General features: G+C 53.5%; 56 protein-coding genes and 5 tRNA genes (2 of these 61 only partly in view). 32 read left to right on the plus strand and 29 right to left on the minus strand.

Annotated elements, in window-relative coordinates:
• Positions 1-533, minus strand: partial view of a hypothetical protein gene (locus tag AC5JPW_RS20830; protein ID WP_494242987.1) — the 5' portion only. The gene continues 112 nt to the left of window position 1, outside the view; only the first 533 of its 645 coding nucleotides appear in the window; the start codon lies at positions 531-533; its stop codon lies beyond the left edge, outside the window.
• Positions 534-545: 12 nt separating this feature from the next.
• Complete coding sequence (locus AC5JPW_RS20835) at positions 546-1,304, minus strand: PDDEXK-like family protein (protein ID WP_494242988.1); 759 nt, start codon at positions 1,302-1,304, stop codon at positions 546-548.
• A 130-nt stretch (positions 1,305-1,434) separates the two neighbouring features.
• On the opposite strand from AC5JPW_RS20835, the gene AC5JPW_RS20840 reads away from it, so the two are divergent.
• Entirely contained in the window at positions 1,435-2,865 is a 1,431-nt protein-coding gene (locus AC5JPW_RS20840; RefSeq protein ID WP_494242989.1) for a DNA cytosine methyltransferase, read from the plus strand.
• Positions 2,866-2,936: 71 nt separating this feature from the next.
• Here the strand turns inward: AC5JPW_RS20840 and AC5JPW_RS20845 are convergent, their stop codons facing one another.
• Together AC5JPW_RS20845 and AC5JPW_RS20850 are read right to left on the minus strand one after the other, a co-directional pair.
• The gene (locus AC5JPW_RS20845; protein WP_494242990.1) at positions 2,937-3,797 is read right to left on the minus strand and encodes a hypothetical protein; all 861 of its coding nucleotides are present in this window, start codon (positions 3,795-3,797) and stop codon (positions 2,937-2,939) included.
• Positions 3,798-3,944: 147 nt separating this feature from the next.
• A complete protein-coding gene (locus AC5JPW_RS20850) occupies positions 3,945-4,103 on the minus strand; it encodes a YqaE/Pmp3 family membrane protein (protein WP_494242991.1) in 159 nt (52 codons plus the stop codon).
• A 216-nt stretch (positions 4,104-4,319) separates the two neighbouring features.
• Here AC5JPW_RS20850 and AC5JPW_RS20855 point away from each other — a divergent pair, with 216 nt between their 5' ends.
• Positions 4,320-4,499, plus strand: coding sequence for a hypothetical protein (locus tag AC5JPW_RS20855; protein WP_494243907.1), 180 nt, complete (start codon positions 4,320-4,322; stop codon positions 4,497-4,499).
• A 449-nt stretch (positions 4,500-4,948) separates the two neighbouring features.
• Positions 4,949-5,395: an L-alanine exporter AlaE gene (gene alaE / locus AC5JPW_RS20860; RefSeq protein WP_494242992.1), complete on the plus strand. Its 447-nt coding sequence runs from the start codon at positions 4,949-4,951 to the stop codon at positions 5,393-5,395.
• A 31-nt stretch (positions 5,396-5,426) separates the two neighbouring features.
• Here alaE and AC5JPW_RS20865 read toward each other — a convergent pair whose 3' ends face one another.
• Complete coding sequence (locus AC5JPW_RS20865) at positions 5,427-5,771, minus strand: DUF2002 family protein (RefSeq protein WP_458046088.1); 345 nt, start codon at positions 5,769-5,771, stop codon at positions 5,427-5,429.
• A gap of 163 nt (positions 5,772-5,934) precedes the next feature.
• Here AC5JPW_RS20865 and AC5JPW_RS20870 point away from each other — a divergent pair, with 163 nt between their 5' ends.
• The 17 genes from AC5JPW_RS20870 (at position 5,935) to leuA (ending at position 23,971) form a co-directional block, all read left to right on the plus strand.
• Positions 5,935-6,261, plus strand: coding sequence for a DUF883 family protein (locus AC5JPW_RS20870; RefSeq protein ID WP_494242993.1), 327 nt, complete (start codon positions 5,935-5,937; stop codon positions 6,259-6,261).
• A 250-nt stretch (positions 6,262-6,511) separates the two neighbouring features.
• Positions 6,512-6,757: a glutaredoxin-like protein NrdH gene (gene nrdH / locus AC5JPW_RS20875; protein WP_494242994.1), complete on the plus strand. Its 246-nt coding sequence runs from the start codon at positions 6,512-6,514 to the stop codon at positions 6,755-6,757.
• Entirely contained in the window at positions 6,754-7,164 is a 411-nt protein-coding gene (gene nrdI, locus AC5JPW_RS20880) for a class Ib ribonucleoside-diphosphate reductase assembly flavoprotein NrdI (RefSeq protein ID WP_494242995.1), read from the plus strand. The genes nrdH and nrdI overlap by 4 nt, the downstream gene beginning before the upstream one ends.
• Positions 7,137-9,281: a class 1b ribonucleoside-diphosphate reductase subunit alpha gene (nrdE, locus tag AC5JPW_RS20885; protein WP_494242996.1), complete on the plus strand. Its 2,145-nt coding sequence runs from the start codon at positions 7,137-7,139 to the stop codon at positions 9,279-9,281. Before nrdI ends, nrdE begins: the two co-directional genes overlap by 28 nt.
• 10 nt (positions 9,282-9,291) lie before the next feature.
• Positions 9,292-10,254 carry a class 1b ribonucleoside-diphosphate reductase subunit beta gene (nrdF, locus tag AC5JPW_RS20890; RefSeq protein ID WP_494242997.1) on the plus strand — a complete coding sequence of 321 codons (963 nt, stop codon included), beginning with the start codon at positions 9,292-9,294 and terminating at the stop codon, positions 10,252-10,254.
• Between the two features lie 379 nt (positions 10,255-10,633).
• Positions 10,634-11,836: a glycine betaine/L-proline ABC transporter ATP-binding protein ProV gene (proV, locus tag AC5JPW_RS20895; RefSeq protein WP_494242998.1), complete on the plus strand. Its 1,203-nt coding sequence runs from the start codon at positions 10,634-10,636 to the stop codon at positions 11,834-11,836.
• Positions 11,829-12,896, plus strand: coding sequence for a glycine betaine/L-proline ABC transporter permease ProW (gene proW, locus AC5JPW_RS20900; protein ID WP_494242999.1), 1,068 nt, complete (start codon positions 11,829-11,831; stop codon positions 12,894-12,896). The genes proV and proW overlap by 8 nt, the downstream gene beginning before the upstream one ends.
• Before the next feature lie 71 nt (positions 12,897-12,967).
• Entirely contained in the window at positions 12,968-13,963 is a 996-nt protein-coding gene (gene proX / locus AC5JPW_RS20905) for a glycine betaine/L-proline ABC transporter substrate-binding protein ProX (RefSeq protein ID WP_494243000.1), read from the plus strand.
• 199 nt (positions 13,964-14,162) lie between these two features.
• Entirely contained in the window at positions 14,163-15,347 is a 1,185-nt protein-coding gene (locus AC5JPW_RS20910) for an MFS transporter (RefSeq protein ID WP_494243001.1), read from the plus strand.
• Positions 15,348-15,469: 122 nt separating this feature from the next.
• Positions 15,470-16,213: an AzlC family ABC transporter permease gene (locus tag AC5JPW_RS20915; protein WP_494243002.1), complete on the plus strand. Its 744-nt coding sequence runs from the start codon at positions 15,470-15,472 to the stop codon at positions 16,211-16,213.
• Positions 16,206-16,541, plus strand: coding sequence for an L-valine transporter subunit YgaH (gene ygaH, locus AC5JPW_RS20920; RefSeq protein WP_494243003.1), 336 nt, complete (start codon positions 16,206-16,208; stop codon positions 16,539-16,541). Before AC5JPW_RS20915 ends, ygaH begins: the two co-directional genes overlap by 8 nt.
• A 90-nt stretch (positions 16,542-16,631) precedes the next feature.
• Positions 16,632-17,162 carry a transcriptional repressor MprA gene (mprA, locus tag AC5JPW_RS20925; RefSeq protein WP_494243004.1) on the plus strand — a complete coding sequence of 177 codons (531 nt, stop codon included), beginning with the start codon at positions 16,632-16,634 and terminating at the stop codon, positions 17,160-17,162.
• Between the two features lie 129 nt (positions 17,163-17,291).
• Complete coding sequence (gene emrA / locus AC5JPW_RS20930) at positions 17,292-18,464, plus strand: multidrug efflux MFS transporter periplasmic adaptor subunit EmrA (protein ID WP_494243005.1); 1,173 nt, start codon at positions 17,292-17,294, stop codon at positions 18,462-18,464.
• 12 nt (positions 18,465-18,476) lie between these two features.
• Positions 18,477-20,015 (plus strand): multidrug efflux MFS transporter permease subunit EmrB, encoded by a 1,539-nt coding sequence (emrB, locus tag AC5JPW_RS20935; RefSeq protein WP_494243006.1) that lies wholly within the window; start codon positions 18,477-18,479, stop codon positions 20,013-20,015.
• A gap of 298 nt (positions 20,016-20,313) precedes the next feature.
• Positions 20,314-21,021: an RNA ligase family protein gene (locus AC5JPW_RS20940; protein WP_494243007.1), complete on the plus strand. Its 708-nt coding sequence runs from the start codon at positions 20,314-20,316 to the stop codon at positions 21,019-21,021.
• The gene (locus tag AC5JPW_RS20945; RefSeq protein WP_494243008.1) at positions 21,018-22,133 is read left to right on the plus strand and encodes an AAA family ATPase; all 1,116 of its coding nucleotides are present in this window, start codon (positions 21,018-21,020) and stop codon (positions 22,131-22,133) included. Before AC5JPW_RS20940 ends, AC5JPW_RS20945 begins: the two co-directional genes overlap by 4 nt.
• A 179-nt stretch (positions 22,134-22,312) precedes the next feature.
• Positions 22,313-23,971, plus strand: coding sequence for a 2-isopropylmalate synthase (gene leuA, locus AC5JPW_RS20950; RefSeq protein ID WP_494243009.1), 1,659 nt, complete (start codon positions 22,313-22,315; stop codon positions 23,969-23,971).
• Here the strand turns inward: leuA and AC5JPW_RS20955 are convergent.
• The 19 genes from AC5JPW_RS20955 to mltB form a co-directional block, all read right to left on the minus strand.
• The gene (locus AC5JPW_RS20955) at positions 23,968-24,738 is read right to left on the minus strand and encodes an AraC family transcriptional regulator (RefSeq protein WP_494243010.1); all 771 of its coding nucleotides are present in this window, start codon (positions 24,736-24,738) and stop codon (positions 23,968-23,970) included. The genes leuA and AC5JPW_RS20955 overlap by 4 nt on opposite strands.
• A 51-nt stretch (positions 24,739-24,789) precedes the next feature.
• Positions 24,790-25,305, minus strand: coding sequence for an S-ribosylhomocysteine lyase (gene luxS, locus AC5JPW_RS20960; RefSeq protein ID WP_494243011.1), 516 nt, complete (start codon positions 25,303-25,305; stop codon positions 24,790-24,792).
• A gap of 150 nt (positions 25,306-25,455) precedes the next feature.
• A complete protein-coding gene (gene gshA / locus AC5JPW_RS20965) occupies positions 25,456-27,000 on the minus strand; it encodes a glutamate--cysteine ligase (protein WP_494243012.1) in 1,545 nt (514 codons plus the stop codon).
• An 80-nt stretch (positions 27,001-27,080) separates the two neighbouring features.
• Positions 27,081-27,509 carry a YqaA family protein gene (locus tag AC5JPW_RS20970; RefSeq protein ID WP_494243013.1) on the minus strand — a complete coding sequence of 143 codons (429 nt, stop codon included), beginning with the start codon at positions 27,507-27,509 and terminating at the stop codon, positions 27,081-27,083.
• Positions 27,506-28,072: a fructose-1-phosphate/6-phosphogluconate phosphatase gene (gene yqaB, locus AC5JPW_RS20975; protein WP_494243014.1), complete on the minus strand. Its 567-nt coding sequence runs from the start codon at positions 28,070-28,072 to the stop codon at positions 27,506-27,508. The genes AC5JPW_RS20970 and yqaB overlap by 4 nt, the downstream gene beginning before the upstream one ends.
• Positions 28,073-28,234: 162 nt before the next feature.
• Positions 28,235-28,311: transfer RNA gene (locus AC5JPW_RS20980), tRNA-Arg, on the minus strand.
• Positions 28,312-28,356: 45 nt separating this feature from the next.
• Positions 28,357-28,433 (minus strand) — tRNA-Arg (locus AC5JPW_RS20985).
• Positions 28,434-28,478: 45 nt separating this feature from the next.
• Positions 28,479-28,555: transfer RNA gene (locus tag AC5JPW_RS20990), tRNA-Arg, on the minus strand.
• 193 nt (positions 28,556-28,748) lie between these two features.
• Positions 28,749-28,825 (minus strand) — tRNA-Arg (locus AC5JPW_RS20995).
• Between the two features lie 4 nt (positions 28,826-28,829).
• Positions 28,830-28,922, minus strand: a tRNA-Ser gene (locus tag AC5JPW_RS21000).
• Between the two features lie 321 nt (positions 28,923-29,243).
• Complete coding sequence (gene csrA, locus AC5JPW_RS21005; RefSeq protein WP_002434672.1) at positions 29,244-29,429, minus strand: carbon storage regulator CsrA; 186 nt, start codon at positions 29,427-29,429, stop codon at positions 29,244-29,246.
• Between the two features lie 242 nt (positions 29,430-29,671).
• A complete protein-coding gene (gene alaS / locus AC5JPW_RS21010; RefSeq protein WP_494243015.1) occupies positions 29,672-32,299 on the minus strand; it encodes an alanine--tRNA ligase in 2,628 nt (875 codons plus the stop codon).
• A gap of 128 nt (positions 32,300-32,427) precedes the next feature.
• A complete protein-coding gene (recX, locus tag AC5JPW_RS21015; protein ID WP_494243016.1) occupies positions 32,428-32,928 on the minus strand; it encodes a recombination regulator RecX in 501 nt (166 codons plus the stop codon).
• A 68-nt stretch (positions 32,929-32,996) separates the two neighbouring features.
• Complete coding sequence (recA, locus tag AC5JPW_RS21020; RefSeq protein ID WP_494243017.1) at positions 32,997-34,061, minus strand: recombinase RecA; 1,065 nt, start codon at positions 34,059-34,061, stop codon at positions 32,997-32,999.
• An 88-nt stretch (positions 34,062-34,149) separates the two neighbouring features.
• On the minus strand, positions 34,150-34,647 hold the full coding sequence (gene pncC / locus AC5JPW_RS21025; RefSeq protein WP_494243018.1) for a nicotinamide-nucleotide amidase: 498 nt from the start codon (positions 34,645-34,647) through the stop codon (positions 34,150-34,152).
• Positions 34,648-34,772: 125 nt separating this feature from the next.
• Entirely contained in the window at positions 34,773-35,651 is an 879-nt protein-coding gene (locus AC5JPW_RS21030; RefSeq protein WP_494243909.1) for a metal ABC transporter substrate-binding protein, read from the minus strand.
• Positions 35,651-36,514, minus strand: coding sequence for a metal ABC transporter permease (locus tag AC5JPW_RS21035; protein ID WP_494243019.1), 864 nt, complete (start codon positions 36,512-36,514; stop codon positions 35,651-35,653). The genes AC5JPW_RS21030 and AC5JPW_RS21035 overlap by 1 nt, the downstream gene beginning before the upstream one ends.
• A complete protein-coding gene (locus AC5JPW_RS21040) occupies positions 36,511-37,179 on the minus strand; it encodes a metal ABC transporter ATP-binding protein (RefSeq protein ID WP_494243020.1) in 669 nt (222 codons plus the stop codon). Before AC5JPW_RS21040 ends, AC5JPW_RS21035 begins: the two co-directional genes overlap by 4 nt.
• A gap of 225 nt (positions 37,180-37,404) precedes the next feature.
• Entirely contained in the window at positions 37,405-38,496 is a 1,092-nt protein-coding gene (mltB, locus tag AC5JPW_RS21045) for a lytic murein transglycosylase B (RefSeq protein ID WP_494243021.1), read from the minus strand.
• A 267-nt stretch (positions 38,497-38,763) separates the two neighbouring features.
• On the opposite strand from mltB, the gene srlA reads away from it, so the two are divergent.
• The 7 genes from srlA to gutQ all read left to right on the plus strand — a co-directional run bounded on the left by srlA (position 38,764) and on the right by gutQ (position 43,698).
• Positions 38,764-39,327, plus strand: coding sequence for a PTS glucitol/sorbitol transporter subunit IIC (gene srlA, locus AC5JPW_RS21050; protein WP_494243022.1), 564 nt, complete (start codon positions 38,764-38,766; stop codon positions 39,325-39,327).
• On the plus strand, positions 39,324-40,295 hold the full coding sequence (gene srlE, locus AC5JPW_RS21055) for a PTS glucitol/sorbitol transporter subunit IIB (RefSeq protein WP_494243023.1): 972 nt from the start codon (positions 39,324-39,326) through the stop codon (positions 40,293-40,295). Before srlA ends, srlE begins: the two co-directional genes overlap by 4 nt.
• A gap of 10 nt (positions 40,296-40,305) precedes the next feature.
• Positions 40,306-40,668 carry a PTS glucitol/sorbitol transporter subunit IIA gene (gene srlB, locus AC5JPW_RS21060; RefSeq protein ID WP_494243024.1) on the plus strand — a complete coding sequence of 121 codons (363 nt, stop codon included), beginning with the start codon at positions 40,306-40,308 and terminating at the stop codon, positions 40,666-40,668.
• 17 nt (positions 40,669-40,685) lie between these two features.
• Positions 40,686-41,465, plus strand: a complete 780-nt coding sequence (srlD, locus tag AC5JPW_RS21065; protein WP_494243025.1) for a sorbitol-6-phosphate dehydrogenase — start codon at positions 40,686-40,688, stop codon at positions 41,463-41,465.
• 77 nt (positions 41,466-41,542) lie between these two features.
• A complete protein-coding gene (gene gutM, locus AC5JPW_RS21070; RefSeq protein WP_494243026.1) occupies positions 41,543-41,902 on the plus strand; it encodes a transcriptional regulator GutM in 360 nt (119 codons plus the stop codon).
• Between the two features lie 67 nt (positions 41,903-41,969).
• Positions 41,970-42,743, plus strand: coding sequence for a glucitol operon DNA-binding transcriptional repressor SrlR (gene srlR / locus AC5JPW_RS21075; RefSeq protein ID WP_494243027.1), 774 nt, complete (start codon positions 41,970-41,972; stop codon positions 42,741-42,743).
• Positions 42,736-43,698: an arabinose-5-phosphate isomerase GutQ gene (gene gutQ / locus AC5JPW_RS21080; protein ID WP_494243028.1), complete on the plus strand. Its 963-nt coding sequence runs from the start codon at positions 42,736-42,738 to the stop codon at positions 43,696-43,698. Before srlR ends, gutQ begins: the two co-directional genes overlap by 8 nt.
• Here the strand turns inward: gutQ and norR are convergent.
• Positions 43,695-45,212, minus strand: coding sequence for a nitric oxide reductase transcriptional regulator NorR (gene norR / locus AC5JPW_RS21085; protein ID WP_494243029.1), 1,518 nt, complete (start codon positions 45,210-45,212; stop codon positions 43,695-43,697). The genes gutQ and norR overlap by 4 nt on opposite strands.
• Before the next feature lie 179 nt (positions 45,213-45,391).
• Between norR and norV the strand changes: the two genes are divergently transcribed.
• Positions 45,392-46,840, plus strand: coding sequence for an anaerobic nitric oxide reductase flavorubredoxin (norV, locus tag AC5JPW_RS21090; protein WP_494243030.1), 1,449 nt, complete (start codon positions 45,392-45,394; stop codon positions 46,838-46,840).
• Complete coding sequence (norW, locus tag AC5JPW_RS21095; protein ID WP_494243031.1) at positions 46,837-47,985, plus strand: NADH:flavorubredoxin reductase NorW; 1,149 nt, start codon at positions 46,837-46,839, stop codon at positions 47,983-47,985. Before norV ends, norW begins: the two co-directional genes overlap by 4 nt.
• On the opposite strand, the gene hypF is transcribed toward norW, so the two are convergent.
• From hypF to AC5JPW_RS21115, 4 genes are all read right to left on the minus strand, one after another.
• Positions 47,951-50,185, minus strand: a complete 2,235-nt coding sequence (hypF, locus tag AC5JPW_RS21100) for a carbamoyltransferase HypF (protein ID WP_494243032.1) — start codon at positions 50,183-50,185, stop codon at positions 47,951-47,953. The genes norW and hypF overlap by 35 nt on opposite strands.
• Positions 50,186-50,189: 4 nt before the next feature.
• Positions 50,190-52,340 carry a formate dehydrogenase subunit alpha gene (gene fdhF / locus AC5JPW_RS21105; protein ID WP_494243033.1) on the minus strand — a complete coding sequence of 717 codons (2,151 nt, stop codon included), beginning with the start codon at positions 52,338-52,340 and terminating at the stop codon, positions 50,190-50,192.
• 158 nt (positions 52,341-52,498) lie between these two features.
• A complete protein-coding gene (gene hydN / locus AC5JPW_RS21110; protein WP_494243034.1) occupies positions 52,499-53,044 on the minus strand; it encodes an electron transport protein HydN in 546 nt (181 codons plus the stop codon).
• A 148-nt stretch (positions 53,045-53,192) separates the two neighbouring features.
• Complete coding sequence (locus AC5JPW_RS21115) at positions 53,193-54,203, minus strand: LacI family DNA-binding transcriptional regulator (RefSeq protein ID WP_494243035.1); 1,011 nt, start codon at positions 54,201-54,203, stop codon at positions 53,193-53,195.
• Positions 54,204-54,457: 254 nt separating this feature from the next.
• Here AC5JPW_RS21115 and ascF point away from each other — a divergent pair, with 254 nt between their 5' ends.
• The 3 genes from ascF to AC5JPW_RS21130 all read left to right on the plus strand — a co-directional run.
• Positions 54,458-55,903, plus strand: a complete 1,446-nt coding sequence (gene ascF, locus AC5JPW_RS21120) for a PTS cellobiose/arbutin/salicin transporter subunit IIBC (protein WP_494243036.1) — start codon at positions 54,458-54,460, stop codon at positions 55,901-55,903.
• Between the two features lie 18 nt (positions 55,904-55,921).
• A complete protein-coding gene (locus AC5JPW_RS21125; RefSeq protein WP_494243037.1) occupies positions 55,922-57,346 on the plus strand; it encodes a 6-phospho-beta-glucosidase in 1,425 nt (474 codons plus the stop codon).
• Between the two features lie 268 nt (positions 57,347-57,614).
• A protein-coding gene (locus AC5JPW_RS21130) for a SymE family type I addiction module toxin (protein WP_494243038.1) crosses the window boundary here: on the plus strand, positions 57,615-57,671 show its start. The gene runs 183 nt beyond the window's last position; 57 of the gene's 240 nt are visible here — the first part of the coding sequence; the start codon lies at positions 57,615-57,617; its stop codon lies beyond the right edge, outside the window.

Consider the following 57,671-nt stretch of genomic DNA (forward strand, 5'->3'; position numbering starts at 1 on the left):
AATGCACCATTTTCCTGCCAACAAGCAGCGACCAGAGAGGGATCCAGTTTGATGGGCAAAAAGAATGTGCCTTGAGTGATATCTCTGAATTTCAGCGCGGTTAGCTTTTCCTGACGCTCAGCAGTCAAATGCGTCGTAAGATAAAGATTGCGCTTCTTTACTCCACCAAAATATTTATCACTCAGGATAAATTTAAAACCGAATTCACCCGCTTCAGTGCCACAACGGGTCAATAACGCGAGCAGAAAATCGTATCCTTCCCTGGCAGTCGAATGGCACTCAAACCAATATTTATAGGTCTTTTCTTCTACGCGCCAGCTTTTCGGTGCGATCCATGACTCTTCTTTATTTTCGTAATCCGCATCTTCATCCCAGCCCAATGAATTCGCCATACGATTGACACAGAGATCAAAACCCTTCCAGAAGGCGGGTTCTATTTGTTGTTCAAAAACCACCGTAGCCTGATTAAAAAGTGCAAACTGCGTCAGTAATAAGGTGCCAGCCTGACGTTCTTTTTCGCTTAAAAAAGCCATAATTTCCCTTAATTAAAATTGGCGCATACGTTCAAGAAAACACAACACTGACCATGCCGCCATCTGTCGCGAGGGGGAGATATCGATTCCTGCCTGCAAGTTTCGCAAACTGTCATCCAGCGATGTGCCTATTACATTTGCCAACTTACGCCATGAAATACAGGGCACGTCATAAGGCGTAAATTCATCACCACGCGTTAACGGTTCTCGTCCCTGCGGAGTTAAAAACACTACCGCTTTATCACGCCCGGCAGCACGTATTTCCGCTTCCTGACAATAGCGCTGAATTTGTTTTTCCTGCTCAGCAGCATCAATTTTTACTTCGATTAATAAAAAGAAGTTTTGCGCATCAATTTCAATATCCACACGGTTGGTCTCATCCCCCGTTGGATTTGTTTCTACTTCCACCCGACAATATTGACCCGCAGACTTTGGAAAAAACGTCTTACGCCACTGGTGAACATAATGCAGTAATGCCACCAGAGGGCGGTCACCAAAGCCATGGCTTCCCTCCGGGTCCAGTAGCCAGGCCAGAATGGCAGAATTACGTACTTCATTACGCCGCAGACCCGCAATCTCCCAGGGATCAAAATAGTGTGATTGATGTGTAACCGCCGTTAGCGGTTGTGCAAGGTCATCAAAGAAAGCACGCAATGGCTCGATCTGCAGATGAGTGCACACCCCAGATTGCTTAACCTGCTTAATATCAAGTTGTGACCACTGGTGAAAAAAGGCTTCCAGTGCGGCGAGTGACACATCCTGTTGTTCCATAACGTATTCCGGCAAACTTCAGAGTGTCGGTCATTCTTGCGCGCCCGCTAATACTTTGCAAACCACAATTCCCTCCTCCTCTGGGTCAATTGAGTGATATATTTTCACACATAAACCCCAAGGAGACGTTATGTCTGAATTTGATTCAATCGCGCAAGAATTGCTGGTGCAGGCCGAAGCAGAGGACAAACGGCAACGGGAACAAGACAAGGAACTGCTGGACCGGGTTCTCGAAATTTACGGACAAAAATATGTCGCAGAGAAATTGCGCTTGCTGGGTCAGAATGACTGGAGCCGGGAAAGACTGAATCGCCGGGTTAATGGCAAGAGCGCGCCGACGCCACTGACAGTCGCCGAAGTCGCTTTGCTGCGCAAAATGCTCCCTTCCCCTCCGGCACATCACCCTCACTACCCCTTCCGCTTTATCGATCTGTTTGCGGGAATTGGGGGCATTCGCAATGGATTTGAAGCCATTGGCGGACAGTGCGTGTTCACCAGTGAGTGGAACAAAAACGCGGTACGAACCTACAAAGCCAACTGGTACAACGACGAAAACAGTCATCGTTTTAACCAGGATATCCGTGAAGTCACGCTCAGCGGTAAACCGCAGGTCAGCGATGCAGAAGCCTACGCTCACATTGATCAGCAGATCCCGGATCACGACGTGTTGCTGGCCGGTTTCCCCTGTCAACCATTCAGCCTTGCCGGTGTGAGTAAAAAGAATGCGTTGGGTCGTGCACACGGTTTTGAGTGTGAAGCACAGGGAACACTGTTCTTCGATGTCGCCCGCATTATCAAAGCCAAGCGTCCGGCTATTTTCGTGCTCGAAAACGTTAAAAACCTGAAGAGCCACGACCAGGGCAAAACCTTCACAGTGATTATGAATACCCTCGATGAACTGGGTTATGACATCGCCGATGCCGGGACCACCGGCAAAGACGATCCTAAAATCGTTGATGGTAAACACTTTCTTCCACAGCACCGCGAGCGTATTGTGCTGGTAGGTTTTCGCCGCGATCTCAATCTGCGTCAGAGCTTTTCCCTGCGCGATATTAGCCATCATTTTCCCCAGCAGCGCCCGGCATTGGGTGATTTGCTGGAGCCGAGTGTGGATGAAAAATACATCCTGTCGCCAAAACTCTGGGATTATCTCTACCACTACGCTAAGAAGCATGCCGCGAAAGGCAACGGCTTTGGCTTTGGTCTGGTCGATCCGACCCGTGCCGATAGCGTGGCACGCACCCTCTCCGCCCGCTATCACAAAGATGGCTCAGAAATTCTGGTTGACCGAGGCTGGGATAAAGCATTGGGTGAAGCCGATTTTGCCAACGCAGCGAATCAACTGCGTCGCCCACGCAGGCTGACGCCACGGGAGTGCGCACGTCTGATGGGCTTTGAGAAAGTGGGCGAGAAACCGTTCCGTATTCCGGTATCAGATACCCAGGCCTATCGCCAGTTTGGTAATTCCGTTGTCGTGCCGGTTTTTGCCGCTGTCGCGAAGTTACTGGAGCCCTACATTGCTCGTGCGGTGATCCTCACTCGGGCAAAACCCACTCGCTGAAATGCGCCAGCAAATGCATACGGTAGCGGGCAACTTTGGGCAGTGGTCTGGGATGGGTGCGCGAGAGTAAGTCAATGAGGGGTGGAGTCGCCCGTTTTTACACTCTCGACAAACGTCTGCCACTGCGCCTTTAACGCACCAATGTGGCTCTTTTCTATATCAATAATGTAGGGCAATGCGCGGTTTTCATTCACCCAATTGCTCATTGAGGAAAACCACTCCTCACTGTCACTGCTTGTGCCGGTGAGGTTGAGCATCTCATTGCGAACAACTTGTGAGGAATGGATTCCGTCCGCCAGTTGGGCGGCTGCGTCCTGATGATGTCGGGCCTGTTCACGGTCGCCCAGACTCTGTGCCAACTTGGTCGCCTGCGATAGCGCCACTTTGGTCATCTGATCGGCTTGAGTCGATTTTTCATTGATGAACTGCGAAACAAAAGCGCTGGCTTCTTCCTGATAATCCGCAGAAATATAGTGCTCCACGACTTTGTTCAGTTTCCCCTGGGTGAGTGCCAGATCCATAGCATTAGTGGTGTAATCACCATTATCGGAGGGAGAAGTGAGCGCTTTATGCAGAGCATCAGCCATATCGTCAGCCGCCACGGTGGAGTGCTGAAAAAAATCCACGAAACGAGCAGCATCAATCGCCGTTGCCGGATCGCTGTAAAAATCGCTGGTAAGGCCCGAGTCAGAGGAGATGCGCGGCATCGACTGATTGCGCAGTGCCAGCATCATTTTTTCGGTAGCGTCTTGCTCTTCTTTCGCTGGCGACGGCAGTTGCTCTTTAGCCTGCTCCATTGCCTCACGGGAGATGCTGACCTCAACGGAATCAGCAGCTTCGCTCCCTTTCTCGGTCAACGCACGCGCCGTATCCTGACGTGCGGCAGGTATAGCCCTGACGTTTGCCAGCGAACCGACATCCTTAATGCTCATTTCTTCTCCTTAGAATCGTTGCCAAACTTAGTTTTTATCGTCTTCCAGGCGAAGAACTTTAAGAGTGTGCACAAAAATGATGGAGAAAATTTGGGGTTTAACAATACGTTATAAAAAAATAAGGCGGCCAGGGCCGCCTAATGCAAATTAGTCGCGCGTTTGGACCCAGAAGGCGTGAATGAGACCCGGAACATAGCCGCACAACGTCAGAATGATATTCAGGATAAAGGCAAATCCAATGCCTTTGCCCAGCAGTACCCCAAGTGGAGGAAGTAAAATAGTGAAAACAATACGCCAGAAACCCATAATTTCTCCCATGCAAGCAACGTGCAGCTAATTGTTAAAAAAAGGAATTTAATGTTAAAGCGTAGTTATTCTACTGAAGGCCGCCAGGCCAGCCCCATTCTTTTACCCTCTTTTACTCAATACCCCTGTTTCGTCAATCACTGTCATCGTCCGAGGCAACTGTACCTTGTCATCACTCCAGGCTATGGTTTGTGAACAAATAACCAGGAGGTAATGATGTTTGCGATGGGTGATGTAGTACAGCCCCGTATTGGTGGGCCAAAACTGATTGTGCTTGAAGTCCATGAAGATCAGATTGTTGCCGTCCCGGCACACGACCAGGATGCAGAGAAAATCACATTGAAAGCTGCAGATGTTTCACTCTATAAAGAAGACGGCGATTTCGGCGTCTGCTAATCATTCGCGGTGGAGGCCCCTCCACCGCAAATCTTGTTTCTTATGCAAATATCACGCATAACTACTCAGTTAGTTTTTTAGAATTAAACACTGCAAAAAACCTTTTATCAGAACAATAAATCCTGTTAATCATTTTATGAGCAACGCCAAAGGATAGTTTGCTAAATCCCATTTCAGGCAAACAAAACAAGCAATGCATAGTGCCACCAAACAAACATAAGCTAATGATATTGAATAGATTTTACTTATACTCAAGCTAAAATAATGAAATAAGCAAAAAACGCACACTTACAGAGCAATTTATCCAGATAAATGAAATAAATAAAAATTATTAGCTACTTGTTAGTCTGTATTCAGGAGGATAATCTATCGCGAAAGAACGAAGCCCAGCAAACTGCTGACAATCGTTCCTTATCCGACGATTTCTTGCTTTTTCAAGGAGCAGTACCATGTTCTCTTCGCAGTCCCGCCTGCGCCATGCCGTGGCAGACACCTTTGCTATGGTTGTCTATTGTTCGGTAGTGAACATGCTGATTGAAATTTTCCTCTCCGGAATGACCTTCGAGCAGTCACTTTCCTCTCGTCTGGTCGCCATCCCGGTTAACATCATTATTGCCTGGCCTTATGGCTTCTATCGCGATGTGTTTATCCGCCAGGCACGCCGTATCACACCAGCAAGCTGGATGCGCAATCTGGCTGACGTCCTGGCCTACGTGACATTCCAGTCTCCGGTATACGTTGCAATCTTGTTAACAGTTGGGGCTGACTGGCAGCAGATTATTGCCGCGGTGAGTTCGAACATTGTCTTGTCGATGATGATGGGCGCGGTGTACGGCTATTTCCTGGATTACTGCCGGCGCCTGTTCAAGGTCAGTTATCAGCAGGCAAAAGCCTGAGTGAAGATGACAGGCCTCGGCCTGTCTTCGTTTATTGAATTTCGCCGAACAATCCCGACAAAAAGCGCTCCAGCGCCATGCGTGAACTAAAGCCGTGTGGAATACCGTAATGCTCCTGCGCGTCACCGCCTAAGTAGAGCGGGAAATTCTGATAGTGATCGCAGGTTTTGATGTCCGTGGCTGGCTCCGCCAGTGACAAACTTCGTTCTTTAAGGGTGGGATGAATGACCAGCGCAGTGCGGCCCATCCGCGCCTCGCGATTCACATACACATAGTTGTCACCACGGCGGTAACCATAAGTTTTCGTCGTCGCCACATCCATTCTAAAGCCCACTTTTTCCAGAACGCGCGCCACCTCATCGGGTCGTAAATACATATTTTTTCCTCGTCATCTTTTTACTGCACCGCAACCTTACATTACTCAGCATTAGCGCTGCTTTCAGAAAAGTCCATAAACGAGGTTAAATGGCCGATAGCACCCTGACGGCACAAAAATATGGTCTAAACTGAAATTCTCTTCGAAAACAAAGGAGGTTCCGATGTTTAACAGACCAAGCCGCAGTGAAGTAGACGAAGGTGTTCAGGATATCCAGAATGATGTTCATCAACTGGCGGACAGCCTGGAAGACGTACTGAAATCCTTGGGCAGTGATGCAAAAGATGAAGCGGATGCCGCGCGTCGTAAGGCACAGGCACTGTTAAGAGAGACACGGGCACGGCTGAATGGCCGCACGCCAGCTTACCAGGCAGCACGTGATGCCGTTGGCTGTGCAAGCACATTTGTGAAAGATAAACCGCTGTATGCCCTGGGGGCAGTTGCCGCGGTAGGTATCTTCCTTGGCGCGCTGATCAGCACCCGTCGATAACCCCTTTCGTCTGACCTTTAAACCCCGTTCACTTCCGGTGTGCGGGGTTTTTCTTTGCCTTCTGGCACGATTTAAGCATACAAGAAGACCTTCCCGTCACGCTCATCGTCCAGAATAAATTAATCTCAATTTCCTATATCTTGTGTGGTTGAAACTTCTATCAACTACATCTAGTATTCCTGTTAGCAACAAAGACACAACTGACGCGAACCTTCGCGCCGTTCCTTCATTTTAAATGGAAATACGAATCATGCGCATTACTATTTACACTAAAAACGATTGTGTGCAGTGCCACGCGACTAAACGAGCAATGGAAAGTCGTGGATTTGAATTTGAAATGGTGAACGTTGACCTGGTTCCGGATGCAGCTGATGAGCTGCGTGCGATGGGTTTTCGTCAGCTTCCGGTCGTCGTTGCAGGTGAAACCCAATGGTCAGGTTTCCGTCCGGATATGATTAATCGCCTGCAATCTGCGCCTCACGTCGTTAGCGCATGAGCCAACTCGTCTACTTCTCCAGTAGCTCGGAGAATACGCAACGTTTTATTGAACGCCTGGGGTTGCCCGCAACGCGCATCCCCCTCAATGAACGCGAGCGAATTCAGGTAGACGAACCCTACATCCTGATTGTGCCCAGTTATGGCGGTGGAGGAACGGCAGGCGCTGTCCCCCGCCAGGTCATCCGTTTTTTAAACGATCCGCAAAACCGCGCCCTGATTCGCGGGGTGATTGCGTCCGGCAACCGTAACTTCGGTGAAGCCTATGGACGCGCGGGGGACGTGGTCTCGCAGAAGTGCAGCGTGCCATATCTCTACCGTTTTGAGCTGATGGGTACCCAACAGGATATTGAAAACGTGCGTAAAGGAGTGAGCGAATTTTGGCAACGACAACCGCAGAGCGTGTGACGCAAACCACGCCCGACTACCATGCATTGAACGCGATGCTGAACCTGTACGACAAAGCAGGTCATATCCAGTTCGATAAAGACCTTCAGGCAGTCGATGCGTTCTACAAAAATCATGTGCTGCCCAATACCGTGACGTTCGCCAGTCAGGATGAACGCCTTAATTATCTGGTGCAGGAAGAGTATTACGACGAAAGCGTGCTGGCGCGTTATGACCGCGCTTTCGTGGTCGACCTGTTTGCCCGTGCGCATGCCAGCGGTTTCCGCTTCCAGACTTTCCTTGGCGCATGGAAGTACTACACCAGTTACACCCTGAAAACCTTCGACGGCAAACGCTATCTCGAACATTTCGAAGACCGCGTGTGCATGGTCGCGCTCACGCTCGCTCAGGGCGATGAAACGCTGGCGCGGCAGTTGACTGACGAGATCCTGGCCGGTCGCTTCCAGCCCGCTACGCCAACCTTCCTCAACTGCGGCAAGAAGCAGCGCGGTGAACTGGTCTCCTGCTTCCTGTTGCGTATTGAAGACAACATGGAATCCATTGGTCGCTCGGTGAACTCTGCCCTGCAACTGTCCAAACGCGGTGGTGGCGTGGCATTCCTGCTCTCCAATCTGCGCGAGTCAGGCGCACCGATTAAGCGTATTGAGAACCAGTCTTCGGGAGTGATCCCAGTGATGAAGATGCTGGAAGATGCCTTCTCTTATGCTAACCAGTTGGGTGCACGTCAGGGGGCGGGGGCCGTCTATCTCAACGCCCACCACCCGGATATTTTGCGTTTCCTCGATACCAAACGTGAAAACGCCGATGAAAAAATACGTATCAAAACGCTCTCTTTGGGCGTAGTTATCCCGGACATTACCTTCCGTCTGGCGAAAGAGAATGCCGAGATGGCGCTGTTCTCCCCTTATGACGTGGAGCGCCTGTACGGAAAGCCGTTTGGCGATATCGCCGTGAGCGAGATGTATGAACATCTGGTTGCCGACGATCGGGTGCGCAAAAAATACATTAATGCCCGTGATTTCTTCCAGACGCTGGCCGAGATCCAGTTTGAATCGGGTTACCCGTACATCATGTTTGAGGATACGGTGAACCGCGCAAATCCGATTGCCGGACGCATTAATATGAGCAACCTGTGCTCCGAAATTTTACAGGTGAACAGTCCGTCCACGCTGGATGAAAACCTGGATTACGTGGATATCGGCCATGATATCTCCTGTAATCTCGGGTCGCTGAATATTGCTCATACCATGGATTCACCGAACTTTGGCCAGACAGTGGAAACCGCTGTGCGTGGCCTGAGCGCCGTTTCCAACATGAGCCATATCCGCTCGGTCCCGTCGGTAGAAGCAGGCAACGCCGCCTCACATGCCATTGGCCTTGGGCAGATGAACCTGCACGGCTATCTGGCACGTGAAGGGATTGCTTACGGCAGCGAAGAGGGGCTGGATTTCACCAACTTCTATTTCTACACCATCACCTGGCATGCGCTGAACACCTCAATGATGATGGCTCGTGAACGCAGTCAGCGTTTTGCCGGCTTCGAACAGTCGCGCTATGCCAGCGGTGAATACTTCAACCAGTACCTGGAAGGTCACTGGCAGCCGAAAACAGAGAAAGTCCGTGCGCTCTTTGCCCGAAGCGGCATCACAATCCCTGACCGCAATATGTGGGAGCAGTTGCGCGAGAATGTGATGCGCCACGGCATCTATAACCAGAACCTGCAGGCGGTTCCGCCGACAGGGTCTATTTCTTACATCAATCACGCGACGTCGAGTATTCACCCGATCGTGTCGAAAATTGAAATTCGCAAGGAAGGTAAAACCGGACGCGTTTACTACCCTGCCCCATTTATGACCAACGAAAACCTGGCGTTTTATCAGGATGCTTATGAAATCGGACCGGAGAAGATCATCGACACCTACGCTGAGGCCACGCGTCATGTGGATCAGGGGCTGTCGCTGACGCTGTTCTTCCCGGATACCGCCACCACGCGCGACATTAATAAAGCGCAGATTTATGCGTGGAAGAAGGGCATCAAAACGCTGTACTACATTCGCCTGCGCCAACTCGCGCTGGAAGGTACTGAAATTGAGGGCTGCGTGTCCTGCGCGCTGTAAGGAGAAAAGGATGAAACCACTGTCACGCGTTAGCGCAGTCAACTGGAACAAGATTCAGGATGATAAAGATCTTGAGGTCTGGAACCGCCTGACCAGTAACTTCTGGCTGCCAGAAAAGGTGCCATTGTCGAACGATATTCCTGCCTGGCAGACACTGAGCCATGCAGAGCAGCAGCTGACTATCCGTGTGTTCACTGGGCTGACGCTGCTGGACACCATCCAGAACACCGTAGGTGCGCCAACATTAATGGCTGATGCGCTCACGCCACATGAAGAAGCGGTGCTGTCGAACGTCAGCTTTATGGAAGCGGTACATGCGCGTTCTTACAGTTCGATTTTCTCCACGCTCTGCCAGACTAAAGATGTGGATGCTGCCTATGCCTGGAGCGAAGAGAACAGCGCGTTACAGCGCAAAGCTCAACTGATTCTGGAGTATTACCGTGCCGATGACCCGCTGAAAAAGAAAATTGCCAGCGTGTTCCTGGAGTCATTTTTGTTCTATTCCGGCTTCTGGCTGCCAATGTACTGGTCCAGCCGTGGCAAGCTGACGAACACCGCAGATCTGATTCGTCTGATCATTCGCGACGAAGCGGTGCACGGTTATTACATTGGTTATAAATATCAGAAAGGGCTGGAAAAAGTCAGCAATGAGAAGCGTGAAGAGCTGAAGAATTTCGCGCTGGAACTGATACTGGACCTGTACGATAACGAAGTCACTTATACCGAGGATTTGTACGCCGGTTCAGGCTGGGCGGAAGATGTGAAGGCCTTCCTGTGCTACAACGCCAACAAGGCATTGATGAACCTTGGCTACGAGCCGTTATTCCCGGCCGAAATGGCGGAGGTGAACCCGGCCATTCTCTCAGCACTCTCACCGGGTGCAGACGAAAACCACGACTTCTTCTCCGGTTCCGGCTCGTCATATGTGATGGGCAAGGCGGTAGAAACCGAAGACGAAGACTGGGATTTCTGAGTCGTCTTTATCCCCTCACTCTGGTGCTGTAAACTGGCGCCGGAATGAGGGGAAATATCCGCACATTCTCCAATATAATTCTCGCTCGCAAAATACAAATATTCTGTAATATGCCCACCGTCATTCCCACGTCATATTCCCCTGAATCATCACCATCACAGCTTAAATTCCACCGCCGAACACGAAAAATCTCATAAAAATTCAACCGCCGCTCAGCCCTTATCTCACGGGAAATTCTCGCCATTTCCGCTTTGTCAAATTCCGTCAATATGGGAATCGAGGGTTGTCACAGAATCTCAGTATGTTAGGGTATACGCGGTCAATTATTTGCATCAGGTAACATATCGACATAAATAAATAACAGGAAACGTTTTATTGCATGGCAATTAAATTAGAAGTTAAAAATCTCTATAAGGTATTTGGTGAGCATCCGCAGCGAGCTTTCAAATATATCGAAAAAGGACTTTCGAAAGAACAAATTCTGGAAAAAACAGGGCTATCGCTTGGCGTTAAAGACGCCAGTCTGGCCATTGAAGAAGGCGAGATATTTGTCATCATGGGATTATCCGGTTCGGGTAAGTCCACAATGGTACGCCTTCTCAATCGCCTGATTGAACCCACCCGCGGACAGGTACTGATTGATGGCGTGGATATCGCCAAAATATCGGATGCTGAGCTCCGCGAGGTGCGCAGGAAAAAGATTGCCATGGTGTTCCAGTCATTCGCGCTAATGCCACATATGACAGTGTTAAATAACACTGCATTCGGCATGGAATTAGCCGGAGCAAACGCCAGTGAACGTCAGGAAAAAGCATTAGACGCATTGCGTCAGGTAGGACTTGAGAATTATGCCCATGCTTACCCGGATGAACTCTCTGGCGGTATGCGCCAGCGCGTCGGTCTGGCCCGTGCATTAGCCATCAATCCGGATATCTTATTAATGGATGAAGCCTTCTCGGCACTCGACCCATTAATTCGTACTGAGATGCAGGATGAACTGGTGAAATTACAATCGCGACATCAACGTACCGTGGTCTTTATTTCCCACGATCTGGATGAAGCGATGCGTATTGGCGACAGGATTGCCATTATGCAAAACGGGGAAGTGGTTCAGGTCGGCACACCGGATGAAATTCTGAATAATCCGGCGAATGATTATGTGCGCACCTTCTTCCGTGGTGTGGATATTAGCCAGGTATTTAGCGCGAAAGATATTGCCCGCCGTACGCCGGTTGGCCTGATCCGCAAAACACCCGGTTTCGGTCCACGCTCTGCACTGAAGATGTTGCAGGACGAAGACCGTGAATACGGTTATGTGATTGAACGCGGTAATAAATTTGTCGGCATTGTCTCCATCGACTCCCTTAAAACGGCGCTAAGCCAAAACCAGGGTATCGATGCGGCGTTAATTGACTCTCCGCTTGCGGTAGAGGCAGAAACGCCACTCAGCGAGTTGCTCTCTCATGTGGGCCAGGCACCCTGTGCGGTACCGGTCGTGGGCGAGGAACAACAATACGTGGGCATCATCTCCAAACGGATGCTGCTACAGGCTTTAGATCGCGAGGGGGCAAACAATGGCTGATCAAAACAACCCGTGGGAGAGCGCACCCGCAACAGATAGCGCGGCACAATCGGCTGATGCATGGGGCTCATCCGCAGCACCTGCGCCGACAGACGGTGGCGGTGCGGACTGGCTGACCAGCGCGCCTGCACCTGCGCCCGAACATTTTAACATCATGGACCCGTTCCATAAGACGCTGATCCCACTCGACAATTGGGTGACCGAAGGAATCGACTGGGTGGTGACGCACTTCCGTCCGGTATTCCAGGGCATTCGTGTGCCGGTGGATTACATTCTCAGCGCCTTCCAGCAGTTGCTGCTGGGTATGCCTTCGCCGGTGGCGATTATTCTTTTCTCGCTGATTGCCTGGCAAATCAGCAGCGCCGGGATGGGTATTGCCACTCTGGTGTCGTTGATTTTGATTGGTGCCATTGGGGCCTGGTCACAGGCGATGGTCACACTGGCGCTGGTGCTAACCGCCCTGCTGTTCTGCATCATCATCGGCTTGCCGCTCGGCATCTGGCTGGCGCGCAGTGAGCGGGCAGCGAAAATTATCCGCCCGCTGCTGGATGCCATGCAGACGACACCTGCGTTTGTTTACCTGGTGCCGATCGTCATGCTGTTCGGTATCGGCAACGTACCGGGGGTAGTGGTGACCATTATCTTCGCCCTGCCGCCGGTGGTTCGTCTGACCATTCTGGGTATTAACCAGGTGCCGGCAGATTTGATTGAAGCTTCACGTTCATTTGGTGCCAGCCCGCGCCAGATGTTGTTCAAAGTACAGTTACCACTGGCCATGCCCACCATTATGGCGGGGATCAACCAGACGCTTATGCTTGCCCTCTCCATGGTAGTGATCGCATCGATGATCGCCGTCGGCGGGCTTGGCCAGATGGTACTTCGCGGTATTGGCCGTCTCGATATGGGACTGGCAACCGTCGGTGGCGTAGGGATCGTTATCCTCGCCATCATCCTCGACCGCCTGACACAGGCGATGGGTCGCGATGCCCGCAGCAGGGGTAATCGCCGCTGGTACAGCACCGGCCCACTCGGGTTGATCACTCGCCCATTCACTAAGTAACGATGTAGCCCGCCCGGAGACACGCGCTCCGGGCCTACTGAGTCCCACCTAAAATTGAAGGAATAACAACGATGCGACAGAACATCATTCTCGCCACAGCGTTTGCCACCCTTGTCTCCACCAGCACATTTGCTGCCGACCTGCCCGGCAAAGGCATTACCGTTCAACCGTTCCAGAGCACCATCTCTGAAGAAGCGTTCCAGACGCTGCTGGTCAGCCGTGGGCTGGAAAAGCTCGGCTACACCGTTAACAAACCCAGCGAAGTGGACTACAACGTTGGCTACACCTCGATGGCCGCAGGCGACGTGACCTTTACCGCCGTCAACTGGCAACCGCTGCATGACGATATGTACGCTGCCGCAGGTGGTGACAAGAAATTCTATCGTGAAGGCACCTATGTGACCGGCGCAGCACAGGGTTATCTGATCGACAAGAAAACCGCTGACCAGTACCACATCACCAATATTGAACAGCTGAAAGATCCGAAGATTGCCAAAATCTTTGATACCAACGGTGACGGCAAAGCCGACATGATGGGTTGTTCGCCAGGCTGGGGCTGTGAAGCGGTCATCAACCACCAGAATGAAGCCTTTGACCTGGCGAAGACGGTGACCGTCAGCCACGGTAACTATTCCGCGATGATGGCCGACACCATCACCCGCTTTAAAGAAGGCAAACCGATTCTTTATTACACCTGGACTCCTTACTGGGTGAGCGATGTGATGAAACCGGGTAAAGATGTGGTGTGGTTGCAGGTGCCGTTCTCCTCCCTGCCGGGCAAGCAGAAAGACATCGACACCAAACTGCCAAACGGCATGAACTATGGTTTCCCGGTAAACACCATGCACATCGTGGCGAACAAAGCCTGGGCAGAGAAAAACCCGGCAGCGGCGAAACTGTTCTCCCTGATGAAACTGCCACTGGCTGACATCAATGCACAGAACGCCATGATGCACGCGGGTAAATCTTCTGAAGCCGATGTCCAGGGCCACGTCGATGGCTGGATCAAAGCCCACCAGCAGCAGTTTGATGGCTGGGTGAAAGAAGCGCTGGCAGCACAGAAGTAAGAGTGCGGGTTTAGCTTTTTAGCCGCATTTCCCCCTCGGTTCTCTCCCTCTCCCCGTGGGTGAGGGCCGGGTTGGGGGCAACAAACCGCACAAATTCTTAACCGCACGTTCCGACACGCGATCGCGCTCACATTTTTCTTCTCATTCGTTATTATTGGTTTCTGTAAAAATAATCAGCCAATGAATCATTCAAAGAAAAATGACAAAAACACATCAAGGGCTTAGCCCCGCGTTGATAGCACTTATGTCCGTTGCGACTGGCCTCTCGGTCGCCAGTAACTATTACGCCCAGCCATTGCTCGACGCAATCGCCCGGGCCTTCTCACTCTCCCCTAATCAGGCCGGCTTTATTGTGACCGCCGCTCAGCTTGGCTACGCCGCCGGATTGCTGTTTTTAGTACCTCTCGGCGACATGTTTGAGCGTAGACGGCTCATCGTCTCCATGACCCTGCTGGCCGCCTGCGGCATGCTCATCACCGCCAGCAGTTCAACACTTGCGATGATGATTCTGGGGACTGCATTGACTGGCCTCTTCTCTGTCGTGGCACAGATACTGGTGCCACTGGCGGCTACCCTTGCCGCACCGGAAAAACGCGGCAAAGTCATCGGTACCATTATGAGCGGCTTGTTGCTGGGCATTTTGCTGGCGCGAACCGTTGCCGGGCTGCTGGCAAGCCTCGGCGGCTGGCGCACGGTTTACTGGGTCGCCAGTGTGCTGATGGTCATAATGGCTATCGCCTTGTGGCGCGGACTGCCTAAGGTCAAACAGGACAATCACCTGAACTACCCGCAACTGTTAGGGTCGATTTTCAGCCTGTTTGCAAAAGAGAAGCTGCTGCGTACCCGCGCACTGTTAGGCTGCCTCTCTTTTGCCAACTTCAGCATTCTCTGGACCTCAATGGCCTTCCTCCTCGCCTCTCCACCGTTTAACTACTCTGAGGGCGTGATTGGCCTGTTCGGGCTGGTGGGAGCAGCCGGTGCGCTGGGGGCACGTCCTTTTGGCGGCCTCGCGGACAAAGGCAAAGCCCACCTGACCACCACCGTCTCACTGGGATTGCTGTTCCTCTCCTGGCTGGCTATCGCTTACGGGCAAAGCTCGATACTGGCGCTTATTGTCGGCATTCTGGTGCTGGATTTAACCGTCCAGGGTGTGCACATCACCAACCAGACCGTGATTTACCGTCTTAAGCCCGATGCCCGTAACCGTCTGACCGCTGGCTATATGACCAGCTACTTTATTGGTGGTGCGGCTGGATCGTTAATTTCTGCTTCGGCATGGCAGCACGCAGGCTGGACCGGGGTGAGTATCGCAGGGGGGACTTTCGCTGCGCTTAACCTGCTGGTCTGGTGGCGAGGCTACCATCGTCAGACAAACGCAGACTAAAACTGCGCGCGCGTTAACGGCGATCACCAAAAAACCGGGGTGTTAAGGCGCCCCGTAGTCTGTTAAGGTTAAGACACTATTTATCCCGGTGATTTTAACGTGGGTGATATTTAACACAGACTATGGATAGTTCAGCTACAAGCACGGAGTCCGCTCCCGTCTCTCCCGCAACCTTTTTTGAAGGGTTCAAAGACAGTCTTCCCATCGTACTCAGTTACGTACCCGTCGCTTTTGCTTTCGGTCTGAACGCCACCAAGCTCGGTTTTACTCCGCTTGAGAGCCTTTTTTTCTCCTGCATCATCTACGCCGGGGCCAGTCAGTTTGTCATCACCGCCATGCTCGCTGCAGGCAGTTCATTATGGATTGCAGCACTTACCGTCATGGCAATGGACGTGCGCCACGTGCTGTACGGCCCGTCGCTGCGCAGCCGTATTCTTCAGCCGCTCAAAAAATCCAAAACCGCACTCTGGGCCTTCGGTCTGACCGATGAAGTCTTTGCCGCCGCGACCGCCAAGTTGGTACGCGACAGCCGCCGCTGGAGTGAAAACTGGATGGCAGGCATTGCGCTCTGCTCCTGGCTGTCGTGGGTTGCCGGAACCGTCCTTGGCGCTTACTCCGGCTCTGGACTGCTTGAGGACTACCCGGCGGTCGAGTCCGCATTAGGTTTTATGCTGCCTGCCCTGTTTATGAGTTTTTTGCTGGCGTCATTTCAGCGCAATCAAAGCCTGTGTGTGACCGCTTCGCTACTCGGTGCACTGGCAGGCGTCACCCTGTTCTCTATTCCAGCCGCGATTATGGCCGGGATTGTTTGCGGCTGCCTGACTGCGCTGGTACAGGCGTTTTATCAAGGGACGCCCGATGCGTGACGATATCCTGCTGTTGGGACTGGTAGTGGGCTGCGTCAACTATCTGTTTCGCTACCTGCCCTTACGGCTTCGTGCCGGGAAGCATAGCCCGGGTAAGCGTGGTGTCACGGGCGTGCTGCTTAACACCATTGGCATCGCGTCAATTTGCGCCCTGCTGGTGGTCTCAACCGCCCCGGAAGTGATGCATGACAGCCGCAGGCTGCTCCCGACAATCATTGGCTTCGCCGTTCTGGGACTGAGTTTCTGGAAAACACGCAGCATCATCATTCCGACTTTACTCAGTGCCCTCGCTTACGGAATCGCCTGGAAACTGCTGACAGTTCCATAACTAAAGCAAATGTATTCCACCAAATAATACATTTACTTTATTTGTCACTGTCGTTACTATATCGACTGCAATTAATGAGGTTATGCCCAAATGGATAGTTCGTTTACACCCATTGAACAAATGCTAAAATTCCGCGCCAGCCGTTATGAGGATTTCCCATTCCAGGAAATTCTGCTGACTCGCCTGTGTATGCACATGCAGGGCAAACTGCTGGAAAACCGTAATAAGATGCTGAAAGCTCAAGGGATTAACGAAACACTGTTTATGGCGTTAATCACCTTAGAGTCTCAGGAAAATCACAGCATTCAGCCTTCTGAGCTGAGCAGTGCGCTGGGTTCTTCTCGTACCAATGCCACCCGCATTGCCGATGAGCTGGAAAAACGCGGCTGGATTGAGCGCCGTGAAAGCAATAACGACCGCCGCTGTCTGCATCTGCAACTGACCGACAAAGGTCATGAATTTCTGCGTCAGGTATTGCCACCACAGCATCACTGCCTGCACCAACTCTGGTCTTCTCTGAATACAGAAGAGAAAGGCCAGCTCGAGAACATCACCCGTAAGCTCCTTACACGCCTTGATCAAATGGACGAAGACGGCGCCATTCTTGAGGCGTTGCGCTAACGCTGAAACAGTTCGACCATCCAGATTGATAAAAGAATGCTGACAGGCCAGCACGTCATACTGCTGGCCTTTCTGACAAAACAGGTCGGCCCAAGCCGATAAGAAAAAAATAAGATCGTGGAGAAAAACATGAGCGCAAATGCGGAGAGTCAAACCCCGCAGCAACCGGTCAAAAAGAAAGGCAAACGCAAAGGCGCCCTTCTTCTGCTGACCTTGCTCTTTATTGTTATTGCCGTGGCATATGGGATTTATTGGTTTTTAGTGGTGCGTCATTTTGAAGAGACGGATGATGCCTACGTGGCAGGGAACCAGGTTCAAATCATGGCGCAGGTATCCGGCAGCGTGACGAAAGTCTGGGCTGACAATACCGACTATGTGAAACAGGGCGATGTACTGGTGACACTGGATGCCACCGATGCACAACAGGCGTTTGAAAAAGCGCAGACTGCACTGGCCTCCAGCGTGCGTCAAACCCGCCAGCTAATGATTAACAGCAAGCAGTTGCAGGCCAGCATTGAGCTGCAAAAAACCGCACTTGCTCAGGCACAAACTGACTTTAACCGCCGTGTTCCTCTTGGTAGCGCCAATTTGATTGGTCGCGAAGAGCTGCAACATGCGCGTGATGCCGTCACCAGCGCCCAGGCGCAACTGGACGTTGCTATCCAGCAATACAATGCCAACCAGGCAATGATTATGGATACTCGCCTGGAAGATCAGCCAAGCGTGAAACAGGCCGCCGCCGAAGTGCGCAACGCCTGGCTTGCACTGCAACGTACGAAAATCGTCAGCCCGATTACCGGCTATGTTTCCCGTCGCGCCGTTCAGCCCGGTGCGCAAATCAGCTCAACGACTGCCCTGATGGCCGTCGTACCGGCAACCGGTTTGTGGGTGGATGCTAACTTCAAAGAAACCCAGCTGGCACATATGCGTATTGGCCAGACGGCAACCGTCATCAGCGATATTTACGGTGATGACGTGAAGTACACCGGCAAAGTGGTCGGTCTGGATATGGGTACCGGTAGCGCCTTCTCACTGCTGCCCGCCCAGAATGCCACCGGTAACTGGATCAAAGTGGTTCAGCGCCTGCCTGTACGTATTGAGCTGGACGAAAAACAGCTGAGTGAGCACCCGCTACGTATCGGTCTCTCCTCACTGGTCACTGTGGATACCACCAACCGTGACGGCCAGGTACTGGCCAGTCAGGTTCGCACCAGCCCGGCTTACGAAAGTAATGCGCGTGAGCTTAACCTTGAACCGGTTAACACGCTGATCGAAGAGATCGTCAAAGCCAACGCGGGTTAATCTGAGGTGCAAATGCAACAGAGAAAACCGCTAGAAGGCGCACAACTGGTCATTATGACCATCGCGCTTTCACTCGCGACCTTCATGCAGGTGCTGGATTCCACGATCGCTAACGTGGCGATCCCGACCATTGCCGGAAACCTTGGTTCGTCCTTGAGCCAGGGTACCTGGGTGATCACCTCTTTCGGGGTGGCAAACGCCATCTCGATTCCGATCACCGGCTGGCTGGCGAAACGGGTCGGTGAAGTCAAACTGTTCCTCTGGTCTACCGTCGCTTTTGCCATTGCCTCCTGGGCGTGCGGCATGTCGAACAGCCTGAGTATGCTGATCTTCTTCCGCGTGATTCAGGGGATTGTTGCCGGACCGCTGATTCCCCTGTCGCAAAGCCTGTTGCTGAGTAACTACCCTCCCGCTAAGCGCTCTATTGCCCTGGCACTCTGGTCAATGACCGTTATCGTGGCACCGATTTGCGGCCCGATTCTGGGCGGGTACATCAGTGATAACTACCACTGGGGCTGGATCTTTTTCATCAACGTGCCTATTGGCATCCTGGTGGTGGCACTGACCCTGCAATCTCTGCGCGGTCGTGAAACCCGAACCGAGCAACGCCGCATTGACGGTATAGGCCTGGCGCTGCTGGTGCTCGGGATTGGTAGTCTGCAGGTGATGCTCGACCAGGGTAAAGAACTCGACTGGTTTAACTCGAAAGAGATAATCATCCTCACCATTGTGGCGGTGGTATCGATCAGCTTCCTGATCGTTTGGGAGCTGACCGACGATAACCCGATAGTGGATTTGTCACTCTTTAAGTCGCGAAACTTTACCATCGGATGTCTGTGTATCAGTCTTGCCTACATGCTCTACTTCGGCGCGATTGTGCTGTTGCCGCAGCTTTTGCAGGAGGTATACGGCTACACCGCGACCTGGGCGGGGCTGGCGTCAGCACCCGTCGGGGTGATCCCGGTTCTGTTGTCGCCGATTATTGGCCGTTTTGCCCATAAGCTGGATATGCGCCGTCTGGTCACCTTCAGCTTCATCATGTATGCCGTCTGCTTCTACTGGCGTGCGTACACGTTCGAGCCGGGGATGGATTTTGGTGCATCGGCCTGGCCACAGTTTATCCAGGGCTTCGCGGTGGCCTGCTTCTTTATGCCGCTCACCACCATTACGCTTTCTGGTCTGCCACCGGAGCGCCTGGCGGCGGCATCAAGTCTGTCGAACTTTGCCCGAACGCTGGCAGGCTCAATTGGCACCTCGATCACCACCACGCTCTGGACTAACCGTGAGTCATTGCACCATGCGCAGTTGACGGAATCGGTAAACCCCTACAACCCCAATTCGCAGGAGATCTATAACCAACTGCAGGGTATGGGGATGTCACAGCAGCAGGCATCAGGCTGGATTGCCCAACAGATTACCAATCAGGGGCTGATTATTTCAGCAAATGAGATTTTCTGGGTGTCGGCCGGCGTGTTCCTGCTACTGCTGGGGCTGGTGTGGTTTGCCCGCCCTCCGTTTGGTACGGGCGGCGGCGGCGGCGGTGCACACTAAGCAGCGTTCTATCTGACCGCAAAATGGCCTTCATGATAAGGGATCTTCGGATCCCTTTCTTATGTTCGTACTTGTAGATGGTTGTTTTATCATCACAACGCGTGTATCTTTACGCCCGCCCCGAAATCTTCCATTCACCCTAACCGGTTCTGAGCAACACGCTCAGGTTGTTTATCCCTCTTGCGTCGTCCACCCCTTTTCCGGGTGAATTTTATCCTCACACTTTTTAACCCACTCAACCTGGCATTCGCACGCCGCGCGGGCGAACACTAATTACACAAAAAAATAATGGATTATCATGAATTCGCAACGAAAATACGGGAGAACCTGGCACTATCCTTTCTCCCTAGGCACCACCAGCGATGACCGCATCAATGCCGATTACTGGCGTGATATGCAGTCAATCTCCTCGCTGGTACATACGGAAAAGCTGGACGGTGAGAATAACTGTCTTAACCGCTACGGCGTTTTCGCACGTTCTCACGCCGCACCAACCCAGTCCGCGTGGACACATAAGATTCGCCAGCGCTGGCAATTACTGAAAAACGATCTCGGCGATCTCGAACTCTTTGGTGAGAATCTTTATGCCGTCCACTCCATCGAGTATCACGCGCTGGAACAGGATTTCTTCCTCTTCGCCGTCCGCTGTCAGGACGTCTGGCTCAGCTGGGAAGAGGTCAAATTCTATGCCGCACTCTTTGATTTCCACTGCGTACCGGAGATAAAAGGCCCGCAGCCCGCGAATGATGAGAAAGCATGGCAGCGTGAGTTTCTGGCACTAACAACGGGCAAGGGCGCATTTGATCCCTGGGATACGCAGACCGGCATGCCTTGTACGCTGGAAGGGATTGTCAGTCGTAACAATGAAGAATTTGCTGTTGATAATTTTTCCCATAACGTCTTTAAGTTTGTGCGCAAAAATCATGTGAAAACCACTGAGCACTGGAAACGGAACTGGCAGCGCGCCCGTATGGCGCATGAGTTTGCAACAAGAGGCACACGATGATCTGGCAGCTAAGCGAAGACAAGAACTGGGCCACATTACGCCAGCGTTTTAGCTGGGTGGAAGAGATGCATCAGGTTCCGCAGGATCTTTATCATCACGCGGAAGGCAACGTGGGCATTCATACCGGGATGGTACTCAATGCGCTAACGGGTATGGAGGCGTACCAGCAACTGCCCCTCCAGCAACAGGAAATCATGTGGGCTGCGGCGTTACTGCACGATGTCGAAAAGCGCAGTACCACCTATCAGGATGAGGATGGGCGTATTCACTCTCCCGGTCATGCACGCAAAGGTGAGCTCACCGCACGGCACATTTTGTGGCGTGACATCCCCACCCCCTTTGCCCTTCGCGAGCAAGTTGCGGCGCTGGTGCGGTTGCACGGTTTACCTTTGTGGCTACTGGAACGCCCTGCCCCGGAGCGCTTGCTGCTCAGTGCAGCCATGCGCATTGATACCCGCCTGCTGGCATTACTCGCACGCGCCGACATGCAGGGTCGGCATTGTGCAGATAAACAGGAGATGCTCGACCGCATCGCGTTGTTCGAACTCTTTTGCCAGGAGCAGCAGTGCTGGGGCCTGCCGCGTCCTTTCGCGTCCGATACAGCACGCTGGCACTACCTGACGCATGAGAATAGTCCTGCAGATTTCGTTCCCTGGGAAAGTGAGCAATTTGAAGTGACACTGCTCAGTGCGTTACCAGGCATGGGGAAAGATCGCTACATCAGCGAACACTGTCAGGGTATGGCGGTCGTCAGTCTGGATGATATTCGCAGGCGACTGGGCGTCAGCCCTGGCGATCGCACGGCAACCGGGCAAGTCGTCCAGTTGGCGAAAGAGGATGCCCGTGTGCTACTCCGGCAAAAAATGCCCTTCGTGTGGAATGCGACTAACATCAGCCGACAACTGCGAACACAGCTCATCAGTCTGTTTACGGCTTATGGAGCAAGGGTAAAAATTGTCTATCTGGAAGTGCCCTGGCCGCAATGGAAGGCGCAGAATGCCAATCGCCAGCACGCGGTTCCTGAAGAGGTCATACTGCGCATGGCGGGGAAACTTGAAGTCCCACAACCCGACGAAGCACATTGCGTGGAGTATCGGGTAACGGATGTATAGCCTTTAAGCGCCTCTTATCTGGAGGCGCTTATTCACATCGTGCTGATTATTCCTGTCATTCCTAATGTCAGCGTCAAAACCGCTCCACGTTGTCCATTTCTCTACAGCTTCTGTCAGTTTTGCGAAAGCAACATGCGCAAATTCTCTTCAGGATGAAAGAAAGACAACAGGAGCCCATCATGCTGCAAAATCCCGCACAAAAATATCAACCGTATCAGCCTATTAGCTTACCCGACCGCTGCTGGCCGGAAAAACAACTGACCCAGGCACCCCGCTGGCTCTCCACCGATCTTCGCGATGGCAACCAGGCACTGGCCGAACCGATGGACAGTGAACGGAAATTGCAGTTCTGGGATCTGCTGCTGAGCTGCGGATTTAAAGAGATTGAAGTGGCGTTTCCGTCTGCCTCGCAAACGGATTTCAACTTCGTTCGTCAGCTAATTGAAGAGAAACGGATCCCTGAGGATGTGACAATTCAGGTGCTTACCCAGGCCAGGGAAGATTTGATCCGCAGAACCTTTGAATCACTGAAAGGGGCGCACAGCGCTACCGTCCATCTTTATAATGCGACGGCCCCGCTATTCCGTAAGCTGGTGTTCAGTATGGAAAAGGCCGACGTAATAGCGCTTGCCGTACGCTCAACGCAGCTTATCCGTCAGCTCTGCGAAGCCAACCCGGAGACCCAGTGGCAATACGAATACTCACCGGAAACCTTCTGCTTTACTGAGCCCGAGTTCGCGCTGGAGATTTGCGAGGCGGTAGCCGATGTCTGGCAACCGGGTATCTCACGACCGATGATCATTAACCTTCCGGCCACAGTTGAAGTGAATACGCCGAATGTTTATGCCGATCAGATTGAATTCTTTTGCCGTCACTTCAGCCGACGCAAAGCGGTGAGCATCAGTGTGCATCCGCACAACGATCGCGGCACGGGCGTCGCCAGCGCTGAACTCGCGCTGCTGGCGGGCGCGGATCGCGTTGAAGGTTGCTTGTTCGGCAACGGGGAACGCACCGGGAACGTCTGTCTGGTCACGCTGGCCATGAATCTCTACAGCCAGGGCGTCTCACCAGAGCTGGACTTCAGTAACATGCAACAAGTGGTGGAGGTGGTGGAAACCTGCAACCAGTTGCCTGTTCACCCACGCCACCCCTGGGCGGGACGTTTAGCCTATACCGCTTTTTCTGGTTCGCATCAGGATGCTATCAAAAAAGGATTCGATGCCCGTAAAGCAGACGATCCCTGGGAGATGCCTTATTTACCCGTCGATCCGCAGGATATCGGTTGTAGCTATGAGGCGGTGATCCGCGTGAACAGCCAGTCTGGAAAAAGCGGTAGCGCCTGGCTGATTGAACAAAATCACGGGCTGAAATTGCCACGTGCTTTGCAGCAGGACTTCAGTCAGCACGTGCAGCGAGAAACCGATACACACGGTAAGGAGATGACGCAAAATGCCCTGTGGCAACTCTTCCGCGAACGCTACGGGCTGACAGCGAATCCACCGATAGCGCTGGTGAATTATAAAAGCGAAAGCCGCAAAGACGGGCAGTTACTGTTACAGGCAACGCTCACCCATGAAGGTGCGGATCGTAAGCTGGAAGGCCAGGGAAATGGATTGCTCTCGGCAGCAGCCAGTGCGTTGAGTCAGTTACTGAAACAGCCGTTCAGCATTAAGGATTATCACGAACACACACTGGGTGAACGCAGTGACAGCCGATCAGTGGCTTACATTCACTGTCTGTTCCCGGATGGCTCTGGGCGCTGGGGTGTAGGAATTGATAACGATGTTGCCCGCGCATCGTTGCAGGCGCTACTGAATGCGCTGAGCACCACACGTTAATTCTCGGTATCGCGATAATATTCGCTGGGTGATATGCCCATCGCCCGGCGAAACATGGCGGTAAACGCACTATGACTTCCATAGCCAAGATCCAGCGCCACGCGTAGTACCGAATGCCCCTGCGCCAGCCGTACCAACGCTTCCATTAGCTTTGCCCGACGGACCCACTCACTGAACGTTAACGCCGTCTGCTGTTGAAAATGGCGATTCAACGTCTTTTCGCTCGTTCCAATTAAACCTGCCGCCTGCGCGCTGCTCCAGGGCTGCAAGATAGCCTCACGAATCTGCTGGCAGAGTTTTTTCAGGGCTTCACTTTCCGGCTCGGGCAGGTAAAACGGTAATACCTGCATACCGCGAATCTCATCCAGCACCAGCTCATAAACCCGCTCATCGCGGCTGCCAGGCCGGTACGCTTCCGCCAGGGAAAAGGAGGCGATGATAAGCTCACGTAACAGGGGGGTGATTTGCACAATCTGGCAGGAAGCCGGCAGGTCTGCCCGTGCCAGAGGATCAATAAAGAGCGTGCGTGCTGCCACTTTACCGGTAATACGAATAGCGTGTTGTGTGCCAGCCGGTAACCAGACGCCGCGCCCTGGGGGAACGACCCAACAACCTGACCGGGTCTCTACACGCACGACGCCACTAAGAATGTGCAGCAACTGCGCGCAATCGTGCTGATGCCACGGCTCGCTTTCACCGTGCTCATAATCGTGGGCGTAAGGAACGAAAGGACGATGCTGAAAAGAGAAGGAAACGGTCGTTGTCATCGGTTAAACAAGCCAGACCTACCCTCTCCCGAAGGAGAGGGAATCGGTGCACTAGATGTGCAGTTCCTGAAGTTTTTCTTTCGGCAGTGCCAGCTCATCGTTGCTGTTTACGCGAACATCGCGGTCAAGAATATGACGTGCAATGTCTTGCGCTTCTGCCAGAGAGTGCATGTGGTATGTGCCACACTGGTAGACGTTCAGTTCTGGAATCTGGTTCTGTTCCTTCACTTTCAGCACGTCGGCCATTGCCGCTTTCCACGCATCTGCGACACGCACTTCGTCAGGCGTACCAATCAGGCTCATGTAGAAGCCTGTACGGCAGCCCATCGGCGAAATATCGATGATCTCGACACCGTTACCGTTGAGATGATCGCGCATAAAGCCAGCAAACAGATGCTCAAGCGTGTGGATACCTTTTTCAGGCATCACTTCTTTGTTGGGCACACAAAAACGCAGATCAAATACGGTAATGGCGTCGCCATGCGGCGTGTTCATGGTCTTAGCAACACGGACTGCAGGCGCTTCCATACGGGTATGATCGACAGTGAAGCTATCCAACAATGGCATTTAGTCACCTCCACAGTGATTTTTTTAAAATAAAATGAACTCTTCGAACGCATGCGAGTCTGAATATATGAAAGACGCGCATTTGTTATCATCATCCCTGATTTAGAGATGAATATTTTGGCCACACTAGTGTGGCCTTTTTCTTTTCTGTCAGACGTGTCTTGCTAATAACGCCTCGAATGTTTCCGTATCCGACGCTTCAACGTCTTTCTGGCGAGCCAGGGATGCATCACACTCTTTTCTGAAATCATCTTCGCGCAAAATTTCCAGCGGCTCTTCACGCAGCATCGTACGATATTTGTCTGCCAGCGATTTGCCTGTACCACCGATACCTTGATCAATCATAGAACGCAAAATGCGCGCCGAGAATGTCAGTTCCGGATCGTCAAAACTTGCCACCAGTTCATCACATACGTTTTCGTATTCATTACCACCGTAAAGGCTGTCCAGCGTCTGCGCAACACGCTTCAGATCGTTAAACAGATCTTTGCCTACCTGCTGAAGCGGGAACTGATCGGCTTCACAACCCATGCCTAACGTCAGGCCCGGCTTGCGGCCTTCCAGAATGACACGATTCCAGTTTTTACGCGTGCACAGCAGCTCATCACTGCTCATTTCCGGCGCATCCGCCAGCACACACCAGACCATGAACAGATCCAGGAAGCGAATTTGCTGCTCATCCACACCAATCGGCGTGAAGGGATTAATGTCCAGCGAGCGCACTTCGATATACTCAATCCCGCCACGTTGCAGCGCTTCCGACGGTGATTCACCGCTGCGGGTCACGCGTTTCGGGCGAATCGGCGCGTACAGCTCGTTTTCAATCTGCAGGATGTTAGTGTTGATCTGCAGATATTTGCCGTCTTTCTTCAGGCCAACCTTCGCATACTCCTCAGAAGGTGTCTTGATCGCACGCTTAAGCGCAGTCACGTAATCTTCCAGGTTATTAAAGGTGATGCCCAGATTGCTCTGAGACTTGTTGGTGTAGCCTAAATCGCTCAGACGCAGCGAGGTAGCATACGGCAGGTAATACATGCCGTTTGGTGTCTTCTCGAAAGGCAGCGTAGTCGGCTTACCCTGCAGGAACGACGGGCAGATAGCTGGGGATGCACCAAACAGGTACGGGATCACCCAACCAAAACGGTAATAGTTACGGATCAGACGGAAATAACCTGCCGAGACGGACTCTTTATCTGTATCACCACATTTCGCCTGCCAGAACGTCATAGGCAGGGAGAAGTTGTAATGCACGCCAGAAATGGTCTGCATCAACGCGCCGTAACGGTTTTTCAACCCTTCGCGGTACAGCGTTTTCAGTCGACCAATGTTCGAGCTGCCATATTGCGCCAGCTCAATATCCTGACCATTTTCGATGTAGCACGGCATGCTCAATGGCCACATACGCTCATCGCCAATTTCACGTGCAGCGTAACGATGAACATCACGCATGATGGTCAGCATATGCTGGATGTCACCATCAACAGGCGTAATAAACTCCAACAGTGCTTCTGCAAAGTCGGTTGTGATCCATTTGTGGGTCAACGCTGAGCCCAGCGCTTGTGGGTGGCCCGTTGTTGCCAGGGTGCCATCCGCATTGACGCGCAGCGTCTCACGCTCAAGACCACGTTGAATCCCCTTAAGAGCTTGAGGATTTTTTTCCAGCCAGGACAATGCCTGCGATACGTCCGGGATCAAATTGACCTCCCGCCTGTAATAATCATTTTATTAAGCATAATTGTAATGGTTGACGATTAAAGGTCACTCACTCAATCCAATTAGTGCCACCACGTCATACCCTGCAGCGTTACGATGGCAAGTAGCACATAGCGTATCGCTTTCCCAAGGCACAAATAAAACACCACTGGCCCCCAGGAGATACGCATCCATCCCGCCAGCAGGCACAGCAAATCGCCTATAACAGGCATCCAGCTCAATAACAGTGTGGCCGCGCCATAGCGTCTTAGCCAACCTGTTGCTTTTTCCTGCCAGCGTGATTTTTCACGCAGCGGAAAGAAACGCCCAAGAATAACGTTTGTCAGCCCCCCAAGGCTATTACCCATTGTTGCTATTAACACGAGTAACCAGGGTTGACTGATGCCAGAAAGCAGCATTGCCACCAGGACAACCTCGGAATTACCGGGGAGTAAGGTCGCGCTGAGAAAGCTACTGGCGAACAAAGAGGAGAGCGACAGCAGGTCACTCACAATAAGCGCACGTCCACGGCATCCATACCCGCTGCGTGCGCTGCCTGCAAACCAAAGTCCGCATCTTCAAACACCACGCATCGGGTCGGATCCACACCCATCCGCTCGGCACACAATAAAAAGGTGTCCGGAGCGGGTTTATGGTTTTTCACATCGTCAGCGGCGACAACTGCATCAAAATAGTGGCGCAGGCCAAGGTGTGCCAGCAGCGCTTCGGCAATCGCACTTTCACTACCGGTTCCAACAGACAAGGGGCGACGACCGTGCCACTCTTTCACCACATCAATAAGTGGTAACGGACGCACGGTATCAAGCAGCATCGCTTTAACCGCATCGGTTTTCTCGCGTGCCAGCGCATAAGGATCGAGATCGGCCTGATTGAGTTCAATGACCGACTGCGCAATGCGCCATGTCGGTGAACCATTTAACGCTACCATGGCCTGTAAATCGTAGCGCAGGCCATAGTGCCCAAGCACCTCGTGCCAGGCTTTACGGTGTGTCGGTTCGGTATCCAGGATGGTGCCATCCATGTCAAAAATCAGGCCATCATAACGCTCGTACATCGTGTTCTCTCAAACCGGATAACAGAACGTTACTTTATCGTAAACAAGGATTTTTGTCGCTGTTAACGGAATGGCTGAGTAGGGATGTTTTGAGAATTAGCGATGTTGTATTTAAAGGGAGGAATACATGAAACAGCAGGTTTACTGCGATTCTGGAGAAGATGGTGCATCCGGGAGGATTCGAACCTCCGACCGCTCGGTTCGTAGCCGAGTACTCTATCCAGCTGAGCTACGGATGCATCGGAAAATGCTGAGGTACTACTGATATCACGTGTTGCATAAGATGGTGCATCCGGGAGGATTCGAACCTCCGACCGCTCGGTTCGTAGCCGAGTACTCTATCCAGCTGAGCTACGGATGCATCGGAAAATGCTGAGGCACTACTGATATCACGTGTTGCGTAAGATGGTGCATCCGGGAGGATTCGAACCTCCGACCGCTCGGTTCGTAGCCGAGTACTCTATCCAGCTGAGCTACGGATGCATCAGAATTACTGCTTTACTACTGATACCTGATGTCATTACTAAAACAACACCAGATAAAAGAGGGTGCATCCAAAAGGATGGCTAACGTCGTTCGCCCTACAAGTCGCTGCTGAAACGGCTTTATTTTCTTTGGTTCTGTCGATTGTCTCGCAGACCGTGAAGCAACAGCGTTGCTATTACTTCAAAGAAAATGGTGCATCCGGGAGGATTCGAACCTCCGACCGCTCGGTTCGTAGCCGAGTACTCTATCCAGCTGAGCTACGGATGCAAAATGGCGGTGAGGCGGGGATTCGAACCCCGGATGCAGCTTTTGACCGCATACTCCCTTAGCAGGGGAGCGCCTTCAGCCTCTCGGCCACCTCACCACACGCGCCTCTTACGAGTGCTTCGAAGAACTTGTTTCTGCTCATCGTCGCTGCGTGGCGCACATATTACTTTCTGGGACTTATAAGTCAAACAATTTTTCCAGCACCTGAATCGTTTGCACAATTCGCAGACAATTCGTCGGTTAAAAGCGCAAAAAGGATGTTTTATCAGCAAATTTTTCGTGAACATACCTGCTTGTGCAGAACGAAGAAATCGGCCAGTGAAGGAAAGAGTCCGGGAAGAATGCAATGAAAGTGTCATACAGCGAGGGAATACTTGGGAGAGTGTTGCGTCTCGCCGAAAGGCGAGACGCGGGAAAATCAAAAACTGGACTGTTGCGATTTTTCAGCCTGGATACGCTGGTAGATCTCTTCACGGTGTACAGACACTTCTTTAGGGGCGTTCACGCCAATGCGTACCTGGTTACCCTTAACCCCTAAAACAGTCACCGTGACCTCATCCCCAATCATGAGGGTCTCACCAACTCGACGAGTCAGAATCAGCATTCTTTGCTCCTTGAAAGATTAAAAGAGTCGGGTCTCTCTGTATCCCGGCATTCTCCATCATATAACGCCAAAAAGTAAGCGATGACAAACACGTAAAGTGTAAGCAGTCACGGCATTACATTCTGTTAGACTTAAGTTTAGCCGATATACACAACTTCAACCTGACTTTATCGTTTTCAATAGCGTAGTGGCAAGAGCGCCATAACCGCAAGGCTATGGCGACTGCGTTCGCTTTGTAATTATTACAGTTTTGCGCCTACCCAGTCTTTTACGCTGGCAAGAGCAGTTGGCAGCGCTGCTGCATCCGTACCACCGGCTTGCGCCATGTCAGGACGTCCACCGCCTTTACCACCGACCTGCTGGGCAATCATCCCAACCAGTTCCCCTGCTTTCACGCGGTCGGTCACATCCTTAGACACACCCGCAATCAGAGAAACCTTACCGTCTGCTACCGTGGCCAGTACGATGACTGCAGAACCTAACTGATTCTTCAGGTCGTCGACCATAGTGCGCAGCATCTTCGGTTCAACGCCAGCCAGCTCGCTGACAAGCAATTTGACACCGTTGATCTCTTCGGCCTTACCAGACAAGCTCGCGCTTTCCTGAACAGCCTGTTGTTCTTTAAGTTGTTGCAGTTCTTTCTCTAACTGACGAGAGCGCTCCAGTGCTGAGCGTACTTTTTCGCCCAGATTTGCACTGTCGCCTTTCAACAGCTGTGCAATATCATGCAATTGATCGCTCTGCGCATGCAGTGCAGCAATCGCACCTTCGCCAGTAACTGCTTCAATACGACGCACGCCAGCGGCCGTGCCTGACTCAGACACAATGCGGAACAGCCCGATATCACCGGTGCGCGAGGCATGTGTGCCACCGCACAGCTCAGTGGAGAAGTCCCCCATACGCAGTACGCGTACGCGGTCATCATATTTCTCACCGAACAGCGCCATCGCACCGGACGCTTTCGCAGCATCGATATCCATGATGTTGGTTTCGATTGGCAGGTTGCGACGAACTTGCGCATTCACCATATCTTCTACCGCACGGATTTCTGACGGTTTCATGGCTTCGAAATGAGAGAAGTCAAAACGCAGCGCTTTGTCATTCACCAGCGAGCCTTTCTGCGCAACATGCGTCCCCAGTACATCGCGCAAGGCGGCATGCATCAGGTGTGTCGCAGAGTGGTTCAGGCGGATGCGCAGGCGGCGAGCTTCGTCGACTTCCGCTTTCACACCATCGCCCACTTTCAGTGAGCCGGACGTAACTTTACCGATATGACCAATCGCCTGACCGTATTTCTGAGTATCGCTGACGCTAAAGGCAAAGCCTGTACCTTTCAGCTCGCCTTTATCGCCAACCTGACCACCGGATTCTGCGTAGAACGGCGTCTCATTGAGGACGACAACTGCATCCTGGCCCGCGCTGACTGCGTCAACGGCTTTACCGTCCACGAACAGCGCGGTCACTTTACCGTTCAGTTCCAGATGGTCATAGCCTTTGAATTCTGAGCTACCTTCGACACGAATCATCGTGTTGTAGTCGGCACCAAAACCGCTGGATTCACGCGCACGGCGGCGCTGTTCTTCCATTGCGGCTTCAAAGCCCGCTTCGTCAACTTTGAGGTTGCGCTCGCGGCATACGTCGGCGGTTAAATCGACCGGGAAGCCATAGGTGTCGTACAAACGGAAAGCGGTTTCGCCGTCTAGCGTATCGCCTTTCAGCTTAGACAGTTCTTCATCCAGCAGCGCCAGACCACGTTCCAGAGTACGCGCAAACTGCTCTTCTTCAGTTTTCAGCACCTGCTCAACCTGAGTCTGCTGGCGTTTCAGCTCTTCACCTGCAGAACCCATCACTTCCAGCAATGGCCCCACCAGTTTGAAGAAGAAGGTATCCTTCGCACCCAGCATATTCCCGTGGCGGATTGCACGACGAATGATGCGGCGCAGCACATAGCCACGGTTTTCGTTGGAAGGGATAACGCCATCAGCAATCAGGAAGGCACAGGAACGGATATGGTCAGCGATAACGCGCAAGGACTTATTGCCGAGATCGGTCGCGCCAGTCACTTCAGCAACAGATTTGATCAGCTTGCTGAAGAGATCGATTTCGTAGTTAGAGTTCACATGCTGCAACACGGCAGCAATACGCTCAAGACCCATACCGGTGTCAACAGACGGCTTCGGCAGTGGTTCCATTGTACCGTCAGCCTGACGGTTGAACTGCATAAAGACGATGTTCCAGATCTCAATGTAGCGGTCTCCGTCTTCTTCCGGGCTTCCCGGAGGGCCACCCCAGATGTGGTCGCCATGGTCAAAGAAGATCTCGGTGCACGGGCCGCAAGGTCCGGTATCGCCCATCTGCCAGAAGTTATCAGAGGCGAAAGCAGCGCCTTTATTGTCGCCGATGCGGATAATACGCTCGCGAGGAATACCGACTTCTTTTTCCCATATTTCGTAGGCTTCATCATCGGTTTCGTACACGGTGACCCACAGACGCTCTTTCGGCAGCTTGAACCAGTTCTCACCGGTCAACAGCTCCCATGCATACTGAATAGCATCATGTTTGAAATAGTCGCCGAAGCTGAAGTTACCCAGCATCTCGAAGAAAGTATGGTGACGGGCAGTGTAACCGACGTTTTCCAGGTCGTTGTGTTTACCACCCGCACGCACGCAACGCTGTGCTGTGGTCGCGCGGGAATAATTACGCTTGTCGAGACCAAGGAAAACATCCTTGAACTGGTTCATCCCGGCGTTGGTAAACAGTAATGTAGGGTCGTTATTCGGCACAAGTGAGCTGCTGGCAACTACCTGGTGGCCCTTGCTATGGAAAAAGTCGAGAAACGCCTGACGGATCTCAGCGGTGCTCTTGCTCATAATTATCCTGGAATCAAGCTAACGAAATGTCGTAGCGGGTCACTGCCCTTTGACAGACAGCAACCCGCTACTGGAAAAAGTGGGAATAAGATAAGTTTTCTTTACTACGAAGTAAAATCCCTATGCGGTCAATCGGCAAAATTTCGCCAGATTTCCTGAATATCCTCCAGTAAATAACCGCGATAGAGTAAAAAACGCTGCACTTTTACCTTCTCGGCAAACTGCGTGGGCAGAGGTTCTCCGAATTTGCGCTGGGCCTGTTCTCGCGCCAGCTCACTCCAGTCAATTTCGCAATCGCGCATCGCGCTTTCACTCACTTCTCGAGAAAGTCCTTTCTGCCCCATTTCCTGACGTATACGTGCAGGCCCATACCCCTTGCGGCTACGGCTGGCAATGAACTGGCGAGCGAAACGCTCATCGTCGATGTATCGATTTTCGCTGCACCATTCAATAACCTTGTCGACATCCTCCTGACTGACATCAACTTTTTCCGGGCCATTTTTACTCATGACCGGAGCCGTAAGTTTGCGTCTTAGCTCGGCTTCACCGTGATCGCGCATCGCCAGAATGCGTAATGCACGATCGAGCAAACGGGCATAGTCAGAGCGACGAGATGCGTTTTCAGACATGGCTAAATCCTGCTGGCTCAAAAAAACAAAAGGGCTGCATCAGCAGCCCTTGATTATCTTTCAGATTATCAGAAATCTTCGTTGGTTTCTTCGACGCCTTCACCGTTGTCGTCGACAGTAAAGTCCGGTTTATCGCTCGGATTGCTGAGCAGAATCTCACGCACTTTCTTCTCGATTTCTTTCGCCGTTGCCGGGTTTTCTTTCAGCCAGTTAGTCGCATTCGCTTTACCCTGACCGATTTTGTCGCCGTTGTAGCTGTACCAGGCGCCCGCTTTCTCAATCAGCTTCTCTTTCACGCCAAGGTCAACCAGCTCACCGTAGAAGTTAATACCTTCACCGTAGAGGATCTGGAATTCAGCTTGTTTAAACGGCGCAGCAATTTTGTTTTTCACCACTTTAACGCGGGTCTCACTGCCCACCACGTTATCGCCCTCTTTCACCGCACCGATGCGACGAATGTCCAGACGAACAGAAGCATAGAATTTCAGTGCGTTACCACCGGTGGTGGTTTCCGGGTTACCAAACATCACACCAATTTTCATACGGATCTGGTTGATGAAGATCAGCAGGGTGTTGGATTGCTTCAGGTTACCCGCCAGCTTACGCATCGCCTGGCTCATCATACGTGCCGCGAGCCCCATGTGAGAGTCACCGATTTCACCTTCGATTTCCGCTTTCGGCGTCAGTGCCGCCACGGAGTCGACGACGATAACGTCAACTGCGCCAGAGCGTGCCAACGCATCACAGATTTCCAGCGCCTGCTCACCGGTATCCGGCTGAGAACACAGCAGGTTGTCGATATCAACACCCAATTTACGCGCATAGACCGGGTCCAGTGCGTGTTCCGCATCGATAAACGCACAGGTTTTACCTTCGCGCTGTGCAGAAGCGATAACCTGCAGGGTCAGCGTGGTTTTACCGGAAGATTCCGGCCCGTAGATTTCGACGACACGGCCCATTGGCAGGCCGCCAGCACCCAGTGCGATATCCAGGGAAAGGGAACCTGTGGAGATGGTTTCCACATCCATAGAACGGTCTTCACCCAGACGCATGATGGAGCCTTTACCGAATTGCTTTTCGATCTGACCCAGCGCTGCCGCAAGTGCTTTCTGTTTGTTTTCGTCGATAGCCATTATTACTCCTGTCATGCAAGGTGAAGCGCTACGCTTCGCCGTGAATTTCTGATCTGATGCCGCAATTATACTGTATGGTCATACAGTATCAAGTATTTTGTAGAAAATGTTGCCACAGTGTTTGTAATGCATAGGTTGTGGCCTGACGACGCACCGCTTCGCGGTCACCCTCAAAGCATTCACGGCGGGTAATCCCCTGCCCGTTCACGCAGGCAAAACCGAACCACACGGTCCCAACGGGTTTGTCCTCGCTGCCACCGTCCGGCCCGGCGATACCGCTGATGGAGACTGCATAATCCGCGCGCGCCGCTTTCAGTGCACCAATCGCCATTTCCACGACGACCGGTTCACTGACGGCACCGTGAGCTGCCAGCGTTTCCGGCTTAACGCCAATCATCTGCGATTTTGCTTCGTTGCTGTAGGTGACAAAACCCCGTTCAAACCAGGCAGAGCTACCCGCAATATCGGTAATTGCCTTTGCCACCCAGCCGCCCGTACAGGACTCTGCGGTGGTCATCGTTGCGCCACGCGCCTTTAACGCCAGGCCCACGCGCTCGCTCAATTGCATTAATTCACTGTCAGTCATGATGACTCCTGTCGTGCCTAAACCGTGGCGGAAAAGATAACACTTTCAGGATAAAGGTGGGGGCGAGGTGATGAATTTACGAGGAGGCTTCAGAAAAAAGCCAGCTTACGCTGGCTTCGAGGGCATTATTTCATGCTGTTGGCGATGGTTTCTACGTTATGGCGAAACGCCTTCGTGTAGGAATCCGCTACGCCGCCTTTCTTGCTCAGCGCTTCCGGGTACAACTCACCGCCAGGCTGTGCGCCGGTTGCCGTTGCAATCTGTTTGACCAGACGCGGATCGAGCTGATTCTCCATAAACCAGGTGTGCACGCCGTCTGCTTTAATCTGTTGGATCAGACTGGCCACCTGCTGCGCACTGGCTTCACTTTCTGAAGAGAGCCCTTGCGGCGCCAGGAAGGTCACGTCATAGGCACGACCAAAGTAACCAAACGCATCATGGCTGGTCAGTACTTTGCGTTTTTCCTGCGGAATACCGTTGAACTGCACCTTTGCCCAGCTATCTAGCTGCTGGATCTGTTCGATGTATTTCTGTCCGTTGGCCTTCAGTGCTGCCTCATCCTGTGGATCCGCTTTCACTAGCGCCGCCAGAATGTTTTGTGCATAGAGCGCGCCGTTTGCCGCACTGTTCCAGGCGTGCGGGTCAGTCACAGTTTTGCCATCTTCTTCAAGGGTATGGGTTTTTACGCCTTCAGAAGCCACAACAACCGTTCCTTTAAAACCAGAGGCTTTGACCAGTCTGTCGAGCCAGCCTTCCAGCCCCAGACCGTTAACTACCACCACATCGGCTTTATTCAGCAATGCGCTATCTTTAGCACTCGGTTCGAACGTATGCGGGTCGCCGTCCGGCCCCACGAGCGTGGTCACTTTGACATGCTCTCCCCCGGTTTTTGCCGCAATATCTCCCAACACCGAAAAACTCGCGACTACATTCAACGTCTTCGCCATTGCCCCTTGCGTCATCAGCCCTAAAGCCAATGCCAGAACCACCCCTGCCTTTTTCATCATGTCCCCTTGCCTGATTTTTGTGCCCGCAAACTGCTGCGAGCGCCGAATAAAATTGAAAAGATAAAAACACCGCTTGCCGTCAGTACAATCGACGGCCCGGCGGGCAGCCCCGCCCCCCAGGAGAGGCTCAGCCCCAGCCAGGCACATATCGCCCCGGTACCCCCCGCAAACAGCAGCAGCCCGGGCAACGTGCGTGCCCAGCAGCGTGCAGCCACCGCCGGTAAAATCATCACTCCAACCGCCATCAAGGTCCCCAGCACCTGGAAGCCGGCGACGAGGTTGAGCACCAGTAACGCCAGAAACAGGCTGTGGAAGAACGCGGGCAAGCGCGGGGAATTAATCTGTAAAAAACTGCTGTCGAAGGCTTCGCTGACAAAACCGCGATAGCAAAAAGCCAGACAAAGCAGCGTCAGGCTGGCGACGCCCGCAACAAAGAGCGCCGCGTCGTTATCCACCGCCAGTACCGAGCCGAAGAGTAAATGGAGCAGGTCTACGCTGGAGCCACGTAGAGAGACCAGGGTGACGCCCAGCGCCAGCGACGCGAGGTAGAGTCCGGCGAAGCTGGCATCCTCTTTCAGCGGCGTACGACGGCTAATCATTCCCGCCACCAGCGCCACCACGATGCCGGCAATAAAGCCGCCCAGACTCATCGCCAGCAGCGACATGCCATTGAGTAAAAAACCGATTGCCACACCCGGTAAAATGGCGTGCGACAGGGCATCCCCCATCAGGCTCATCCGGCGCAGTTGCAGAAAAACGCCCAGCGCAGTGGTACTAATCGATAACGCCAGGCAGACCACCAGTGCACGACGCATAAAGCCAAACTCAACGAACGGCTGGAAAAAGAGATGCCATATCATGCCAGGCACACCTCTTGCGCTTGCGGGAGCGTTGCTCCCCAGCTTGCACTGACACCGTCCAGGCGCAGCGTCTGCGGGAAATAACGACTTACCCGCTCACTGTCATGCAGGACAGCGAGAATGGTTTGCCCCTGCTGATGCATATCGACAATTTGCTCCATCAGCAGCTGGCTGGTGACTTCATCAATGCCAGTGAAAGGTTCATCCAGCATCACGAGCGGTGCCTGTTGCAGCCACATCCTGGCAAAGAGCATCCGCTGAAACTGTCCGCCAGAGAGCGCATCAATGGTGTTGTTTGCCATCGCTAACATCCCGACGCGCTCCAGCGCCACCGAGACCTGCTTACGCTTTTCACGATTCAGGCCGCGAAAAAGTGACGTACGCGGCCAGCTTCCCATACTCACCACGTCCTGCACGGTGATCGGAAAATGCGGATCGAGCGTCTGGCGCTGAGCCAGCCAGCCAATCGTCGGACGAGATTCAGGCCAGCGCAGCGCGCCGCTTACCGGGGCCAGCACGCCCGCCAGTGTTTTCAACAGGGTGGATTTTCCGCAGCCATTCGCACCGACAATCGCCGTCATGCTGCCGCGCTCAACCACGCCGCAAAGCGACGGTGTAACGGCCTGCGCGCCATATCCTGCCACCAGATGGTCAAGTTCAATCATGGCAGGGACACCGCCCACGCCGTCAGCAGCCAAAGTACCGCGAGTAGCACAACTGAAAGCCCCAGCCGGAACCAGCCAGAGCAAGAGAAAAGGGTTACATCCGTCATCACACACCTCAAATGTTATAACATAACAATAATCAGATGCGCGGATGAAGTAAAATGAACTTTGTCGCGGGAGTGCGTCGAAATGTTTCTGCCCCCTCCCGCAGGAGGGGGAACAGAATTAGCGGATACGCGCCAGAGAAACCGCCTGGCCGAGCTGCCAGACCGCCATCGCGTAGTGGGTACTGTGGTTGTAGCGAGTGATGGTGTAGAAGTTGGGCAAACCATACCAGTATTCGTAGCTCGTCCCGACATCAAGGCGCAGCAAGCTGGCCTGCTGATGGTTACCCAGCGGCTGCTGCGGGGTTAACCCGGCGGCCATCAGTTGTGGCACGCTGTAGTTAGTTTTAAAGCCATTCTCCAGCCCTGGCGCTTGCCCGCTGGCTGGCACGGCGACCAGATCGCCTTTCACCCAGCCGTGTGCTTTGAAGTAGTTCGCCACGCTGCCAATGGCATCGACCGGATCCCACAAGTTGATGTGCCCGTCGCCATTAAAATCAACCGCATACTGTTTGTAGGACGACGGCATAAACTGGCCGTAGCCCATCGCGCCGGCAAACGAACCTTTCAGATTGAGCGGATCGTCGCTTTCATCGCGCGCCATCAGCAGGAAGGTTTCCAGTTCGCCCGCAAAATATTCCGCACGGCGTGGGTAACTGAAGGCCAGTGTCGCCAGTCCGTCAAGAATACGGGTTTTCCCCATCACGCGGCCCCAGCGGGTTTCAACGCCAATAATACCGACGATGATCTCTGGCGGCACACCGTACACCATCCAGGCGCGGTTCAGCGCATCTTCATATTGATTCCAGAACGCAACGCCGTTTTGCACGTTATCCGGAGTGATGAACTGGTTACGGTAGCGCAGCCAGGCACCGTTCGGGCCACTCGGCACAGCGCTGGGCGTTGGTGCCTGACGGTCCATCAGACGCAGCACATAATCCAGTCGCTTCGCCTGAGACAAAATTTCGTGTAGCTGCTGACGGTCAAATCCATGCTTGCTGACCATGTCATTGATGAATTTTTCTGCCGCCGGGTTATTGGCGAAATCGCCCCCCATCACGGTGACATTGTGCTGCGGTTCGAGCAGGAATCCACCGGAGGGCGCGCCTGCCGTAGGGGCGGGCACCGAGGCTTCGGTTTGCTGAGGCTTGCTGCTGCAGGCAGCAAGTAAAACGAGCGCGGGAAGAAAAGCTGCGTAACGACGCTTAAACATGAGACATCCATTTAACAAGACATTCAACCAGGGCAATTATGGTAAAGCATGCGACCTTCTACAAGGAAGCGCCTTCATCCTCTCTTCTTCTTTCTGTTACCCGAAATGAGCTTTCCCCCGCCTTCTCAAATCATCTGAATCCACAAAAACTTTCAAAGTGATCATTTTATCTTTCATATTGAGATCTAAATAACACTTTTAAAACTTTCAAAGTGATTATTATAAGCGCCACCTACACAACAACGAACGATCCTGAAGGAGAGAACAATGATCGAAACCATTACCCATGGTGCCGAATGGTTCATCGGACTATTTCAGAAAGGTGGCGAAGTGTTTACCGGTATGGTCACCGGTATTCTGCCCCTGCTGATCAGTCTGCTGGTCATCATGAACGCACTGATCAACTTTATTGGTCAGCACCGCATTGAGCGGCTGGCCCAGCGCTGCGCGGGCAATCCCGTCACGCGCTACCTGCTGCTACCCTGCGTCGGCACCTTTGTTTTCTGTAACCCGATGACCTTAAGCCTCGGGCGCTTTATGCCTGAGCGTTACAAACCCAGCTATTACGCAGCAGCCTCTTACAGCTGCCACTCCATGAACGGCCTTTTTCCCCACATCAATCCGGGTGAGCTCTTTGTTTATCTGGGGATAGCAAACGGCCTGACCACCCTCGGCCTGCCGTTAGGTCCGCTTGCGGTCAGCTACCTGCTGGTCGGCCTGGTCACCAACTTCTTCCGTGGCTGGGTAACAGACCTGACCACCGCCATCTTTGAGAAAAAGATGGGCATTCAGCTTGAACAGAACGTACAACTCGCCGGAGCGACATCATGAGCCGCATTGTGATTGAAAAGGGAACGGGCGGCTGGGGCGGTCCACTGGAACTCGATACCACTGTCAGCAAAAAAATCGTGTACATCACCGCAGGCACACGTCCGGCGATCGTCGACAAGCTCGCGCAAATGACCGGCTGGGAAGCAGTCGATGGCTTTAAAGAGGGTGAACCTGCGGAGGCGGAAATTGGCGTAGCAATCATCGATTGCGGCGGCACATTGCGCTGCGGCATCTACCCCAAACGTCGCATTCCTACCGTCAATATTCACGCGACGGGCAAATCCGGGCCGCTGGCACAGTATATTCTCGAAGACATTTACGTCTCCGGCGTAAGAGAAGACAACATTTACTGGCAGGACGGAGCGAACACCGACCAGCCGGTAAAACGCGACGCCCCGGTGCGTGAGTACGATACCAGCAAAAAAATCACCGAGCAGAGCGACGGCCTGCTGGCAAAAGTCGGCATGGGGATGGGATCTGCCGTTGCGGTGCTGTTCCAGGCGGGCCGCGACACCATCGATACCGTGCTGAAAACCATCCTGCCGTTTATGGCCTTCGTCTCGGCACTGATAGGGATAATCATGGCATCCGGTCTGGGTGACTGGATAGCCCACGGCCTGGCCCCGCTCGCCAGCCATCCGTTAGGACTGGTCACACTGGCACTGATCTGTTCGTTCCCACTACTGTCGCCGTTCCTCGGCCCAGGGGCGGTCATCGCGCAGGTTATCGGCGTGCTGATTGGCGTACAAATCGGCCAGGGCAACATTCCCCCACACCTCGCCCTGCCCGCCCTGTTCGCCATTAACGCCCAGGCCGCCTGTGACTTTATTCCCGTGGGTCTTTCGCTGGCAGAAGCCCGCCAGGACACGGTCCGCGTTGGCGTCCCGTCCGTACTGGTCAGCCGCTTTTTAACCGGTGCACCCACGGTGCTTATCGCCTGGTTTGTCTCCGGCTTTATTTATCAATAAGAGGTTGTTCATGAGCGTGATTTATCAAACCACCATTACCCAGATTGGCGCATGTGCCCGCGACGCCCTCAGCGATCAGATGCTGATCACCTTTCGCGAAGGGGCACCTGCCGACGTGGCCGAGTTTTGTTTCATCCACTGCCACGGCGAGTTATCCGGTGCATTACGGCCTGGCACGCAGTTCGAACTGGACGGTAAACGTTACCCGGTGACCGCCGTGGGCGACGTGGCAGAGTTGAATTTACGCGAACTGGGACATATCACCCTGCGTTTCGATGGGCAGACGCAGGCGGAATACCCCGGCACGGTACACGTTGCAGGTCACGTGCCGGAAGGCATTAACCCCGGTTGCACACTGAAATTTGTCGCTTAAGCAGTAAGGAGAAAAGTATGAAACAGGTTGCCGTTGTCATTGGTGGAGGGCAGACGCTCGGGGCGTTCCTCTGCCGTGGGCTGGCCGCAGAGGGTTATCGCGTTGCCGTGGTGGATATCCAAAGTGATAAAGCCGCTACCACAGCGCAGGAGATCAACAGCGAGTTTGGTGAAGGGATGGCGTACGGCTTTGGTGCTGATGCCACCAGCGAACAGAGCGTGCTGGCACTTTCGCGCGGGGTGGATGAGATTTTTGGCCGGGTGGATCTACTGGTCTACAGCGCTGGTATCGCCAAAGCCGGATTTATCAGCGATGTACAGCTCGGGGATTTTGACCGCTCATTGCAGGTGAATCTGGTGGGCTATTTCCTGTGCGCCCGTGAGTTTTCTCGCCTGATGATTCGCGACGGGATTCAGGGGCGCATCATTCAGATCAACTCTAAATCCGGCAAAGTCGGTAGCAAGCACAACTCGGGCTACAGCGCGGCTAAGTTCGGTGGTGTGGGGCTGACACAGTCACTGGCACTGGATCTCGCGGAGTACGGCATCACCGTGCATTCGCTGATGCTCGGCAACCTGCTCAAATCGCCGATGTTCCAGTCGCTTATCCCGCAGTACGCCAGCAAACTGGGCATTGCCGCCGATGAGGTCGAGCAGCATTACATCGACAAAGTCCCGCTGAAACGCGGATGTGATTACCAGGATGTGCTGAATGTACTGCTGTTTTACGCAAGCCCGAAAGCCGCCTATTGCACCGGTCAGTCCATCAATGTCACCGGTGGCCAGGTGATGTTCTGATCTTAGTGGGCTGATACCCTCACCCCAGCCCTCTCCCACGGGGAGAGGGTGAAAACACACACAATCAGGAGTTCACTATGGTTTCCGCACTGATTACCCTCGCCGCTATCGCCTGGCTCAGTCAAATGGCGATGGGTGGATGGCAGATTCGCCAGTTTAATCGCGCCTTCGATAAACTCTGTCAGCAGGGGCGAGTGGGCGTCGGACGCTCCAGCGGTCGCTTTAAACCCCGCGTTGTCCTCGCCGTGGCCTTTGATGAACAGGATCGGGTCAGCGATTCTTTGCTGATGCGCGGCCTGACCGTTTTCGCCCGCCCGGTTAAAATTGACGCAATTAGCGGCTTAAAACGTCAAGAATTAGACCCTGACGTGATCTTTCCCCATGATCGTAACTGCCAGGATGCTTTATCATTAGCGCTTAAAATGAAACGTGGATAATTTCGTTGTGAACGCTATTAGCTTGCGAAATTATCATTTTGAAATTTAACGCGGGATAACAGCGCTTATGAAACCACGTCAGCGGCAGGCGGCTATTCTTGAGCATCTGCAAAAGCAGGGAAAATGCTCGGTTGAAGATCTGGCTGTGTTTTTTGACACCACCGGCACCACCATCCGTAAGGATTTGGTAGTGCTCGAGCACGCGGGCGCGGTCATTCGCACCTACGGCGGTGTTGTGCTCAGCAAAGATGAAACTGACCCGCCTATCGATCACAAAACGCTGATCAATACCCGGCAAAAAGGCGAGATTGCCCGCACGGCAGTCAGTTTTATTCAGGATGGAGACTCGCTTATCCTCGATGCAGGCAGCACGGTGCTGCAAATGGTACCGCTGCTCAGTCACTTCAATAACATCACGGTGATGACCAACAGCCTGCACATTGTTAACGCCCTTTCCGAACTGGATAACGAGCAAACCATCCTGATGCCTGGCGGCACCTTTCGGAAAAAATCAGCATCATTTCACGGCCAACTGGCGGAAAATGCCTTCGAACACTTCAGTTTCGACAAGCTGTTTATGGGCACCGATGGCATCGATTTAAACGCCGGTGTGACCACCTTTAATGAAGTGTTCAGCGTCAGCAAAGCCATGTGCAACGCGGCGCGGGAAGTGATCCTGATGGCAGACTCGTCCAAATTTGGCCGTAAAAGCCCGAACATTGTATGCAGTCTGGAAAGTGTCAATAAACTGATCACCGACGCCGGGATCCCGGCTGATTTTCGTGCCGCACTGGAAGCAAAAGGCATTGAGGTGATCGTTGCTGGAGAAGAAAATGAGTGAAATGTTACTGAATACCGCCCGTCAGACCTTGCTGCTTGAACTGCAGGAAGCCAGCCGTTTACCGGACCGCCTCGGCGAGGATTTTCTCACCGCCGCAAACGCCATCATCAACTGTCAGGGAAAAGTGATCGTTTCGGGTATCGGCAAATCCGGCCATATCGGCAAAAAGATTGCCGCCACACTTGCCAGTACCGGGACACCGTCGTTTTTTGTCCATGCCGCTGAAGCGCTGCATGGCGATCTTGGCATGATCGAAAGCCGCGACGTTTTGCTGTTTATCTCCTACTCCGGCTCAGCCAGAGAGCTGGAGTTGATCGTGCCACGCCTTGAAGAGCGCGGTGTTATTCTGCTCGCCATGACCGGCAAACCTCTCTCCCCACTGGCCCTGGCCGCCAAAGCCGTTCTCGATATTTCCGTGGAACGTGAAGCCTGCCCGATGCACCTCGCCCCGACGTCCAGCACCGTGAATACCCTGATGCTGGGTGATGCGCTGGCAATGGCCGTGATGCAGGCTCGCGGTTTTAATGAAGAAGATTTTGCCCGTTCACATCCGGCGGGTGCACTGGGCGCACGTTTGCTCAACCGGGTTCATCACCTGATGCGCAAAGAAGATGTACCGCACGTGCGCATTGATGCAACCGTGATGGATGCGATGCTGGAGCTGAGCCGCACCGGGCTGGGCATGGTCGCCATCTGCGATGATGCCGACCAGATAAAAGGCATTTTCTCCGATGGCGATTTACGTCGTTGGCTGGTTGCCGGGGGTATCCTGGCCGCTCCGGTGACGGAAGCGATGACCAAAGGTGGCATTACCCTGAATGCGGAAAGCCGCGCCATCGATGCTAAAGAGACACTGATGAAGCGCAAAATTGCCGCCGCGCCGGTCGTTGACGACAGCGGAAAACTGGTGGGTGCCATCAACCTGCAGGCGTTTTACCAGGCCGGGATTATCTAACCCTTCAGCCCCAGACGTTTCGCCAGCCGGTGCAGGTTGGCGACGTCCATTTCCAGTACCCGCGCACTCGCCGCCCAGTTCCGCTGATTTTGCACCAGCACCTGGCTGATAATGTCACGCTGAAAGGCATCCGTCGCTTCACGCAGGTTCGGCGTTTCCGGCAACGTTTTGACTGCCGCCGCCGTCACCAGCTCCGGCTCGTCGCTGAAGGCGAAATGCTGCATGTCCAGCACCACCTCATCACTGCTGCGCGTTCCGCGCGCCAGCACAATCGCACGATGAATCGCATGCTCCAGCTCACGCACGTTCCCCGGCCAGCGGTACGCCAGCAAATGCGCCCGCGCCCGTGGGCTGAGCACAACACGCCCCAGCCCCAGACGCAGCCGAACCTGCTCGCAGAAATAACCCGCCAGCAGCACTACATCTTCACCCCGCTCGCGAAGCGGTGGCACGAACAACGGGAACACGCTCAGGCGATGGAAGAGATCGGCGCGAAAACGCCCTTCGAGCACCTCTTCGCGCAGGTCGCGGTTGGTCGCCGCCAGTACACGCACGTCCACCCGCAGGCTACGGTCATCCCCGACGCGCTGAATATCGCCATACTGCAACACGCGCAGCAGCTTGGCCTGCAAGGCCAGCGACAGCTCGCCAATCTCGTCGAGAAACAGCGTGCCCTTGTCGGCCATTTCAAATTTACCGCTGCGGTGGCTGATGGCCCCGGTAAACGCCCCCTTCACGTGACCAAAGAGTTCACTTTCTGCCACGCTTTCGGGAAGTGCTGCACAGTTAAGGTAAACCAGCGCATCGGCGGCTCGCGGCGAGTTTTCATGAATCGCCTTAGCCACCAGCTCTTTACCGGTACCGGTCTCCCCGCTAATCAGCACGTTCAGGTCAGACGCAGCAACAATCTCAATCTCTTTTTTCAGTTGGGTCATGCCGTCGGAAAGCCCGATCATCTCCGTATGGGCGACCTGTTCAAACGCCGCCGGAAGACCGGGGGCCATGTTCTGGCTCTCAAGCTGCTCAATCAGCAGCGCATTATTGAGTGCTCCTGCCGCCAGCGCGGCAATCAGCCGTAGCTCTTCATCGCTGAAACTGTCGAACTGATCGGGCTCCATCCCATCGAGCGTCAGCGCACCGATCAGACTCTGCCCGGCGAACAGCGGCAGACCCACGCAGGCATGTACCTTCAGGCTCTCCTGACCGGGGATCAGACCGTCATAGGGGTCAGGCAGAGAACTGTCTGCCGGAAAGCGCACCACATCCCCGGCGCGGGCGATGGCCTCAAGCCGTGGGTGACCTTCAAGGGTGAAGCGGCGCCCCAGTACGTCCTGCGCCAGCCCGTCGATTGCCAGCGGAATAAACTGCCGTGACTCATAGCGCAGCAACGCCGACGCATCGCACTCCAGCACCTGACGCAGCGTGGTAATCAAACGCTGAAAACGGTCCGCATGACCAATCCCGCTCTGCAATTCAATGGCGATCCCCGCCAGCACATCGACTGAAAAACTCATCTTCGCCTCACTGTCAATTTGACAATGCATAGTGTCATATTGACCATAAAATAAATAGTCATTATGACTACCTCTGTCGGGTTATGAAAAATAAAAACAATAAATATCAACAAGATAAAAACTGGCACGCATCTTGATATAGCTAAGACAACTTATTTCATTCCGAACAGGTAATCAAAATGACTATTCATGTAAAAAATAACATTCACTGGGTTGGCCAACGTGACTGGGAAGTACGCGACTTTCATGGCACCGAGTACAAGACGCTGCGCGGCAGCAGCTACAACAGTTATTTGATCCGTGAAGGGAAAAACGTCCTCATCGACACCGTCGATCATAAATTCAGCCGTGAGTTCGTGCAGAACCTGCGCGCTGAGATCGATCTGAACAGCATCGACTACATCATTATTAACCATGCGGAAGAAGATCACGCGGGCGCCTTAACCGAGCTGATGTCTTACATCCCGAATACCCCGATCTACTGCACCACCAATGCCATCGACTCCATTAACGGCCATCACCATCATCCGGAGTGGAACTTCCATACCGTGAAAACCGGTGATTCACTGGATATCGGCAACGGCAAGCAGCTGATCTTTGTTGAAACCCCAATGCTGCACTGGCCAGACAGCATGATGACCTACATGACCGGCGACGCGGTGCTGTTCAGTAATGACGCCTTCGGTCAGCACTACTGCGACGAACGCCTGTTTAATGATGAAGTGGATCAGACTGAACTGTTCGAGCAGTGCCAGCGTTACTACGCCAACATCCTGACCCCGTTCAGCCGCCTGGTGACGCCAAAAATCACCGAAATCCTCGGCTTCAACCTGCCGGTAGACATGATTGCCACCTCTCACGGCGTGGTGTGGCGTGAAAACCCAACTCAGATTGTTGAGCTGTACCTGAAATGGGCGGCGGATTACCAGGAAGACCGCATCACCATTTTCTACGACACCATGTCCAACAACACCCGCATGATGGCGGATGCGATTGCCCAGGGCATCAATGAAGTTGACCCGAACGTGGCGGTGAAAATCTTCAACGTGGCGCGTAGCGACAAAAACGACATCCTGACCAACGTCTTCCGCTCTAAAGGCGTGCTGGTCGGCACTTCCACCATGAACAACGTGATGATGCCGAAAATCGCCGGGCTGGTAGAAGAGATGACCGGTCTGCGTTTTCGTAATAAACGCGCCAGCGCCTTTGGTTCTCACGGCTGGAGCGGCGGTGCTGTAGACCGCCTGTCCACTCGTCTGCAGGATGCCGGCTTTGAGATGTCCCTGAGCCTGAAAGCCAAATGGCGCCCGGATTTTGATGCACTGGAAGTCTGCCGCGAGCACGGTCGCGAAATTGCCCGTCAGTGGGCGCTCGCTCCGTTGCCGAGCCCGGTAAAAACCGCGCCAGTTGAGGAATCTGCGTGTACCTGTGCCGCCAAAGCCGCCGCTGACCTCGGTCCTTGCATGCAGTGCAGCGTCTGCCAGTGGATTTATGACCCGGCTACCGGTGAACCAATGCAGGATGTGGCACCTGGCACCCCGTGGAGTGAGGTCCCGGACAACTTCCTGTGCCCGGAATGTTCTCTCGGTAAAGACGTTTTCGACGCCCTGGCAACGGAGGCCGTATGAACGCAGGCATTGTGATTATCGGGTCGGGCTTTGCGGCCCGACAACTGGTAAAAAATATCCGTAAACAGGATGCCACCGTCCCCCTGACGCTTATCGCCAGCGACAGCATGGACGAATACAACAAGCCGGATCTGAGCCATGTGCTGAGTCTCGGTCAAATGGCAAGCCACCTCACCCGCCAGTCGGCGGGGGAGTTTGCCGAGCAGTTCAATCTGCGCCTCTTCCCGCACACCCGCATCACGTCAATGGACGTGCAGGCGAAAGTGGCGAAAAGCGCCGACAACAGCTGGCAGTACGACAAGCTGGTATTGGCCACCGGGGCACGAGCATTTGTGCCCCCGGTCGCAGGCAGTGAAATGATGTTTACCCTCAACAGTCAGCAGGAGTATCAGGCCTGCGAAACCCAACTTCGGGATGCAAACCGGGTGCTGATTGTCGGCGGCGGGTTGATCGGGACTGAACTGGCGATGGATTTTCGCCGGGCGGGTAAACAGGTCATTCTGGTCGATAACGCGGCGAGTATTCTCTCGTCGCTGATGCCGCCGGAAGTGAGCAGCCGCTTACAGCACTGCCTTTCTAAAATGGGCGTTCGTGTGCTGCTCAACACCCGTCTCGATGAGTTAAGCAAAACCCCATCGGGCATTACGGCAAGCTTTGAGGATGGCCTTGCACTGAACGTCGATGCCGTGGTCGCCGCTACCGGCCTGGTGCCGGAAACCGCACTGGCGTGCGAAGCGGGGGTCAAGGTTAACCGGGGCGTGGTCGTGGACAGCACACTGCAAACCAGTCAGCCTGGCATATACGCACTGGGTGATTGCGCGGAGATCAACGGTCAGTTGATGCCGTTCCTGCAGCCCATCCAGCTTTGTGCCATGTTCCTCGCGAAGCAACTGCTCGGGGTTAATTCGCCGCTCAATCTGCCAGCAATGCTGGTGAAAGTGAAAACGCCCGCCCTGCCGCTGCATCTTGCTGGTGAAAGTGCGCGACATGACCTGAACTGGCACATCACCACCGATGCCCAGGGCATGGTGGCAAAAGGGGTGGATGAGCAGCAGATCCTGCGGGCGTTTGTGGTCAGCGAAGATCACATGAAAACCGCCTTCGCACTGCTTAAAGCGCTGGCGACACCCGTGCCGCAGCAATAACCCCCTGCCCCAGGGCGATGGCCCCATCGCCTGCGGGAAGCCTCTCAGGGAACAGCAGCGTGAAATCCGCCAGGTAAAACGCCAGGCGGGATTTCAGCAGGCGGTTATGCAACACGCCGCCGCCGAATGCCAGAGTAGTAATGTGTCTTGCCTGCGCTTCTCTACGGGCAAGGCTGGCAAACCCCAGAGCCAGGGCATCATGAAACGCCCACGCCCGTGCTTCTGGTTCTGCCTGCCAGCCGAGCCATTGCGACCAGAAGGTGGCTACATCCAGCGTATTGTTGGTCAGCGGGATTGTCACCGGATGAGCCACGCCAGCGCAGCGCTGTGCCAGCGCTTCGAGCTGACATGCCGCTTCCCCTTCATAGCTCAGTTGTTCAGGTGCACACCCCAGTGCACAAGCGACCGCATCAAACAATCGCCCTGCGGAAGAGGCCAGTGGCGCATTCAGGTTACGTTCAACGGCGCGCGCCAGCAGCGGCCAGTTCTGGCGTTGAATAGCGTCAGTTTCAGAGTAGTGTTGCCAGTCAGGCACAAACGCCAGCATCTGAGCCAGCAAATTGCGCCACGGCTGTTTGGCTGCCAGGTCGCCACCCGGTAGCGCCACCGCAGGTAGCCCGCCCAAATGCTCCACTTCCCGGTAGTTCACGCGCAGACATTCTCCCCCCCACAGTGCGCCCTTCTCACCCATACCGATGCCGTCAAGCGCGAGGGCAATCACATCCCCCCCCTCAAGCGGCCAGCCGTGTTCAGCCAGGCATGCGGCAATATGGGCATGGTGATGAAGTACGCTCTCCATCGGGAACCCCATCCCACCAGCCCACTGAGCGGAAACATAGCCTGGGTGGGCGTCGGTTATCACCTTGTGCGGGGAAAAATCGTATATAGCCTGAAGCAGGCGTAACGCCTCCTGCCACTGCGTCTGAATGCCATCATCGCTTAAATCGCCAAGATGCTGGCTCAGCACCGCCTGCTCACCGCGCACCAGACAGAAGGTGTTTTTCATGTCTGCCCCAAGGCAAAGCAGAGGTGGAACCGCGTGAAAGCCAGGAGGCAGCGGAAGAGCGTCCGGTACGAAGCCCCGTGAACGGCGCAGCATTTCGCCGCTTTCCCGCATCACGGAATCGTCCAGTCGCTGCACGATATCGCGGTTATGCAGCAAAAAACCGTCGGCAATATCCGCAAGGTCATCCAGTGCCTGCTGATTGGTCAACGCAGGCGGCCTGCCGCTAAGATTGCCCGATGTCATCACCAGCGGGCGGTGCAGGTCCTGAGCCAACAGATGTTGTAACGGATTAGCGGGCAGCATCACCCCCACTTCATCGAGCCCTGGGGCAATCAGGGCGCAGAGTTCAGGCAATCTCTTTTTTGCCACCAGCACAATAGGGGCAGCAGGAGAAGCCAGCAGGCGCTGCGCCTCATCGCTCAGGCCAGCCGGTGACGGCAGCATCACCGCCAGCGGTTTGGCCGGGCGGTGCTTGCGCTCACGCAGCCGCGTCACAGCGTCAGGGTTTTGCGCATCACACACCAGATGAAACCCGCCAAGACCTTTGACCGCCACCACCCCACCAGCGTCTAAAAGTGCTATGGCAGCCTGCAATGCGGCTTCCCGGCTGAACGTTTGATCCTGACCTCGCCACTCAAGCTGTGGGCCACATTCCGGGCAGGCAACGGGTTGAGCGTGAAAACGTCTGTCTGCGGGATTGCGATACTCCGTTTCACAAGCCGGACACAGCGGAAAAGAGGCCATCGCCGTAAAGGGCCGGTCATACGGCATGGCGCGAATAATGGTAAAACGTGGGCCACAGTGGGTGCAGTTGATAAATGGATAACGATAGCGGCGTTCAGCCGGATTGTTCATTTCGGCCAGACAGGCCGGGCAGGTCGCTGCATCCGGCACAATCTGGGTGTTCATGCTGCCACCCGTACTGTGGCGAATGGTGAAGCTATCGGGCAATTCTATCCACGGGTACGTCGTGACCTGGGTACGGTCGATACGCGCCAGTGGCGGGCACTGCGCGTATAACAAAGAGAGAAAACGGTGTTCGTCACCCAGCAAACGCACCTCAACCCCTTGCGCATCATTGCAAACATCGCCTTTGAGATTGAGCTGCTGTGCCAGTTGCCAGACAAAGGGGCGGAAGCCCACCCCCTGCACTTTTCCATAAACGCGAATACACACGCCGTTTTTTGATGCCATAGAGTTATTGCAGCACTGCATTACGCAAGCGCGTCTTCATCTGCTGATAGGTGGTCTGAGTGTACTCTTCCGCCCACGGCTGATCGTTGATCGCACTCACCCGCACCGCGCAATACTTGGTTTCCGGCGTTTTCGAAATGGGGTCAAGGTTATCCTGCGTCAACTCATTACAGGCCCCAATCCACCACTGATAAGTCATGTAAACACAACCGACGTTAGTGCGCTCGTTGACGTCCGCACGAGTGATCACTTTGCCACGACGCGACTCCACCCACACCAGTTGCCGATCCTGAATACCGAGTGCAGCAGCATCGCGTGGATTAATCTGCATAAAGCCCGGCTCGTCGGCCAGAGTTTGCAGTGCCGCGCAGTTGCCGGTCATGGAGCGACAGGAGTAGTGACCCACTTCACGCACGGTGCTTAACACCAGCGGGAATTCATCATCCGGCACTTCGGCAGGTGCACGCCAGGGAGCAGCAAAAAGAAGCCCTTTGCCGTCGGGAGTGTCGAACTTGTTGTCTTTGTAGAGATAACGTGTGCCGGGGTGATCCAGCGTCGGACACGGCCACTGCACATGTCCCATGTCCCCCATTTTTTCGTACGTTACCCCGTAGAACAGCGGGCACAACTCACGCAGCTCATCCCAGATTTGCTGATTGTTGTCGTAGTGCATCGGGTAGCCCATCTCGGTAGCGATCAGGCTGATAATTTCCCAGTCGCGCTTGACGTCGTACATTGGTTCAATGGCTTTCTCAAAACGCTGAAAGCCGCGATCCGCGCAGGTAAAGACACCACCGTGCTCGCCCCATGAGGTGGCAGGTAGCAGCACATCAGCCTGCTCGGCGGTTTTGGTCATAAAGATGTCCTGCACGACCACAAAATCCAGCGCCTCAAAGCCTTTACGCACCAGACTCAGGTCAGCCTCCGTCTGCAACGGATCTTCGCCCATGATGTAATAGGCTTTCACTTTCCCTTCCAGTGCCAGGTGTGGCACCTCGGTAATGCGCACACCCACTTTGTCGTCCATCACCGCAGGATCAATGCCCCAGGCTTTAGCGAATTTTTCCCGTACCGCCGGGTCGACCACATCCTGGTAGCCAGGGAACTGGTTGGGAATGACGCCCATATCACAGGCACCCTGCACGTTGTTTTGCCCGCGAACCGGCCCGACGCCCACGTTTTCACGCCCCAGATTCCCGGTCAGCAGCGCCAGGCTGGAAAGCCCTTTCACCACATCCACCGCCTGCCCGAACTGGGTCACACCCATGCCCCACATAATGGTGGCGGTTGGTGCAGCAGCAAAAGTCCGCATCGCTTCACGCACCTGCTTCGCAGGTACCCCGGTCAGGTGCTCAACATCTTCAGGGGCGTAGTCCTTAACAATCTCACGGTAAGCATCGAGGCCAGTGGTAAAGCTGGCGACATAACGTTGATCATAGAGTTTCTCTTCAAGCAACACATGACCAAACGCATTAATGAGCGCCATATTGCAGCCGTTTTTAAGCTGAAGATGCTGGTCAGCAATACGTGCCGTTTCAATACGGCGGGGATCGCAGACGATGATCTTTGCCCCGTTTTGTTTTGCCTTGATAACCCGTCTGGCCACAATCGGGTGCGAGTCGGCGCAGTTGTAACCAAAGACGAGCAGGCAGCTGGAGTTTTCTATATCGCCGATGGAATTACTCATCGCCCCGTTACCGAGGGTTTGCTGTAAACCGGCAACCGACGGGCCGTGACAGACGCGAGCACAGCAATCCACGTTGTTGGTGTGCAGAACGCCACGGGCAAATTTTTGCATCACGAAGTTGGTTTCATTACCGGTACCCCGCGATGAGCCAGTGGTCATAATGGAACGGGGGCCGTATTTGGCTTTGATATCACCCAGCCGTTTTGCGGTGTAGCGAATAGCTTCATCCCAGGTGACCGGGGTCAGTTTTCCGCCACGTTCGTAGCGAATCATGGGTTGTGTCAGACGCGGGGTCAGCAATTTAGTGTCATTGAGAAAATCCCAACCGTAATAGCCTTTCAGGCACAGTTCATTCTGGTTGGTTTTTCCGTCGGCGGCTTCAGCGCGAATAATCTTGCCATTATCCACCACCAGTTTCAGTTTGCAGCCCGCGCCGCAATAGGGACATACGCTCGTAATTTTTTTCATCAGTAACAGACCTGTTAAAAGTGAAAGTTTTCCCCTAAATAATTCGAGTTGCAGGAAGGTGGCAAGTGAGCAAATCCCGATGAGCTTACTCAAGTAAGTCATTCGGGTGAGCGAACATAGCCCGTACATATGCAACTTGAAGAATGACGAGGATTTTTCTAGAACACCAGGGCAACTGCACCTTCAAGGGCAGTACGACGGCGTTTCTCAGCGGTCATTGTTTCCAGTACATTGCGGTCGACGCAGAGCAACGCATTTGTCGGACAGACTTCCATACAGGCAGGGCCGGCTTCGCGTTGATAACACAAATCGCATTTGTTGGCTTCGGCCTTTTGCCCAGACATAGGGAGGCCAATGCCGTTATCGCGTACAACAGGGCGAGTCACCACCTCCATCGCGCCATAAGGACAGGCCACCACGCAGGTTTTGCAGCCAATGCAGCGTTCCTGCATCACATGCACAAAACCTTTGTCACGGCTGATGGCACCATTCGGGCAGACGTTCGCGCAAGGCGCATCTTCACACTGACGGCACATTGTGGCCGTCGATACGTTGATGCCCCTGATGACATGAATACGGGGTAGAAAGGTTTGAGGAGTAAGGGCTGCACAATCCTGCTCTGCCTGATGAGAGACCGCGCAGGCCACTTCACAGGTACGGCAACCAATACATTTACTGGCATCCGCCATAATAAAACGGTTCATCGTCTTCTCCAGCAATGAGTTTCATCACGCCGGGATATACATATTCCATGCCAGAATGTAGTGCATTGTAATTTAAGGCTATTATTTCTGAGAGGTGCTTCAGCACGCTGTCATCGACAGAAGTGACGATGACAGCTGACGAGAATAATTAACGGGGAAAAGAAATGAGTGAATCACGCAACATTAACTCGCCCATAAAAGGTGGTCTGAATTTGAAGTCGCCTCCATCCAGCATAAAGACCAAACGCTCGATAGTTTCCTGAATCATTTCCGTTACCGGTATTTTGACGCTCGACAAAGCAGGTAAAACATAAGGTGCAATAGCAATATCATCGAAGCCAATGACGGAAACGTTTTCAGGCACCGGAATGCCTCTGTCATGTAATTTTTTAATCGCACCAATGGCCATGTCGTCATTACTGGCGACCAGTGCGGTAAAATGTTCACCGCGTGCCAGCAGCGTTTCCACGCCCATCGCACCGCTTTGTGGCGTCCATTTTCCTTCAATAATCAATTCGTTGCGTAGGGATATTTTTTTCTGTATCAGTGCATCTTTATAGCCAGAGAGGCGTTCGATCCCAGTTGGAGAATCGAGCGAGCCGGTAATAAAAGCGATATCCCGGTGTCCCATCTCAATTAATTTTGTCACTGCATTAAAGCTGGAGGCTTTTTGATCGCACCAGACACAATGACTGCTGTTATTATGCAAACGACGATTAAGCACCATTATTGGTTGCGAATGTTTTTTAACGATCGCGTCCATTTCTTCAACACTTAAAAAGCGTGGATAAATAATGATCGCGTCACATTTTAAGTCGAGCAAATATTGAATGGCATCACGTTCTTCTTCCGCACTATGTTTCCCGTCCGCCAGAATCAGCTGCCGACCCTGAGCTTCCGTCATACGTGCAGCGTGAAAAAGTAATTCGCTGAAGTAAACACCGTGGTACAGCGTGTTGGTAACCACCAGTCCAAGGGTTTGCGTCTTTTTGGTCGCCAGGTTACGCGCCAACAGATTTGGGCGATAGCCACTCTCTTCAATGGCCTCGAACACTCTGTCTTTAGTCTCCTGGCTAACATAGCCGTTGCCCGACAGCACGCGCGATACCGTTGCCTTCGACACCCCTGCCCGCTTCGCCACCTCAAACATTGTGGTCATGTAGCTTATCCGTCTGATTTCGATGCTTTGCAGTGTACTTCACCCTGATTCGAATGTCGTAACGCGAAAAGGGGCGACCAAAAATAATTGGCGATCATCATCACAAAATGAAAATAAGATCAAAATGTGATCTTGTTTACCTATATAAAACTCATCATGATTTTGTGGAACCGGTTTCCTATTTAGTGTTTCAGATGCGGTTGCAGAACGGCTTTCTGAAACCATACCTCATTGATAAAACAGGATATAACCCGATGTCGAAGAATTATGCGGCGCTGGCCAATGCAGTTGTCAGTGCGCTGGGCGGTGTGGAAAACGTAGCTGCCGTCACCCATTGCATGACGCGCCTGCGCTTCGTGGTGAAAGATGAAACCAAAATTGATAGTCCAGAGCTGAAGAGCATCAGCGGCGTCATGGGCGTCGTGCGTAACGAAAACCAGTGCCAGGTGATCATCGGCAATGCGGTGTCCCATGCATTTCGTGAAGTGGTTGCTTTGCTGCCAAACGATATGCAGCCCGCTCAGCCCGCAGGCAAGCAAAAGCTGACGCTCAAACGCATTGGCGCAGGGATCCTTGATGCACTGATCGGCACCATGTCACCGCTGATCCCGGCGATCATCGGTGGCTCGATGGTGAAATTGCTGGCGATGGTGCTGGAGATGTCCGGCGCACTGCCAAAAGGCTCGTCAACACTGACTATTCTGACAGTTATCGGCGACGGGGCCTTCTTCTTCCTGCCGCTGATGGTAGCCGCTTCTGCGGCCGTGAAATTCAAAACCAATATGTCGCTGGCGATTGCCATTGCCGGTGTGCTGGTGCACCCAAGCTTTATCGACCTGATGGCAAAAGCGGCTCAGGGCGAGCATGTGGAATTCGCGCTGGTGCCGGTGACGGCGGTGAAATACACCTACACCGTGATCCCGGCGCTGGTGATGACCTGGTGCCTGTCATATATCGAACGTTGGGTGGATATCATCACTCCGGCAGTGACCAAAAACTTCCTCAAACCAATGCTGATTGTGCTGATTGCCGCACCGCTGGCCATCGTGCTGATTGGGCCACTGGGCATCTGGATCGGTAGCGGGATTTCCTCTCTGGTCTACACCATTCACGGCTATCTGGGCTGGTTATCCGTCGCCATCATGGGTGCGTTGTGGCCGCTGCTGGTCATGACCGGGATGCACCGTGTGTTTACGCCAACCATCATCCAGACCATCGCCGAAACAGGCAAAGAAGGTATGGTGATGCCATCTGAAATCGGCGCGAACCTGTCGCTGGGCGGCTCTTCTCTGGCAGTCGCCTGGAAAACCAAAAACCCGGAACTGCGTCAGACGGCACTGGCCGCCGCCGCGTCTGCTATCCTTGCTGGCATCTCAGAGCCGGCACTGTACGGTGTGGCGGTAAGACTGAAACGCCCGCTGATTGCGAGCCTGATAAGCGGCTTTATCTGCGGTGCAATAGCCGGTATCGCCGGACTTGCCAGCCACTCAATGGCTGCACCGGGACTCTTCACCAGCGTCCAGTTCTTTGACCCGGCAAACCCGATGACCATCGTCTGGGTGTTCGGTGTGATGGCCCTGGCGGTGGTGCTCTCCTTTGTTCTGACGCTGCTTCTCGGATTCGAAGATATTCCGGTTGAAGATGTCGCGCAGAAACCGCAGACGAAAACGTCTGCCCCAGTTCAAGAAGCACGAGCCTGAATACGAGCGAGGTAACGCATGTCAGTCTTTCCGAAAGGATTTTTATGGGGCGGTGCCATTGCCGCCAACCAGTCCGAAGGGGCATATCTGGAGGGGGGTAAAGGGTTAACGACCGTCGATATGATCCCGCACGGGGTCAATCGTCTGCCCGTTAAACTCGGCCAGGAAAAGCGCTTCACGCTGCGCGAAGATGAATATTACCCGAGCCACCAGGCGATTGATTTCTATCATCGCTACAAAGAAGATATCGCCCTGATGGCGGAGATGGGATTTGGCGTGTTTCGAACCTCCATTGCCTGGAGCCGCCTCTACCCGAACGGTGACGAATTAACGCCAAATGCCGAAGGTATCGCCTTCTATCGCGATATGTTTGCCGAATGCAAAAAGTACAACATCGAGCCGCTGGTCACGCTGTGCCACTTCGACGTGCCGATGCATCTGGTGACCGAATACGGTTCCTGGCGCAACCGCAAAATGGTGGAGTTCTTCACCCGCTATGCGCGCACCTGTTTTGAAGCATTCGACGGGCTGGTGAAATACTGGCTGACCTTCAATGAAATCAACATCATGCTGCACAGTCCGTTCTCGGGTGCCGGGCTGGTGTTTGAAGAGGGTGAAAACCAGGATCAGGTGAAATACCAGGCCGCACACCATGAGCTGATTGCCAGCGCGCTGGCGACCAAAATTGCCCATGAAGTAAATCCGCAAAACCAGGTTGGTTGCATGCTGGCGGGCGGTAATTTCTACCCTTATTCGTGCAAACCTGAAGACGTGTGGACGGCGCTGGAAAAGGACCGTGAGAACCTGTTCTTTATTGATGTGCAGGCCCGTGGCACTTACCCGGCCTATGCGGCGCGCGTGTTCCGTGAAAAAGGTGTCAGCATTGTCAAAGAAGCCGGCGACGATGAGATCCTGAAAAACACCGTCGATTTTGTCTCCTTTAGCTATTACGCCTCACGCTGTGCATCAGCGGAAATGAATCAGTTGAATACCTCGGCTGCCAATATCGTCAAATCATTGCGTAACCCGCATGTGCAAGTGAGCGAGTGGGGCTGGGGTATTGACCCGCTGGGTCTGCGTATCACCATGAACATGATGTATGACCGTTACCAGAAGCCGCTGTTCCTCGTAGAAAACGGTCTGGGCGCGAAAGACGAGTTCAATGCAGAAGGGGAAATCGAAGACGATTACCGTATCAGCTATTTGCGTGAGCACATCCGCGCAATGGGTGATGCCATTGAAGACGGCATCCCGGTGATGGGCTACACCAGTTGGGGCTGCATCGATCTGGTCGCGGCCTCCACCGGCGAAATGAGCAAACGCTACGGCTTTATCTACGTAGACCGGGATGATGCCGGTAACGGAACGCTTGAGCGTAAACGTAAGAAATCCTTCTGGTGGTATAAAAAAGTTATCGCCAGCAATGGTGCCGATTTGGACTAGTTAGCCTGTTCATTTGCCCTCTTCTTTCTTTTGCACTGGAGGGGGCATTTTCCGCACTTCCCCTCTGTAAACTGTTTGTTCTTAACGTTGTAAATTTTCCCGAATATTTCCTGTTACAGACGTTGCATCGATATTGCTGAAGCTGCCTTCCATTTTTCAATTTTTCCCCTTCAATCATAACTGTAATTATATACAGTAATACTACTAAAAAATGATTGGCAGGTCCTTTCTTCTGGCTCCTGTCAGTAATGAACATAAGGAGTGAAATATGGTCAGGGAGAACGTTGCGTCCGGGCACGCTATTGCCAAAGCATTGCGCCATTTA

The sequence above is a fragment of the Phytobacter sp. genome, from assembly GCF_059074235.1.

Coding starts and splice junctions, on each gene's coding strand:
- AC5JPW_RS20835 (WP_494242988.1), bottom strand. CDS start 1,304: ATGGAACAACAGGATGTGTCACTCGCCGCACTGGAAGCCTTTTTTCAC.
- AC5JPW_RS20840 (WP_494242989.1), top strand. CDS start 1,435: ATGTCTGAATTTGATTCAATCGCGCAAGAATTGCTGGTGCAGGCCGAA.
- AC5JPW_RS20845 (WP_494242990.1), bottom strand. CDS start 3,797: ATGAGCATTAAGGATGTCGGTTCGCTGGCAAACGTCAGGGCTATACCT.
- AC5JPW_RS20850 (WP_494242991.1), bottom strand. CDS start 4,103: ATGGGTTTCTGGCGTATTGTTTTCACTATTTTACTTCCTCCACTTGGG.
- AC5JPW_RS20855 (WP_494243907.1), top strand. CDS start 4,320: ATGTTTGCGATGGGTGATGTAGTACAGCCCCGTATTGGTGGGCCAAAA.
- alaE (WP_494242992.1), top strand. CDS start 4,949: ATGTTCTCTTCGCAGTCCCGCCTGCGCCATGCCGTGGCAGACACCTTT.
- AC5JPW_RS20865 (WP_458046088.1), bottom strand. CDS start 5,771: ATGTATTTACGACCCGATGAGGTGGCGCGCGTTCTGGAAAAAGTGGGC.
- AC5JPW_RS20870 (WP_494242993.1), top strand. CDS start 5,935: ATGTTTAACAGACCAAGCCGCAGTGAAGTAGACGAAGGTGTTCAGGAT.
- nrdH (WP_494242994.1), top strand. CDS start 6,512: ATGCGCATTACTATTTACACTAAAAACGATTGTGTGCAGTGCCACGCG.
- nrdI (WP_494242995.1), top strand. CDS start 6,754: ATGAGCCAACTCGTCTACTTCTCCAGTAGCTCGGAGAATACGCAACGT.
- nrdF (WP_494242997.1), top strand. CDS start 9,292: ATGAAACCACTGTCACGCGTTAGCGCAGTCAACTGGAACAAGATTCAG.
- proV (WP_494242998.1), top strand. CDS start 10,634: ATGGCAATTAAATTAGAAGTTAAAAATCTCTATAAGGTATTTGGTGAG.
- proW (WP_494242999.1), top strand. CDS start 11,829: ATGGCTGATCAAAACAACCCGTGGGAGAGCGCACCCGCAACAGATAGC.
- proX (WP_494243000.1), top strand. CDS start 12,968: ATGCGACAGAACATCATTCTCGCCACAGCGTTTGCCACCCTTGTCTCC.
- AC5JPW_RS20910 (WP_494243001.1), top strand. CDS start 14,163: ATGACAAAAACACATCAAGGGCTTAGCCCCGCGTTGATAGCACTTATG.
- AC5JPW_RS20915 (WP_494243002.1), top strand. CDS start 15,470: ATGGATAGTTCAGCTACAAGCACGGAGTCCGCTCCCGTCTCTCCCGCA.
- ygaH (WP_494243003.1), top strand. CDS start 16,206: ATGCGTGACGATATCCTGCTGTTGGGACTGGTAGTGGGCTGCGTCAAC.
- mprA (WP_494243004.1), top strand. CDS start 16,632: ATGGATAGTTCGTTTACACCCATTGAACAAATGCTAAAATTCCGCGCC.
- emrA (WP_494243005.1), top strand. CDS start 17,292: ATGAGCGCAAATGCGGAGAGTCAAACCCCGCAGCAACCGGTCAAAAAG.
- emrB (WP_494243006.1), top strand. CDS start 18,477: ATGCAACAGAGAAAACCGCTAGAAGGCGCACAACTGGTCATTATGACC.
- AC5JPW_RS20940 (WP_494243007.1), top strand. CDS start 20,314: ATGAATTCGCAACGAAAATACGGGAGAACCTGGCACTATCCTTTCTCC.
- AC5JPW_RS20945 (WP_494243008.1), top strand. CDS start 21,018: ATGATCTGGCAGCTAAGCGAAGACAAGAACTGGGCCACATTACGCCAG.
- leuA (WP_494243009.1), top strand. CDS start 22,313: ATGCTGCAAAATCCCGCACAAAAATATCAACCGTATCAGCCTATTAGC.
- AC5JPW_RS20955 (WP_494243010.1), bottom strand. CDS start 24,738: ATGACAACGACCGTTTCCTTCTCTTTTCAGCATCGTCCTTTCGTTCCT.
- luxS (WP_494243011.1), bottom strand. CDS start 25,305: ATGCCATTGTTGGATAGCTTCACTGTCGATCATACCCGTATGGAAGCG.
- yqaB (WP_494243014.1), bottom strand. CDS start 28,072: ATGTACGAGCGTTATGATGGCCTGATTTTTGACATGGATGGCACCATC.
- csrA (WP_002434672.1), bottom strand. CDS start 29,429: ATGCTGATTCTGACTCGTCGAGTTGGTGAGACCCTCATGATTGGGGAT.
- alaS (WP_494243015.1), bottom strand. CDS start 32,299: ATGAGCAAGAGCACCGCTGAGATCCGTCAGGCGTTTCTCGACTTTTTC.
- recX (WP_494243016.1), bottom strand. CDS start 32,928: ATGTCTGAAAACGCATCTCGTCGCTCTGACTATGCCCGTTTGCTCGAT.
- recA (WP_494243017.1), bottom strand. CDS start 34,061: ATGGCTATCGACGAAAACAAACAGAAAGCACTTGCGGCAGCGCTGGGT.
- pncC (WP_494243018.1), bottom strand. CDS start 34,647: ATGACTGACAGTGAATTAATGCAATTGAGCGAGCGCGTGGGCCTGGCG.
- AC5JPW_RS21030 (WP_494243909.1), bottom strand. CDS start 35,651: ATGAAAAAGGCAGGGGTGGTTCTGGCATTGGCTTTAGGGCTGATGACG.
- AC5JPW_RS21035 (WP_494243019.1), bottom strand. CDS start 36,514: ATGATATGGCATCTCTTTTTCCAGCCGTTCGTTGAGTTTGGCTTTATG.
- AC5JPW_RS21040 (WP_494243020.1), bottom strand. CDS start 37,179: ATGATTGAACTTGACCATCTGGTGGCAGGATATGGCGCGCAGGCCGTT.
- mltB (WP_494243021.1), bottom strand. CDS start 38,496: ATGTTTAAGCGTCGTTACGCAGCTTTTCTTCCCGCGCTCGTTTTACTT.
- srlA (WP_494243022.1), top strand. CDS start 38,764: ATGATCGAAACCATTACCCATGGTGCCGAATGGTTCATCGGACTATTT.
- srlE (WP_494243023.1), top strand. CDS start 39,324: ATGAGCCGCATTGTGATTGAAAAGGGAACGGGCGGCTGGGGCGGTCCA.
- srlB (WP_494243024.1), top strand. CDS start 40,306: ATGAGCGTGATTTATCAAACCACCATTACCCAGATTGGCGCATGTGCC.
- srlD (WP_494243025.1), top strand. CDS start 40,686: ATGAAACAGGTTGCCGTTGTCATTGGTGGAGGGCAGACGCTCGGGGCG.
- gutM (WP_494243026.1), top strand. CDS start 41,543: ATGGTTTCCGCACTGATTACCCTCGCCGCTATCGCCTGGCTCAGTCAA.
- srlR (WP_494243027.1), top strand. CDS start 41,970: ATGAAACCACGTCAGCGGCAGGCGGCTATTCTTGAGCATCTGCAAAAG.
- gutQ (WP_494243028.1), top strand. CDS start 42,736: ATGAGTGAAATGTTACTGAATACCGCCCGTCAGACCTTGCTGCTTGAA.
- norR (WP_494243029.1), bottom strand. CDS start 45,212: ATGAGTTTTTCAGTCGATGTGCTGGCGGGGATCGCCATTGAATTGCAG.
- norV (WP_494243030.1), top strand. CDS start 45,392: ATGACTATTCATGTAAAAAATAACATTCACTGGGTTGGCCAACGTGAC.
- norW (WP_494243031.1), top strand. CDS start 46,837: ATGAACGCAGGCATTGTGATTATCGGGTCGGGCTTTGCGGCCCGACAA.
- hypF (WP_494243032.1), bottom strand. CDS start 50,185: ATGGCATCAAAAAACGGCGTGTGTATTCGCGTTTATGGAAAAGTGCAG.
- fdhF (WP_494243033.1), bottom strand. CDS start 52,340: ATGAAAAAAATTACGAGCGTATGTCCCTATTGCGGCGCGGGCTGCAAA.
- hydN (WP_494243034.1), bottom strand. CDS start 53,044: ATGAACCGTTTTATTATGGCGGATGCCAGTAAATGTATTGGTTGCCGT.
- AC5JPW_RS21115 (WP_494243035.1), bottom strand. CDS start 54,203: ATGACCACAATGTTTGAGGTGGCGAAGCGGGCAGGGGTGTCGAAGGCA.
- ascF (WP_494243036.1), top strand. CDS start 54,458: ATGTCGAAGAATTATGCGGCGCTGGCCAATGCAGTTGTCAGTGCGCTG.
- AC5JPW_RS21125 (WP_494243037.1), top strand. CDS start 55,922: ATGTCAGTCTTTCCGAAAGGATTTTTATGGGGCGGTGCCATTGCCGCC.